General features: G+C 44.3%; 53 protein-coding genes (2 of these 53 only partly in view). 35 read left to right on the forward strand and 18 right to left on the reverse strand.

What is annotated here, in order from left to right; translation table 11 throughout:
• Window positions 1-357 carry the 5' portion of a potassium channel family protein gene (locus tag ACVS9P_RS10715; RefSeq protein WP_452103523.1) on the reverse strand. It extends 267 nt beyond the left edge of the window, so only the first 357 of its 624 coding nucleotides appear in the window; the start codon lies at window positions 355-357; the stop codon falls past the left edge of the window.
• Between the two features lie 164 nt (window positions 358-521).
• Between ACVS9P_RS10715 and ACVS9P_RS10720 the strand changes: the two genes are divergently transcribed.
• From ACVS9P_RS10720 to ACVS9P_RS10815, 20 genes are all read left to right on the forward strand, one after another.
• Complete coding sequence (locus ACVS9P_RS10720) at window positions 522-1,496, forward strand: dipeptidase (protein ID WP_452103524.1); 975 nt, start codon at window positions 522-524, stop codon at window positions 1,494-1,496.
• Between the two features lie 177 nt (window positions 1,497-1,673).
• Window positions 1,674-2,672 carry a beta-ketoacyl-ACP synthase III gene (locus tag ACVS9P_RS10725; RefSeq protein WP_452103525.1) on the forward strand — a complete coding sequence of 333 codons (999 nt, stop codon included), beginning with the start codon at window positions 1,674-1,676 and terminating at the stop codon, window positions 2,670-2,672.
• On the forward strand, window positions 2,669-3,616 hold the full coding sequence (locus ACVS9P_RS10730) for a nitronate monooxygenase (protein ID WP_452103526.1): 948 nt from the start codon (window positions 2,669-2,671) through the stop codon (window positions 3,614-3,616). The genes ACVS9P_RS10725 and ACVS9P_RS10730 overlap by 4 nt, the downstream gene beginning before the upstream one ends.
• Entirely contained in the window at window positions 3,604-4,536 is a 933-nt protein-coding gene (locus ACVS9P_RS10735; protein WP_452103527.1) for an ACP S-malonyltransferase, read from the forward strand. The genes ACVS9P_RS10730 and ACVS9P_RS10735 overlap by 13 nt, the downstream gene beginning before the upstream one ends.
• Window positions 4,533-5,279 carry a 3-oxoacyl-[acyl-carrier-protein] reductase gene (gene fabG, locus ACVS9P_RS10740; protein ID WP_452103528.1) on the forward strand — a complete coding sequence of 249 codons (747 nt, stop codon included), beginning with the start codon at window positions 4,533-4,535 and terminating at the stop codon, window positions 5,277-5,279. The genes ACVS9P_RS10735 and fabG overlap by 4 nt, the downstream gene beginning before the upstream one ends.
• Window positions 5,280-5,303: 24 nt before the next feature.
• On the forward strand, window positions 5,304-6,545 hold the full coding sequence (gene fabF / locus ACVS9P_RS10745) for a beta-ketoacyl-ACP synthase II (protein WP_452103529.1): 1,242 nt from the start codon (window positions 5,304-5,306) through the stop codon (window positions 6,543-6,545).
• Between the two features lie 6 nt (window positions 6,546-6,551).
• Window positions 6,552-6,980, forward strand: coding sequence for an acetyl-CoA carboxylase biotin carboxyl carrier protein (gene accB, locus ACVS9P_RS10750; RefSeq protein ID WP_452103530.1), 429 nt, complete (start codon window positions 6,552-6,554; stop codon window positions 6,978-6,980).
• Window positions 6,981-7,043: 63 nt separating this feature from the next.
• Entirely contained in the window at window positions 7,044-7,460 is a 417-nt protein-coding gene (locus ACVS9P_RS10755) for a 3-hydroxyacyl-ACP dehydratase FabZ family protein (RefSeq protein ID WP_452103531.1), read from the forward strand.
• A 9-nt stretch (window positions 7,461-7,469) separates the two neighbouring features.
• On the forward strand, window positions 7,470-8,810 hold the full coding sequence (gene accC / locus ACVS9P_RS10760) for an acetyl-CoA carboxylase biotin carboxylase subunit (protein ID WP_452103532.1): 1,341 nt from the start codon (window positions 7,470-7,472) through the stop codon (window positions 8,808-8,810).
• Between the two features lie 15 nt (window positions 8,811-8,825).
• Complete coding sequence (gene accD, locus ACVS9P_RS10765) at window positions 8,826-9,695, forward strand: acetyl-CoA carboxylase, carboxyltransferase subunit beta (RefSeq protein ID WP_452103533.1); 870 nt, start codon at window positions 8,826-8,828, stop codon at window positions 9,693-9,695.
• Window positions 9,692-10,465, forward strand: a complete 774-nt coding sequence (accA, locus tag ACVS9P_RS10770; protein WP_452103534.1) for an acetyl-CoA carboxylase carboxyl transferase subunit alpha — start codon at window positions 9,692-9,694, stop codon at window positions 10,463-10,465. The genes accD and accA overlap by 4 nt, the downstream gene beginning before the upstream one ends.
• 80 nt (window positions 10,466-10,545) lie before the next feature.
• Window positions 10,546-11,025 carry a pyridoxamine 5'-phosphate oxidase family protein gene (locus ACVS9P_RS10775; RefSeq protein ID WP_452103535.1) on the forward strand — a complete coding sequence of 160 codons (480 nt, stop codon included), beginning with the start codon at window positions 10,546-10,548 and terminating at the stop codon, window positions 11,023-11,025.
• 121 nt (window positions 11,026-11,146) lie between these two features.
• Window positions 11,147-12,310 (forward strand): 23S rRNA (uracil(1939)-C(5))-methyltransferase RlmD, encoded by a 1,164-nt coding sequence (gene rlmD, locus ACVS9P_RS10780; RefSeq protein WP_452103536.1) that lies wholly within the window; start codon window positions 11,147-11,149, stop codon window positions 12,308-12,310.
• Complete coding sequence (locus ACVS9P_RS10785) at window positions 12,307-13,056, forward strand: arginase family protein (RefSeq protein ID WP_452103537.1); 750 nt, start codon at window positions 12,307-12,309, stop codon at window positions 13,054-13,056. The genes rlmD and ACVS9P_RS10785 overlap by 4 nt, the downstream gene beginning before the upstream one ends.
• 65 nt (window positions 13,057-13,121) lie before the next feature.
• Window positions 13,122-14,456 carry a sodium-dependent transporter gene (locus ACVS9P_RS10790; protein ID WP_452103538.1) on the forward strand — a complete coding sequence of 445 codons (1,335 nt, stop codon included), beginning with the start codon at window positions 13,122-13,124 and terminating at the stop codon, window positions 14,454-14,456.
• A gap of 32 nt (window positions 14,457-14,488) precedes the next feature.
• Window positions 14,489-15,091, forward strand: coding sequence for a lactate utilization protein (locus ACVS9P_RS10795; RefSeq protein ID WP_452103539.1), 603 nt, complete (start codon window positions 14,489-14,491; stop codon window positions 15,089-15,091).
• Between the two features lie 168 nt (window positions 15,092-15,259).
• Window positions 15,260-15,655, forward strand: coding sequence for a DUF4176 domain-containing protein (locus tag ACVS9P_RS10800; RefSeq protein WP_452103540.1), 396 nt, complete (start codon window positions 15,260-15,262; stop codon window positions 15,653-15,655).
• A 32-nt stretch (window positions 15,656-15,687) separates the two neighbouring features.
• Entirely contained in the window at window positions 15,688-16,905 is a 1,218-nt protein-coding gene (locus tag ACVS9P_RS10805; protein ID WP_452103541.1) for a CPBP family intramembrane glutamic endopeptidase, read from the forward strand.
• Entirely contained in the window at window positions 16,902-17,369 is a 468-nt protein-coding gene (gene tadA, locus ACVS9P_RS10810) for a tRNA adenosine(34) deaminase TadA (RefSeq protein ID WP_452103542.1), read from the forward strand. The genes ACVS9P_RS10805 and tadA overlap by 4 nt, the downstream gene beginning before the upstream one ends.
• A gap of 23 nt (window positions 17,370-17,392) precedes the next feature.
• Window positions 17,393-19,132 (forward strand): CvpA family protein, encoded by a 1,740-nt coding sequence (locus ACVS9P_RS10815; protein WP_452103543.1) that lies wholly within the window; start codon window positions 17,393-17,395, stop codon window positions 19,130-19,132.
• A 165-nt stretch (window positions 19,133-19,297) separates the two neighbouring features.
• On the opposite strand, the gene ACVS9P_RS10820 is transcribed toward ACVS9P_RS10815, so the two are convergent.
• The 7 genes from ACVS9P_RS10820 to ACVS9P_RS10850 all read right to left on the reverse strand — a co-directional run bounded on the left by ACVS9P_RS10820 (window position 19,298) and on the right by ACVS9P_RS10850 (window position 29,596).
• Window positions 19,298-20,284 (reverse strand): hypothetical protein, encoded by a 987-nt coding sequence (locus tag ACVS9P_RS10820; protein ID WP_452103544.1) that lies wholly within the window; start codon window positions 20,282-20,284, stop codon window positions 19,298-19,300.
• A gap of 27 nt (window positions 20,285-20,311) precedes the next feature.
• Window positions 20,312-21,904, reverse strand: coding sequence for an MBOAT family O-acyltransferase (locus ACVS9P_RS10825; RefSeq protein ID WP_452103545.1), 1,593 nt, complete (start codon window positions 21,902-21,904; stop codon window positions 20,312-20,314).
• An 18-nt stretch (window positions 21,905-21,922) separates the two neighbouring features.
• A complete protein-coding gene (locus tag ACVS9P_RS10830) occupies window positions 21,923-22,150 on the reverse strand; it encodes a phosphopantetheine-binding protein (RefSeq protein WP_452103546.1) in 228 nt (75 codons plus the stop codon).
• Window positions 22,151-22,200: 50 nt separating this feature from the next.
• A complete protein-coding gene (locus ACVS9P_RS10835) occupies window positions 22,201-23,712 on the reverse strand; it encodes an amino acid adenylation domain-containing protein (RefSeq protein WP_452103547.1) in 1,512 nt (503 codons plus the stop codon).
• Between the two features lie 254 nt (window positions 23,713-23,966).
• Window positions 23,967-24,485 (reverse strand): hypothetical protein, encoded by a 519-nt coding sequence (locus ACVS9P_RS10840; protein WP_452103548.1) that lies wholly within the window; start codon window positions 24,483-24,485, stop codon window positions 23,967-23,969.
• A gap of 319 nt (window positions 24,486-24,804) precedes the next feature.
• Window positions 24,805-25,560 (reverse strand): class B sortase, encoded by a 756-nt coding sequence (gene srtB, locus ACVS9P_RS10845; protein WP_452103549.1) that lies wholly within the window; start codon window positions 25,558-25,560, stop codon window positions 24,805-24,807.
• 58 nt (window positions 25,561-25,618) lie between these two features.
• Window positions 25,619-29,596: a DUF7601 domain-containing protein gene (locus ACVS9P_RS10850; RefSeq protein ID WP_452103550.1), complete on the reverse strand. Its 3,978-nt coding sequence runs from the start codon at window positions 29,594-29,596 to the stop codon at window positions 25,619-25,621.
• Between the two features lie 283 nt (window positions 29,597-29,879).
• On the opposite strand from ACVS9P_RS10850, the gene ACVS9P_RS10855 reads away from it, so the two are divergent.
• Entirely contained in the window at window positions 29,880-31,334 is a 1,455-nt protein-coding gene (locus ACVS9P_RS10855) for a helix-turn-helix domain-containing protein (RefSeq protein WP_452103551.1), read from the forward strand.
• 156 nt (window positions 31,335-31,490) lie between these two features.
• Here the strand turns inward: ACVS9P_RS10855 and ppdK are convergent, their stop codons facing one another.
• Window positions 31,491-34,121, reverse strand: coding sequence for a pyruvate, phosphate dikinase (gene ppdK, locus ACVS9P_RS10860; protein WP_452103552.1), 2,631 nt, complete (start codon window positions 34,119-34,121; stop codon window positions 31,491-31,493).
• Between the two features lie 416 nt (window positions 34,122-34,537).
• Here ppdK and ACVS9P_RS10865 point away from each other — a divergent pair, with 416 nt between their 5' ends.
• From ACVS9P_RS10865 to dnaJ, 7 genes are all read left to right on the forward strand, one after another.
• A complete protein-coding gene (locus tag ACVS9P_RS10865) occupies window positions 34,538-35,494 on the forward strand; it encodes a ribose-phosphate pyrophosphokinase (protein WP_452104710.1) in 957 nt (318 codons plus the stop codon).
• A 96-nt stretch (window positions 35,495-35,590) separates the two neighbouring features.
• Entirely contained in the window at window positions 35,591-36,193 is a 603-nt protein-coding gene (gene pth, locus ACVS9P_RS10870) for an aminoacyl-tRNA hydrolase (RefSeq protein ID WP_452103553.1), read from the forward strand.
• Entirely contained in the window at window positions 36,190-37,305 is a 1,116-nt protein-coding gene (gene hemW, locus ACVS9P_RS10875) for a radical SAM family heme chaperone HemW (RefSeq protein WP_452103554.1), read from the forward strand. The genes pth and hemW overlap by 4 nt, the downstream gene beginning before the upstream one ends.
• 198 nt (window positions 37,306-37,503) lie before the next feature.
• A complete protein-coding gene (gene hrcA, locus ACVS9P_RS10880) occupies window positions 37,504-38,529 on the forward strand; it encodes a heat-inducible transcriptional repressor HrcA (protein ID WP_452103555.1) in 1,026 nt (341 codons plus the stop codon).
• A gap of 31 nt (window positions 38,530-38,560) precedes the next feature.
• Window positions 38,561-39,142 (forward strand): nucleotide exchange factor GrpE, encoded by a 582-nt coding sequence (locus tag ACVS9P_RS10885; protein ID WP_452103556.1) that lies wholly within the window; start codon window positions 38,561-38,563, stop codon window positions 39,140-39,142.
• A gap of 99 nt (window positions 39,143-39,241) precedes the next feature.
• Complete coding sequence (dnaK, locus tag ACVS9P_RS10890) at window positions 39,242-41,107, forward strand: molecular chaperone DnaK (RefSeq protein ID WP_452103557.1); 1,866 nt, start codon at window positions 39,242-39,244, stop codon at window positions 41,105-41,107.
• A gap of 109 nt (window positions 41,108-41,216) precedes the next feature.
• Window positions 41,217-42,353 carry a molecular chaperone DnaJ gene (gene dnaJ, locus ACVS9P_RS10895; protein ID WP_452103558.1) on the forward strand — a complete coding sequence of 379 codons (1,137 nt, stop codon included), beginning with the start codon at window positions 41,217-41,219 and terminating at the stop codon, window positions 42,351-42,353.
• A 155-nt stretch (window positions 42,354-42,508) separates the two neighbouring features.
• Here the strand turns inward: dnaJ and ACVS9P_RS10900 are convergent, their stop codons facing one another.
• From ACVS9P_RS10900 to ACVS9P_RS10930, 7 genes are all read right to left on the reverse strand, one after another.
• On the reverse strand, window positions 42,509-43,270 hold the full coding sequence (locus ACVS9P_RS10900) for a creatininase family protein (protein ID WP_452103559.1): 762 nt from the start codon (window positions 43,268-43,270) through the stop codon (window positions 42,509-42,511).
• Entirely contained in the window at window positions 43,264-43,755 is a 492-nt protein-coding gene (locus tag ACVS9P_RS10905) for a RidA family protein (protein ID WP_452103560.1), read from the reverse strand. Before ACVS9P_RS10905 ends, ACVS9P_RS10900 begins: the two co-directional genes overlap by 7 nt.
• A 24-nt stretch (window positions 43,756-43,779) precedes the next feature.
• Window positions 43,780-44,568, reverse strand: coding sequence for an amidohydrolase family protein (locus ACVS9P_RS10910; protein WP_452103561.1), 789 nt, complete (start codon window positions 44,566-44,568; stop codon window positions 43,780-43,782).
• Window positions 44,565-45,395: an amidohydrolase family protein gene (locus ACVS9P_RS10915; RefSeq protein WP_452103562.1), complete on the reverse strand. Its 831-nt coding sequence runs from the start codon at window positions 45,393-45,395 to the stop codon at window positions 44,565-44,567. Before ACVS9P_RS10915 ends, ACVS9P_RS10910 begins: the two co-directional genes overlap by 4 nt.
• A gap of 56 nt (window positions 45,396-45,451) precedes the next feature.
• Window positions 45,452-46,573, reverse strand: coding sequence for a mandelate racemase/muconate lactonizing enzyme family protein (locus ACVS9P_RS10920; RefSeq protein WP_452103563.1), 1,122 nt, complete (start codon window positions 46,571-46,573; stop codon window positions 45,452-45,454).
• 44 nt (window positions 46,574-46,617) lie between these two features.
• Complete coding sequence (locus ACVS9P_RS10925) at window positions 46,618-48,177, reverse strand: AbgT family transporter (protein WP_452103564.1); 1,560 nt, start codon at window positions 48,175-48,177, stop codon at window positions 46,618-46,620.
• A gap of 441 nt (window positions 48,178-48,618) precedes the next feature.
• Window positions 48,619-49,305: a helix-turn-helix transcriptional regulator gene (locus tag ACVS9P_RS10930; protein WP_452103565.1), complete on the reverse strand. Its 687-nt coding sequence runs from the start codon at window positions 49,303-49,305 to the stop codon at window positions 48,619-48,621.
• 323 nt (window positions 49,306-49,628) lie between these two features.
• Here ACVS9P_RS10930 and ACVS9P_RS10935 point away from each other — a divergent pair, with 323 nt between their 5' ends.
• The 7 genes from ACVS9P_RS10935 to ACVS9P_RS10965 are packed head-to-tail and all read left to right on the forward strand — an operon-like array spanning window position 49,629 to window position 54,958.
• Window positions 49,629-50,615 carry a CoA transferase subunit A gene (locus ACVS9P_RS10935; RefSeq protein ID WP_452103566.1) on the forward strand — a complete coding sequence of 329 codons (987 nt, stop codon included), beginning with the start codon at window positions 49,629-49,631 and terminating at the stop codon, window positions 50,613-50,615.
• Window positions 50,612-51,385 (forward strand): CoA-transferase subunit beta, encoded by a 774-nt coding sequence (locus tag ACVS9P_RS10940; protein ID WP_452103567.1) that lies wholly within the window; start codon window positions 50,612-50,614, stop codon window positions 51,383-51,385. The genes ACVS9P_RS10935 and ACVS9P_RS10940 overlap by 4 nt, the downstream gene beginning before the upstream one ends.
• 33 nt (window positions 51,386-51,418) lie before the next feature.
• Window positions 51,419-51,616 carry a 4Fe-4S dicluster domain-containing protein gene (locus tag ACVS9P_RS10945; protein WP_452103568.1) on the forward strand — a complete coding sequence of 66 codons (198 nt, stop codon included), beginning with the start codon at window positions 51,419-51,421 and terminating at the stop codon, window positions 51,614-51,616.
• A gap of 3 nt (window positions 51,617-51,619) precedes the next feature.
• Window positions 51,620-52,762: a 2-oxoacid:acceptor oxidoreductase subunit alpha gene (locus tag ACVS9P_RS10950; RefSeq protein ID WP_452103569.1), complete on the forward strand. Its 1,143-nt coding sequence runs from the start codon at window positions 51,620-51,622 to the stop codon at window positions 52,760-52,762.
• A gap of 1 nt (window position 52,763) precedes the next feature.
• Window positions 52,764-53,579 carry a thiamine pyrophosphate-dependent enzyme gene (locus ACVS9P_RS10955; protein ID WP_452103570.1) on the forward strand — a complete coding sequence of 272 codons (816 nt, stop codon included), beginning with the start codon at window positions 52,764-52,766 and terminating at the stop codon, window positions 53,577-53,579.
• Window positions 53,580-53,583: 4 nt separating this feature from the next.
• A complete protein-coding gene (locus ACVS9P_RS10960; RefSeq protein ID WP_452103571.1) occupies window positions 53,584-54,111 on the forward strand; it encodes a 2-oxoacid:acceptor oxidoreductase family protein in 528 nt (175 codons plus the stop codon).
• A gap of 25 nt (window positions 54,112-54,136) precedes the next feature.
• Window positions 54,137-54,958, forward strand: coding sequence for an AraC family transcriptional regulator (locus ACVS9P_RS10965; RefSeq protein WP_452103572.1), 822 nt, complete (start codon window positions 54,137-54,139; stop codon window positions 54,956-54,958).
• A 108-nt stretch (window positions 54,959-55,066) separates the two neighbouring features.
• On the opposite strand, the gene ACVS9P_RS10970 is transcribed toward ACVS9P_RS10965, so the two are convergent.
• Window positions 55,067-56,206, reverse strand: a complete 1,140-nt coding sequence (locus tag ACVS9P_RS10970; RefSeq protein ID WP_452103573.1) for an NAD(P)-dependent oxidoreductase — start codon at window positions 56,204-56,206, stop codon at window positions 55,067-55,069.
• Between the two features lie 77 nt (window positions 56,207-56,283).
• On the reverse strand, window positions 56,284-57,671 hold the 3' portion of the coding sequence (locus ACVS9P_RS10975) for a sodium/glutamate symporter (protein WP_452103574.1). 31 nt of this gene lie beyond the right edge of the window; only the last 1,388 of its 1,419 coding nucleotides appear in the window; its start codon lies off the right edge, out of view — the gene reads right to left on this strand; it ends in the stop codon at window positions 56,284-56,286.

Raw genomic sequence — 57,671 nt, forward strand, 5'->3', positions numbered from 1 at the left:
GGTTGGGCAAACCGTTTGCAGACCAAATGCCGTAAATACCTCTTCTCGAGCCGGATCGCTGATTCTCGTAACAACATTTTCCACTTTAAAAAACTGCTGAATAATCTGTGTCACCGTAATATTCAAATTATCGTCCGGAGTAACAACCGCCGCCATATCGCAGTTTTCCACTCCGGCATTCTTCAGGATCCTTAAATCCATTGGCATTCCCGTTACGGTCATCCCGCTAAAATCGGTCGGCAGCCGATAAAAAAGTTCCGGATGCTCATCCACAACTGCCACGTCATGCCCCATAGAATCCATGATTGCAGCGATCTGGGAACCAAGACGTCCACATCCCACCACTAGAACATTCATAATTTCGTTTCCTCCTGCTTAATTACCACTCTTCGGTAAATCTCAAAAATATATCCGAGTATATCATAAATGGCTCTGGAATACAAGATTCTAGCGAAATTTGCAAAAGTAGTCCTCATGAAATTTTTCATATGTTATAATTTTAAAAAAAGGGAGACTTTCTTATGCGTTTTTTTGATCTTCACTGTGATACACTGACGATGAGCGGACTTTTAAAAAAAGCTCCTCTTCGCCGGAATAACGGTCACCTCGATTTTGTTCGCCTGCAAAGCACCGGCGCCATTGCGCAATGTTTTGCAATCTGGATTCCGACCCACAGATGCGCACAAAAATATGGCGTAAAAGATTCTCCATGGGAATTCTATCAGAAAGCAAAGTCCCTTTTTAAAGAGGAACTGCAAAAGAACAGCGATTTAATTGCGCCGGCACTAAAAATAGAAGATGTTGAGCAAAACATAAAAAACGGGCTTGTTTCTGCAATTCTGACCATCGAAGATTCGGTTCTCCTATCCGACAGTCTCGAAAAACTGGAAACCCTTTATCGGGACGGTGTCAGGCTGATGACGCTGACCTGGAATTACGAAAATTCTCTGGGCTATCCCAACGATCGCGAGGAAGCAAAAACGAAGCTTGGGCTAAAACCATTTGGAAAAGAAGCCGTCTTGCGAATGATGGACTTAGGAATCGCCGTAGACGTTTCTCATCTCTCTGATGGTGGCTTTTATAATGTTGCCGAACTGAGCCAAAAAATGCATATTCCATTTCTTGCAAGCCATTCCTGTGCACGCAGTTTACAATCGCATCCACGCAATCTTACCGACGAAATGCTACATATTTTGGGAAACTGCGGTGGAATCTGCGGAGTCAATTTTGAAGATAGTTTTTTGCCGGGCACCGAAAATCACCTGACAAAAATTGCCGATATCGTGCGCTGTGCCTGCTATCTTTGCAATCAGGCAGGAATCGATGCGGTTGCACTCGGCAGCGACTTTGATGGAATCGAAAGCAAACTCGAAATGGGCGGATATGAAGGGCTGCCGCTTCTTGCAGAAGCACTTAACAAAAAGTTGCCTGCCGCTCAAGTAGAAAAGATCTGCTATCAAAATGCTATGCGCTTTTTTGGAGCCGCCATCCATTAAAATATGGATATTTTGTTCAATCATATGAGGTGTTATTCCATTTTTATCCCCTCAAAATTTCCTTTTTATGGGAATTGGTCTCTTGACAAATACAGAAATTCGTTGCATAATACAAATAAAAATTTTTGTTAAAATATTTTAACCATTTTAGTTAGAAACGGATGTGTTTTGTAGCAGATGAGTTTTGAAATACTGGGAACCGGAAGCGCCCACCCGGCCTGCCGGAAAACAAACGACGATATCGCCCAACTGGTCGACACTTCTGATGAATGGATCAAAAGCCGCACTGGAATTGAATCACGATACGTCTGTACCACGGAAACGCTCCAGGATCTCGCCTTGGAAGCGGCTCAAAAAGCACTCAAAATGGCCAAAGTACAACCAAAAGAACTAGATTTAATTTTAGTTGCCACCATCCGTGGCGACTGCATCACCCCCTCTGCTGCCTGCATTCTGCAGAACGCTCTGGGGGCCTCTTGTCCTGCGTTTGACCTCAATGCCGCCTGTTCCGGTTTCCTTTATGCGCTGGATACAGCAGACGGCTGGTTCTGCCGCAATCGTGCCAAAAAGGTACTGGTTGTTGCCGCCGAGACAATGAGCCGTCTATTAAACTATCAGGACCGCACCACCTGCCCTCTCTTCGGAGACGGTGCCGGTGCAGTCGTTCTTGGACAAGGGGATGCTTTATTATCGATTCACCTCACCGCAAAGGGAGATCCTCTGACGCTTAGAATCGATAATACCGACGGACAAAGTCCATTTTTAAAAATGGATCATCCTGCCGAGCAATATCTGCACATGTCCGGACAAAGCACCTACCGTTTTGCAGTGAGCAATCTATGCCGCCAACTAAAGCTTGCCGCCGAAGAAGCCGGCATCGATTTAAAAGATCTTGACTGGGTGCTTCCTCATCAGGCAAATCTGCGAATTATTGAGGGGGCACAGCACCGTTTGCCGATTCCAACGGAAAAATTTTGTATCAATATTCAGAACTGGGGCAACACTTCCGCCGCAGCAGTCCCAATTCTGATGGATGAGTTTTGCCGAAAAGGCACTTTCCAGCCCGGTGATCTTTTAGGCCTTGTCGTTTTCGGCGGCGGCCTGACTACCGGCAGCGCAATTCTGCGCTGGACGATTGATCCTAAGAAATTTTTTGATTCGGAGGTTTCAAAATGATTCATTCACCAATTTGTGATTTATTTGGAATCAAATACCCCATCTTTCAGGGCGGCATGGCGTGGGTCGCCGACGCTTCTCTCGCAGCGGGAGTCAGCAACGCAGGCGGTTTAGGCCTGATCGCCGGAATGAATTCCAATGGAGAACAGCTTCGCGCTGAAATCCGCAAATGCCGGGAACTGACCGACAAGCCCTTCGGCGTTAATGTCATGCTGATGAGTCCCTTTGTCGAAGAGGTCGCGCAAACTGTCATTGAAGAAAAAGTTTCCATCGTAACTACCGGTGCCGGCGTTCCCGGAAAATATATGCCGGCCTGGCTAAAAGCAGGCATTAAAGTGGTTCCGGTCGTTGCCTCTGTAAATTTCGCAAAACGAGCTGTCCGCAATGGAGCATGCGCCGTAGTGGCAGAGGGCTGCGAAAGCGGCGGCCATATCGGAGAGCTTACCACCATGGCGATGGTGCCGCAGATCGCAGATGCTGTAGACGTTCCCGTTCTTGCCGCCGGCGGAATTGCCGACGGAAGGCAGGCAGCCGCAGCCTTTATGCTGGGTGCGCAGGGAATCCAGGTCGGCACCCGCTTTTTAGTTGCAAAAGAATGCACCATCTCTGAAATTTATAAAGAACGAGTCTTAAAATCAAAAGATACCGACACAATCGTGACCGGCCGCCGAACAGGCGATGCGGTACGAGCTCTAAAGAGTCCTTTTTCCAGAGAATTTGCCAAGCAGGAAGCCGATCTTTTCATTTCGGAAGAATCCCTGCAGGAATTGGGAACCGGCGCATTGCGCAAAGCCGCACGCGAAGGCGATCTGGAACACGGATGCTTCCTTGCCGGGCAGGTTGCTTCCATGGTTAAAAAAGAACAAACCTGTGCCGAAATTATTGAAGATCTGTTTTCCGGCGCAGAAACTGCATTGAAAGGGGCTTCCAAATGGATCAGATAGCATTTCTGTTTAGCGGTCAGGGGACCCAATACACCGGAATGGGACAATCCCTCTGTCGTGTCAGTCCCGCTGCGAACGCAGTCTTTGAGATGGCTGATAAAATTCGTCCCGGCACAAAAGAGCAATGCTTTTCCGGTACAAAAGAAGAACTTACCATCACCCGCAATACTCAACCCTGCGTTTGGTGTGTCGATTACGCGGCAGCGATCGCTCTAAAAGAAGCCGGCATTACCCCCAGCTGTGCCGCCGGTTTTTCTCTGGGAGAAATTGCAGCGATAACCTTTTGCAAAGTCGTTTCTCCCGAAGATGGCTTTCGCGCCGTCTGCCGCCGCGGAGAGCTGATGGAAAAATCAGCAGAGGAAAATCCGGGTTCCATGGCAGCTATCCTTCGTCTTTCAGAAGAAAAAGTGGAGGAAATCTGCAAAAAATTTGAGGCCGCATGGCCGGTCAATTATAACTGTCCGGGACAAATTGCCGTCTCCGCAAAGCTTTCGGAAATTGAGCCGCTCTGTGAATCGGTAAAAGAAGCAGGCGGACGCGCAGTCCCAATCAAAGTCAGCGGCGGATTTCATTCCCCTCTGATGAAAAGCGCTGCGCAGTCCTTCGGCGATTATCTTCAAGATGTAGATCTACATTCCCCAGAGCTTTCGCTCTATGCAAATTATACGGCAAAGCCTTATCCTGCCAATAAAAATGAAATGATTCGGCTTCTTTCCCTACAGATCTGTTCCCCGGTTTTATGGCAGAAAACCATTGAGCACATGGCGCAGGCCGGCATTCATACCTTCATCGAATGCGGCCCAGGAAAAACACTTTCCGGACTTGTCAAAAAGACATTGCCGCAGGCACAGATTTTACGGGTAGAAGACGCCGAAACTCTCCAATCTACATTAGAAGCATTAAAGGAGGGCAAAAAATGAAAACACTCTCCGGAAAAACTGCCGTCATCACTGGCGGTTCCCGTGGAATCGGCCGTGCAATCGCTTTAAAAATGGCTTCTGAAGGCGCCAACATTGCGATTCTTTATGCCGGAAACAAAGAGGCCGCACAAAAAACGACCTCTGAGCTTTTGGCGTTTGGCGTTAAAGCGCAAGCTTATCAATGCGATGTTGCCGACGCAGATGCCACAAGTGCTGTCTGTAAAGAGATTTTAAATGACTTCACTTCTGTACAAATCCTCGTAAATAACGCGGGAATTACTCGGGATGGGCTTTTACGCCGCATGAAAGAGGAAGATTTAGACGCTGTTCTCAATACCAATCTGAAAGGCGCCTTTCATATGATCGAAGGATTTTACGGCACTTTCTTGCGTGCACGCGAAGGCCGTATTATCAATATTTCATCTGTAGTCGGTCTTTCTGGAAACGGTGGACAAACCAATTACTCCGCCGCAAAGGCCGGATTGATCGGCTTAACAAAATCGGTGGCCAAAGAACTCGGCAGCCGAAATATCACCTGCAATGCGATTGCCCCCGGCTTTGTTGAAACCGATATGACCGCTTCTCTTCCCGAAAAAGTGCGGGAAGAGACCCTTTGCTCTATTCCGCTCAAACGAATGGCTCAGCCGGAAGATATCGCCGATGCGGCAGTTTTTCTGGCAGGCCCTAGCGCCTCCTATATTACAGGAGTCGTACTTCGGGTAGACGGCGGAATGTGCATGTAATTTCTAACAGAGAAAGGAGCTGTTTTGATGAATCGAGTTGCCATAACTGGAATCGGAGCCATTACGCCGATTGGAAACGATGCCCCTACTTTTTGGGATCATCTTGTCCACGGTGTCTGCGGAATTGCTCCCATCACTCGCTTTGATACAAAAGACAGCAAAGTAACCCTTGCGGCCGAAGTAAAAGACTTTGACCCGCTCACTTATATGGATAAAAGGGATGCGCGAAAAGCGGATCTCTATACGCAGTACGCTGTAGCCGCTGCCTCTGAGGCAATGGAAGACAGCAAACTTCTTGGGACTGTTCCGGATAATCGCCTTGGCGTTTATGTCGGCAGCGGAATCGGCGGAATGGAAACCTTTATGAAAGAATGCATAAAATGCAAAGAAAAAGGACCACGCCATGTTTCGCCTTTCTTTATTCCGATGCTGATCTCCAATATGGCTGCAGGCACCATTGCCATCCGATTTTCGGCAAAAGGGCCCAGTATGTGCATTACGACAGCCTGTGCAACAAGCGCCAATGCGATCGGCGAAGCTTATCGCGCAATTCAGAACGGCTATGCAGATGCAATGATCGCGGGCGGCAGCGAAGCGACTATCAACGAACTTGCTACCGCAGGTTTTGCAAACTGCATGGCACTTCACACCGGTACCGATCCGAACTGTGCCTCTGTTCCTTTTGATAAACGCCGCAGCGGCTTTGTCATGGGAGAGGGCGGAGCCATTCTGATTTTGGAAAACTACGATCACGCTAAAAAACGCGGCACGCACATCTATGCAGAAATCTGCGGCTACGGGAATACAAACGACGCCTATCACATGACAGCGCCGGAAGCCTCTGCGGAAAGCCCTGCCGAAGCAATTCGTCTGGCAGTCGCCGAAGCAAAAATTGCAAAGGACACTCCGCTTTATATTAACGCTCACGGCACCAGTACGGCTCTCAACGACAAAACAGAAACACTGGCATTTAAAAAAGCACTGGGTGAATCATGGGCAAAAAGCGCATGGATCAGCTCTACCAAGAGCATGCATGGTCATATGCTGGGTGCAACCGGTGCAGCAGAAGCAATCGCCTGTGTAAAAGCCCTTGAGACCGGAATCATTCCTCCGACCATTCATTATCAAGAGCCCGATCCCGAATGCGATCTTTTCTATACCCCGAATGAGGCGCTTAAAAAAGATCCCGAATGGGCAATCAGCACCAATCTCGGCTTTGGCGGACATAATGCCTGTCTGGCTTTTCATAAAGAAAAGGAGGACTAATTCTGAATGAAACTGGAAGAAATTCGTTCGCTCTCACGTCTGATGCAGGAAACCGGTCTTTCGGTTCTCGATCTGAAAGAAAACGGCACACACCTGCGGCTGGAGCGCGCTTTTTCTGAAAAAGCACCGCTCCCGGCGACATCGGCGCAGCCGCAGGAAAAGGCAGAAAAATCCGCTTTGAAAATTTCTCCTGCACCGGAAGGAACCCCATTAAAAGCTCCCATGGTCGGCGTTTTTTATAACGCCCCTTCCCCCGATGCAAAACCGTTTGTAAGCGTAGGCGATTTCGTCAAAAAGGGCGACACTCTCTGTGTCATCGAAGCTATGAAGCTCTTTAACGAAATTTCTGCCGAAAAGGATGGAAAAGTGCTCCAAATTTGCGTTCGAAACGGTCAAGTCGTTGAATATGGTCAAACACTTTTCTATATTGGCTAAAGATTTTTCAGACGACGAACCAGTTCGCCGTCTTTGTTTATTCTTAGAAAAAGAGGGATTTTCATGACGAAAGAAGAATTAAAAACGATTCTCCCCCACAGGGAACCGATGCTGCTTTTGGACGAAGCAGATCAAACCGGTGAAAACAGCGCGGAGGGGCGCTATACCATCCGCGGAGATGAATGGTTTTTAAAAGGCCATTTCCCGGGATATCCAATTGTTCCCGGTGTCATTCAGTGCGAGATGCTTGCCCAGACCTGCTGTCTGCCGTTAAAAGAGCAATTAAAAGGGAAAACGCCCCTTTATGCAGGCATGAATAAAGTACGATTTCACGGGCAGGTACGTCCCGGTGACACCTTGATTCTAAAATGTGAAATCACAAAATCCCGCCCTCCGTTTTATTTTGCTTCTGGAAAAGGATATGTAAAGGATAAGATGGTGGTTTCCGGCGAATTTTCTTTTGCGGTCTCCGAGAAATGAGGTGCTTTTGTGTTCTCTAAAATTCTAATTGCAAACCGTGGAGAAATTGCTGTTCGGATTCTTCGCGCCTGCCGCGAAATGGGGATCTCAACAGTAGCAGTATACTCCGAGGCTGATCGAGACGCACTGCACGTTTCTCTCGCCGACGAAGCCATCTGTATCGGGTCGGCTCCCGTAAGCGAAAGCTATCTGAATATGACGGCAATCCTGACTGCTGCCAGTGTGACCGGTGCCGAAGCCATTCACCCGGGCTATGGTCTTCTAAGTGAAAACGCCGAATTTGCCGATCTCTGCAGAACTTGCGGGATTACCTTTATCGGGCCGCCTGCCGAAGTGATCTCCGAAATGGGCGATAAAGATGCGGCGCGCCGAATGATGCAGGAGGCCGGCGTTCCGGTGATTCCCGGCAGCGAAGTAGTGGATACCTTAAAAGCAGCTTTCGCCGCCGCGCATCAAATTGGATTCCCACTTCTGGTAAAAGCCCGCTCCGGCGGCGGCGGACGCGGGATTCGCTTAGTAGAGCGCAAAGAGGATTTTGAAAACGCGTGGCGTACCGCTTCGGCAGAAGCACAGGCCTCTTTTGGAGACGGCGGCGTTTATCTTGAAAAGTATCTTTATCCTGCAAAGCACATCGAAATGCAATTGCTTTGCGACAAAGATGGAAACTATGTAACGCTTGGCGAACGGGAATGTACAGTTCAGCGCCATCACCAAAAGCTTTTAGAAGAAAGCCCCAGCCCGGCGATTTCTCAGTCGATCCGCAAAAAGATGCAGGAGGCAGCTCTCAAAGCCGCAAAAGCCTGCGGTTATGTGGGCGCCGGAACGGTAGAGTTTCTTTATTATGATGAAAAGTTCTACTTTATGGAGATGAATACCCGCCTGCAGGTGGAACACCCGGTTACGGAACTTGTTACGGGACTTGACCTTGTCAAATGGCAGATTCGAATTGCCGCGGGCATTCCGCTCAATTTTACGCAAAAAGAAATCATTCCTTCGGGCCACGCTCTGGAATGCCGCATCAATGCGGAAGATCCCGAACACGGATTTTTACCGAGCTGTGGTACCATTCGTTTTCTTCACATTCCAGGCGGTCCCTGCGTGCGTTTTGATACTGCCCTTTATCAAGGATATATGGTTCCTCCGTTTTATGACAGCATGATCGGCAAACTGATCGTAGCCTCTTCTTCTCGGGAAGAAGCGATTCGCAAAATGCGCACTGCTTTATGTGAGTTGGTTATCGACGGAATTCATCATAATGCCGGACTGCAATTACAAATTTTAGATGATCCTACTTTTCGAAACGGTACCTACCGTACCGATTTTATGGACCTTTTAATGAAAGAAAAATAAGGAGAAGGTGAAAGAGTGCTGAATAAAGAATTATTCCAAAAGCCGAAAAACACGCTGGAACAAGGCGGTGAAAGCGCTTCTCAGCCAAATATTCCGGGCAGATTATGTATTAGCTGTCCCAAATGCAAAAAGATTTTATTTGCGCACGATCTGGAAAAATCATTTTTTACATGCCCAAAATGTGGTCATCTTTTACATATGAGCGCTCGTGAGCGCATTGCCATGATGACTGATGAAGGTTCTTTCTCTGAACTTTTTGGAAAACTGCGCAGTAAAAACATTCTGGATTTTCCGGATTATAATAAAAAACTTGCTCATTCCTTTCTTTCGACCCACGAACGAGAGGGCGTTATCTGTGGAACCGCGCAGATTCATCAGGAACCATGCGCAATCTTTGTCATGGAGCCTAATTTTATGATGGGTTCCATGGGAACTGTAGTCGGAGAAAAAATTACACGTCTTTTTGAATATGCTACCGAAAATCATTTGCCCGTCGTAGGCTGGACGGTTTCCGGCGGTGCGCGCATGCAGGAAGGGATTCTCTCTTTAATGCAGATGGCTAAAACCAGCGGCGCCGTAAAGCTGCACAGCGATGCGGGACTTCTTTATATTGTTGTTTTGACCGACCCGACTACCGGCGGCGTTACGGCAAGTTTCGCAATGGAAGCGGATATTATCCTCGCGGAGCCTCAGGCGCTGATTGGATTTGCCGGCCCCCGTGTCATTAAACAGACGATTCGCCAAAAACTGCCTGCAGGGTTCCAGCGCTCAGAATTTCTGTTGGAAAAAGGATTTGTCGACGCACTTTCCAATCGGGAAACCCAAAAGAAACAACTCTCAAATTTTTTGAGCTTACATCACAGTGAGGAGGCAGATTCCATATGACAGCATATGAACGTGTTTTAGCGGCACGCGCAAAAGGCCGCCCTACCGCCTCCGATTTTCTTTTTCATTTGGTTTCGGATTTTACAGAGCTTCACGGTGACCGACGCTTTGGCGACGATCCGGCAGTCATTGCAGGGATCGGACGGCTTTGCGGGATGCCTGTAACAGTGATTGCGTTGGAACGCGGCCATAATACGGCAGAACGAGTTGCACATAATTTTGGCATGGCACATCCGGAAGGCTACCGCAAAGCGCTCAGGCTTATGAAACAGGCGGAAAAATTCCATCGTCCGATTCTCTGCATTATTGATACTGCCGGTGCATACTGCGGTGTCGCCGCCGAAGAACGCGGACAAGGGCAGGCAATCGCAGAAAATCTCTGCGAAATGATGACGCTAAAAGCCCCCATTCTATCTCTCTTTGTCGGAGAAGGCGGCAGCGGCGGTGCACTTGGTTTAGCAGTTGCCGACGAAGTCTGGATGCTGGAAAATGCCGTTTATTCGGTCATTTCTCCTGAAGGCTGCGCTTCTATTCTTTGGAAAGACAGTGAAAAAGCAGCCGAGGCGGCAGAATGTCTGCACATGACAGCAGAAGACTTATTAAAACTAAAAGCCGCCGACCGTATTTTTCCGGAACCGGAAAACGGTGATTTTACTTTGCTCTATGAAGACCTCGGAAAGAACATTTTTTCATTCTTTCAAAAAGAAAAGACCTTTTCAGGAGAAGCGCTCGCTAAGTCACGTTACGAACGTTTTCGGCAAAGATTTTAAAAGATTGCTTTTTTTCTTCCTTTTTACTATACTGAATGAAATAGGTTGTTCATTATATTCGATTGAGGAGGAATTTGCTTATGCGCAGAAGTGATCGACAAGTGGTTGACCAAACAAAAATATTTTCCATCATTCAAAAATGCGACTGCTGCCGTCTTGCAATTACAAACGACCCCGTTCCCTATCTAATTCCACTGAATTTTGGATTCCTTCCGGAGGGAAACGGAATCTTTTATTTTCATAGCGCCAAAGAAGGAACAAAGCTCGACCTTCTTCGGAAAAACCCAGAGATTTCTTTTGAACTCGATACTTCACACGCCGTGAAAAAAGGCCGTTTTGCCTGTGAATATTCCTTTTACTATCAGAGCATCATCGGAACTGGAAAAGTACAATTTGTAGAAGAGCCTGCTCAAAAAGAAAAAGCTCTCTCCCTTTTGATGAAACAGTATTCTACAGAACAAAATTTTTCTTTTTCTCCGGCATCATTCGCCCGCACGGTGATTCTAAAGATGACTGTGGAATCAATTTCCTGTAAAGAATATCTTCCGCCGCAATCATAAGCGGTTTCCGTTTCGGTTTTTGCCGGGACGGCTTTTTTTTCGGCATCTTTTATGCTATACTTATTTAGAATATTTTAAATAAATAAGTCTTTGATTTTTTAATAGGAGGATTTCTTTTTATATGGAATTAAAAGAGGCACATAAGTGTCCGCTTTATCACAAATGCGGCGGGTGCCAGCTACAGAATCTTTCCTATCCGGAGCAGCTTCGTTGGAAAGAGCGCCGGGTCTTTTCTTTTTTAGGACGTTTCTGCAAGCCGAACCCGATTTTGGGAATGGATTTTCCCTATCATTACCGCAACAAAGTACAAGCGGCTTTTACAACCGACCGTAAAGGACAAATCATTTCCGGCGTTTACCAGCCAAATACACATCGGGTCGTCCCAGTAGAATCCTGTCTGACAGAAGACGAAACCGCCGACCGCATTATGGGAACCATTCGAAAACTACTCAAAAGTTTTAAACTTTCCACATTTGATGAGCGCACTGGGCGCGGATTTCTGCGCCACGTTCTGATCAAGCGCGGATTTTCCACCAATCAGATCATGGTGGTTTTGGTGGCGGCAAATCCGATTTTTCCAGAAAAGAAGTTTGTAAAAGCGCTGAGAACTGAACATCCGGAAATTACGACTGTTATTTTAAATCTAAATAAACGCCATACCAGTCTTGTGCTTGGTGACCGGGAAAAGGTTCTCTGGGGACCGGGATATATTGAAGACGATCTCTGTTCCTGCCGCTTTCGGATCTCTTCCAAAAGTTTTTATCAGATCAACCCCTTGCAAACTGAAGTGCTCTACCGCACCGCGATGGATTTTGCACATCTAACGGGGACGGAAACCGTAATTGACGCCTACTGTGGAATCGGAACGATTGGACTCGTTGCCTCTAAAAAGGCAAAAGAAGTAATCGGTGTCGACATTAATCCCGCCGCAGTAAAGGACGCCATCCGGAATGCAAAGCTTAACAAAGCCACAAATGCGCAGTTCTTTACCGCAGATGCGGGAGATTTTATGGTCGAACTTGCCGCCGACAAAGAGCAGATCGATACTGTTTTTCTAGATCCGCCCCGCGCCGGAAGCAGCGAGCCATTTTTAGCAAGTCTCAACCGCCTGAATCCAAAGCGAGTCGTCTATATTTCGTGTAATCCTGAAACGCAGGCAAGGGATTTTGATTATCTTGTCAAGTTAGGTTGGAAAGTAAAAGCACTTCAGCCGGTAGATATGTTCCCGCATACAAACCATATCGAGACGGTAGCGCTTTTGATGAAAGCTGAAACGAGAAAATGACAACTCAGGCTCCGATTTTATCGATTCTAAACTTTTCCCATATCTACGAGGAAGAACGCTTCTACCAGCACGAACGAATCCACTGGATCGACTGCACCGACCTCAGCGGAACAGACGGTTTCTGCGATGAAAAAGCCTCCCGCGAAATTCGGAAACGAATTTCTTTGGAACCGGTTCGCAGCATTCACTTTATTGATTCCGGAAATTATCATTATATAACCAGGTTTTGGATAGAAAAAATTTTGACTTCTTTTTCTCTGGTCGTCTTTGACCACCATTCTGATATGCAGAAGCCGCTTTTTTCTGATCTTCTTTCCTGCGGAGACTGGATTTTAGATTCTTTAAAAAAGCTTCCACTGCTCAAAAAAGTGATTTTGGTGGGACTTTCCAAAGAGCAGGAAGCAAGGATTCCCTCAGAATTTCAAGACCGGGTCTTGTGTGTTGACAGTTCCCATCTGAATCTTTCGGAAGCTCAATTTTCGGAACTCTGTGGAAAATTTCCGATTTATATTTCCATCGATAAAGATGTTCTCAGCAAAAAAGTAGTGAACACCTCTTGGGATCAAGGCATCATGAGTCTTTCCCAACTGCGCCAAATGCTTGCTTTTCTGCTGCGCCATCGAGAAATTCTCGGCATTGATATCTGCGGGGAATGCCCTGACTGCATTGAGTTTTTAAAAAGTATCAGTCAAAATGACCGCATTAACTTGTCTCTGCTCAAATTTTTGGAATCTTTAGAAACATAGGAATCAAAGTGGGATTGGCCTCCCATTAAACAGAAAAAGAGAAAAAAGAGAGGATTTTATCAGCTATGAATACATCACCTGACTCCCCGCACAAGAACGGGAATTTCAGCTCAAACTTTGGATTTATTATTGCCTGTGTCGGCTCGGCCGTAGGGCTGGGAAATATTTGGATGTTTCCTTACCGTCTTGGGCAATACGGCGGTGCCGCTTTTCTGATTCCCTATCTGCTGTTTGTATTTTTATTCGGCTGGGTAGGGCTTTCCGCTGAATTTGCGATTGGACGCCGCGCGCGCACCGGAACCCTGGGTGCCTATGAATACTGTTTCGAAAGCCGCGGCAAGAAAAAACTCGGTTCTATTCTCGGCTGGATTCCGCTTTTAGGTTCTCTTGGCATTGCCATCGGCTATGCGATTATTATTGGATGGGTTGTGCGTTCCTGCTATGGCTCTATCACGGGAGAAATTTTCGTTGGAGAAGCAAAAGAATTTTTCTCACAGGCGACCGGTGATTTTGGAAGCCTTTTCTGGAATGCACTGGTTATTATTCTTGTGTGTTGGATTCTTCTTGCCGGCACCACAAAAGGGATTGAAAAAGCAAGCCGGGTCATGATGCCGCTTTTCTTTGTGCTGTTTCTAGTTTTAGCAATCTGGGTTGCATTTCTTCCTGGCGCCAAAGAAGGATACGAGTTTCTGCTAATTCCAAAATGGGATGCGCTTCTTCGTAGTGATACCTGGGTAATGGCTATGGGACAAGCTTTTTTCTCTCTTTCCATCACCGGTTCCGGCATGATCGTCTACGGCGCTTATCTGGACAAAAGTGCCGATATTCCAAGTGCTTCGCTGCGCACTGCACTATTTGATACCATTGCCGCCCTGCTCGCTGCATTCGCCATTATGCCGGCTGTTTTTGCATTCCACATTGATGCAACCAGCGGTCCCTCTCTGATGTTTCTCACCTTACCTGGCATTTTTAAGCAAATTCCGATGGGGCAGATTTTCTCCATCTTTTTCTTTGTTTCCGTGATATTCGCCGGAATTACCTCTTTAATCAACATGTTTGAAGCGGTAATTGAAAGCTGGCAGCATCGATTTTCTATCCCCCGCAAAGCAGCCGTCCTTTTATGCGGTGCGCTGACGCTTTTAATCGGAATTTTTATCGAGGCAGAACCAAAAGTAGGAAATTGGATGGACTTTGTTTCCATTATTGTCGTGCCGATCGGAGCTGTTCTCGGTGCAATTTCTGTTTACTATATTCTCGGATATGATAAAATTAAAGAGGAACTCCAGATTGGTCACCCAAAGCCGCTTTCAAAAAGCTATCCAATCTTTGCAAAATATATTTATGTTCCACTCACCATTATCGTACTGGTTCTGGGGCTCTGTTTCCACGGAATCGGCTAACGGAAAGTTTTTAAACTAAAGGAGGATGCCCTATGGATATTCAGAAAACGATCCAAAATCTTCAAAAGCATGGTTTTACTGTCTCGTATTTTAAAACCGGAGCAGAAGCTGCCTCTCATCTTGTCTCTGAACTGCATGGAAAAACAATTGGGATTGGTGGAAGTGTGACGATTGATCAGCTCGGCGTCTATGACCAACTTACAAAAGAGAATACCGTTTTTTGGCACTGGAAACAGCAGCCGGCAAAAGAAGTACGGACTTCTTCCCTTTCTGCACAGGTTTATCTGACCTCTGCCAATGCAATCGCACAAAGCGGCGAGATCATCAATATTGACGGCAGCGGAAATCGAATTTCCGCCTCCCTTTACAATCATGAAAAAGTAATTTTTATTGTCGGAACCAATAAAATTGCCGATGACTATGATTCCGCCATGTGGCGTGCGCGAAACATTGCCGCACCACTTAACGCTAGAAGGCTGCACCGAAAAACGCCTTGCGCCATGGGAAAAGAACTAAAATGTTATGATTGCGATAGCCCCGAACGTATCTGCAATGGCGTTTCTGTGCTTCTTCGCAAGATGGGCGGTATCCCTGAAATGGAAGTTATCCTGATCGACGAAGATCTGGGATATTAAAAATAAAACAGTTCCCCCAATCGTAGAAAAGACTATGACTGGGGGAATTGTTTTGCTAATCGGATATTTTAAGCTTTCATTCGAATAAATTGACTTCTTTTGTTTAGGCATGATATACTTAGAGCATTAGTTAAATGAAAAATCTTTTACAATTTGAGGGGTTCATTCATGAAAAAAAAGATCACGGCAATTTTTGCGGCAGCTATTTTATTGTTCGCCGCCGGCTGCAGCACGCAAACTGCTCCTTCCGGCGCTGCTGCCAATTCTTCCTCTTCGGTTTCTTCTTCGTCATATCAAGCAACCGATTATTTGCCGCTGGGAAGCATTGTAACCTTGGTGGATAGTTCGAACAAAATTATGATTTCCGGATATGCCTCTAAAGATTCCGATGGTTCTGTTTGGGATTACTGCGGCATTCTTTATCCGGACGGATATACAGACGCTTCTAAGCTTTATCGCTTTAATCGTTCCCAAGTGAGCAGTATCGTCTCTGATGGATATACTAATGATGATATGAAAGCGTGGTTGTCTCAGATCAAAAATCGAATGCAGGCACGCGGATAATTTTTACAAATCTTCGATGAAAAGGAGTTTTCATGAACGAATCAAATCCTTTTTCGGAAGGTTCTCCGAAAAATTCTGTTCCAAATCTGGAAATTTCGGACTCTGCGAAAAAAGTCCCAACGGCACAAAATGATTTTACTCTGCCAAGCGACCCAAAAGTCGCTGATTCTACAGAACAGACTTTACCACCAGAAACGCAGAAGGATCCTACTAATCAAACCACCTTTGAAAATCCAATCTCGATTGCCTCTCTTGTAGCTGCACAACGCCTTTCCTATGCGGAAATGCGGGATACCCGCCGCTGCGCAAGCCATTCTTCTTTTCTGGTGCTCATCTCTATCTGTCTGATGAATCTTCTGATCTTAGGGTTTGTTTGGTTATGCCGTTCCAATCCCGCTTTACACAGCAATAACAGCAGCTTTTTCTACCTAAAGCCAATCATTTATTATTCTATTTCCTGCTTTTCCTACTGCGTAGCGATTGGATTTCCGGCTTTGTTTTATCAGCTCCATACTCACCAGCCGCTGGAAAAAGTTGTTCGGTTTGATTCTCCAAAAAGTCATGGCCTTTCGCGCAGCGCAATCATTTGCATGTTTTTCGCCGGGATGGGGCTAACTCTGCTTGCAAACTATCCCACTTCTTTTGTCACTCAAATTCTGCAGATGTTCGGGATTTCTCATGTTTCTCCCGACGATATGCCGCTCACATCAGACGTTGCCACCCAAATTTTTTACATGCTCTATGGCACCCTGATTCCTCCCCTTGTGGAAGAGCTGCTTTTCCGCGGTGTGATTTTAAACATTCTCAGGCGGCATGGCGATTCCTTTGCGATTATCATGTCAGCATTTATTTTTGGGCTTTACCATGGGAATATTCCCCAGTTCGTTTTTGCATTTCTAATGGGTCTGATTGCCGGATATCTTTATATTCGAACTGGCTCTATTTTAATTTCGATCTTGATTCACATGTTTAATAACGGGTTTTCCTGTCTGAGTGTTCTTATCCAGCAATGGTATGGGAATACTGTCTTTGAGAATTTTCAAAGCGCTTACTTTTTGGTGTTTTTACTGCTCGGCGCCGTCGGACTTGGATTTCTCATAAAAAATCGAAAAAAATATTTGCCGCTCCCAAAAAGCAAAACGCTTCATGCTCCCCTATCGGTTCGCATGACCTGTGGGATCGGAAACCTTGGAACAATCTTTCTGATTCTAAATTTCATTGTGCTGTGCGCAGTGACAAACATCCTATGACTGATTCTGAATTGATGCGGGAAGCCCTTCTGCTGGCAGCTCAATCGGCGGCAGAAGGGGAAGTCCCGGTAGGAGCAGTATTGAGCAAGGATGGTGAAATCATTTCACGGGGGCGTAATCGGCGGGAAACAGCCAAAAATGCTCTGTGTCATGCAGAACTTGAAGCAATTCAAAAAGGCTGTGAAGCGCTCGGCGGCTGGCGACTGTGGCAATGTACCCTTTATGTAACATTAGAGCCCTGCCCCATGTGTGCCGGTGCAATTATCAACGCCCGGATTCCACGGCTGGTTTATGGTGCATCCGATCCAAAAGCCGGTTCCTGCGGTTCTGTCGTTGATTTATTTTCGCTTCCTTATAATCATCATCCAATAGTGGAATCCGGCCTTTTAGAACCGGAATGCCGAGCACTACTCCAAGAATTTTTTTCAGAATTGCGAAAAAGGCGTAATTCGAAAAATTGTTAAATAAAAATTAAAAGGAGATCATTATGAAAAAGCCTCTCAGCAAAAACGGGAAAAAAGCTGTTGCAGCAATTGTTATTTTGATTTTGGCATTTATTTACTACTATATAAAACTGCCGGCAATCAATATTCATTCTGTTGGCTTTTGGGAATTTTTAATTCTTACCGCAGTGGTAATTGTATTTATTCTGACCGTCTTACCAAAGCTCAAACATTCCAGCAAAGCAAATCCTCCCGATCTTAACCCCAAACATGATAAACGTTTAAAAAAAGGACTTCTTTGCATTGGCTTTTTAGTTGTGGTATTTCTTTTAGGTGCGTTACTCTCTTCTCCGATTGTTAACGCCTCCAAATATCAACAGCTGCTTACCGTACAAAACCGAGAATTTACTGATGATATTAAGCAGATCTCCTATGACGAAATCCCAATTCTGGACAGTGACTCTGCTGCCCTTTTGGGGAACCGAAAAATGGGAAGCATGGTAGATATGGTTTCTCAGTTCGAGGTCGGTGATACCTATACGCAAATCAACTATCACAATTCTCCCGTACGAGTGGCCCCACTGCAATACGCAGATCCGATCAAATGGCTGACAAACCAATCCAATGGCATTCCGGCTTATATCCTAATCGATATGGCAACACAGGATACCGAACTGGTTAAACTGGATCAGCCAATCAAATATTCAGAATCGGAATATTTTAACCGCAATATTTACCGTCATTTGCGGTTCCGTTATCCTACCTATATCTTCGACAACATTAATTTTGAGCTCGATGAAAATGGAACTCCGTGGTGGGTTTGCCCCGTAAAAGGCTTTAGCATCGGATTGTTCGGCGGACAAACCGTCGATCGCGTTGTTCTCTGTAATGCACAAACCGGTGAATGTCAGGATATGTCTGTAAACGATGTTCCACAATGGGTTGACCGTGTCTACTCCTCTTCCCTCTTAGTCTCTTACTACAATTACTACGGAACTTTAAAGCATGGTTTTCTCAACTCGGTTTTTGGTCAGAAAGATTGTCTGAAAACCACTGATGGCTATAATTATCTTGCGATTGACGACGATGTATGGCTTTATACCGGAGTTACTTCCGTTACAGGCGATCAAAGTATTGTCGGATTCGTTTTAATGAATCAGCGCACAGGAGAAACCCATTTCTATAGTGTACAGGGAGCTGTCGAAAGCTCCGCTATGAGCAGTGCTGAGGGCCAGGTACAGAACCTCGGATACAAGGCAACCTTCCCACTTCTACTCAACACTGCTGATCAGCCAACCTACTTTATTGCGCTAAAAGATAATTCCGGATTGGTTAAAAAATATGCCATGGTCAATGTTCAAAAATATCAGATTGTCGCAATCGGTGACACGGTTGCGGAATGTGAAAAGAAATATGTTTCCCTAATGGCTCAGAATGGAATTTCTGGAGGAACCGTTAACACTGCAAATGATAAAAAAATTACCGGCACAATTCGCAAGATGGCTCAGAGTGTGTTGGAAGGCAACAGCCATTATTACCTGCTTCTAGACAGCAGCTCGTCCCTTTTCGATGTTCCAGTCTCTCAAGAGCTTGATGTTCTGCGCTATTCTGAGGGAGATCGAATTACACTGACTTATACGCCCCCAGCAGATAGCAGTGCAGATGGCGTCTGCACCGTCACAGGGATTGTAAAAGCTTCCACTGAATCTTCTAATTCATCATCATCTGCTGCAACGTCTTCCACTGCCTCAGCAACAGAATCCACTTCCAGTACTACAAAATAATATTGGAATCATAAAAAGACACCAGCCTTAAAATAATAAGGCTGGTGTCTTTATTTTCTCTTCTTTGACTCTTTCATAAATAACAAATTTCATCAAAACAAAAGCAGCAGATTCCCATCATTTTTTAGGAATCTGCTGCTTTTGTTAAACCATAAAAACAAGAAATCAGCTTGAACTTTTCTGAACAGCCTGCTCGTAAATTTGATAATTGTCATTCCAGAAAGAATAATTGGGGTCACTACGGTAATCCGTTAAAGAATAATTTTGTTTGAGATATTCTCCAAGATAATTTGTCACTTTAGCAGCACCGACTACATTAATATGATATCCAGCATCCATCGTATCTGTTTCCCAGCTAAATCCCATATTGTCAAGCTCCGTGTTAAGATCTAAAAATGGAATTCCTTTTGACTCTGCATACGCCTTTGCTGCATCATGTCTTGCACCGGTCCATGTAATCGCTGCCGGAACATCAATCAAAACAAAAGCCGCTCCATTTTCCTGGCAAAGCTTTTGCATCTGATCCATGGCATATTTAGAAGCCCATGGGATACTGACAAAGCTGGAGTTCTTTTTCATATTATTTTGACCTGTATAAGGCTTTATTTTACTATTAAGGTGCTGTCCTCCGATTTTAATGGAACTTTTTTGGTTGGTATAATTTGTCTCTTGAAAAGCGCTGGAAAGGTCTAACGTTTTCCACCGGTTATGATAATTAAAAATTGGGAATTCATAAGAAAAGATATCGCTAAAAGCATTTCCAATCGTATTTTTTCCTTCAAAGATTTCGTCTAAATCGAGAAGCACTACTTTTGGTTTATGTCGAGTAAAAATTTCTCTGAGCATGTTTAAGCCCTGAGTTGCGCGCTGTTCCGGCTCCCCACTGTTATAAGAAGTAAATCCATAATTATGCCAAAGTTCCATCGGAGAAAATCCACAGTAAGAATCGCTGTTTCCAATGACAAAAACATCGATCGAATTTTGCGGATAAGAATAAAATCCCCGCCCATCCGGATAATACATACCCGCCTTTGTTGTATCATCCCGCGGCGTTACGAGAAAGGACAGCCCTTTTAACGCACCGAAAAGGATCCCCAAGGTCAGAATGACGCAGCAGCATCTTTTTAAAATCGTCTTATTTTTTATCTGCATAAATCGGTCTCACCTACTCCTATTCGTTTAGAAATTTCCATAAATCGGGTTGATTGCAACATATCCATATCCATAAGCGCCGAAAATAACAATTACAAACAGCATCGCCATGCTCAGTCCCCAGCGCAAAAGTGAATTTCTTTGTGCAAGTTCATCGCGCAGATGATGCCCTTTTGTATGCAGCCGGCCAACAATCCACAAGAGAAGTGTACCGACCGCTAAAATGATCAGGTCTTTATAGTCTAACCCCAAGCTTAAAAGAGACCCATCCGTCAAAACAGAAGGATTAAATCCACTAAACATGGAAACAAACATGGCTCCAAAAGATTCTATTGTATTTGCCCGGAAAAGCAGCATTCCGACATTGACTAAAAAGAAAGTACGCACCACCTGAAATGCCTGAAAGCCTTTTCCTTTTCGATCAAGTTTCGTAGCTTCAAAGAAGCGGCGAAACAGCGGTTCAAAGAGAAGCCCTAAAATCGTGATCACATAATAATACATTCCATAAAGAATATATTTTACTCCAGCACCATGCCAGAAGCCATTTGTAAACCAAACGCAGAATAGCGAGATAAACGCTGGAACCAAGCCGGCCAAAAAGGTATTAAAATGTTTGCGTGCAAATTTTGCAAGAGAAAAAATCGGTTTGGAAATAGAGACAGGATAAAAAACATAATCCCGCAGCCATGTGCCCAACGTAATATGCCAGCGCCGCCAAAACTCGTTGACCGTATGAGAACTGAACGGACGATCAAAGTTCTTTGAGAGGGAAACGCCGAACAGCTGAGCGCTTCCTGCAACGATGTCAATGGAACCCGCAAAATCTGTATAAATCTGCAGGGTATAAATCAACATGGTCAAAATAACCGTAATCCCGGAATAATTTGCAAAGCTGCCGCAGACTTTCCCGACCAAAATATCTGCGCGGTCTGCAATCACAACCTTTTGGAAAAGTCCCCACAAAATCAGCTGGATTCCTCCAATTGTCCTCTGCCAATCAAAAGCATGTCCCTCATAGAGCTGGTCTGCTAAAAGATCAAAACGCCCGATCGGGCCCTCAACAATCTGTGGGAAAAAGACCAAATAAAGCGCCACTTTCCCAAAATTCCGATCCGCGGTATATTTTCCGTGATAAACATCCATCACATAGCTGATTGCCTGCAGCGTATAGAAAGAAATCCCTAAAGGCTGAATCTGACGGCTGATCACAGGAAAGATCTTTGGAAGCCTTATGGAAACTAGCAGAGCATCCATCGCTCCACCGAGAAAATTATAATATTTAAGTACCAGTAAAATTAAAAGATTGACTAAAACAGTCAACAGCACAATCCTGCGCTTTTTTTTATCTATTTTTTGACGAAAAGCCTTCTTTTCCTCTTTGGGAAGTGTCTTTCGAACGACCGCTGCATTCTTTGCAACCTTGTCCAAAGAAAGAGCACAAAAATAAATTGAAACAGTTGTAATCAGTAAAAAGATCACCAAAAAGCCGCTGCCCATCAGATAAAATCCATAGCTTGCCGCTAAAAGGACAATCCATTTATATCTTTTGGGAACAATTGTATAAAGAAGAAAAACAGGCACTAAAAATACAACCAGATAGGCCAGTGAATTATATGCCATAAGAACGATTTCTCCTCTTTATTCTTCTTGTAAACGTTTTACCATATCATAAATAGTTTGCGCAGAGAAAAAGTTTTTAGGAACAATATCAAGAAGTGTAATCTCAATATCAAACTCATCTTTCAGTTCATTTACAAGCGTAATGATGGTCAAGGAATCGAGAACGCCTCTTTTAACAAGATCGATTTCTTTCGTAAAATCGACGCCTGGTTTTAAAGTGCTTAAAATTTGCAGTAATTCGTCCATAATGAACCTACTCCTTCTGATAAAATATCATATTATCTGATTCTTAAAAATCAGTTTTTAACATTTTTTTGCTTCTGATAGTCTTTCAAAAGCTTTTTGCGGTCAATTTTTCCATTCTGGTTATAAGGGAAACTTTTTAGACGACAAAGCCGCCCCGGCAACATATAAGGTGGAAGCCGGCGTTTTAGTTGTTTCATCAAATCTTCATCGGAGATCTTTTTTCCCTGATAAAATAAAATGATCTGATCGCTTTCCATATCATAACAGACTGCACAGGAAGAAATCTCCGTCACCGCAGAAGCAGCAGCTTCGACTTCTCCCAATTCAATCCGGTAACCCATATGCTTAATCTGAAAATCCTTTCGTCCGGCATATTCGAGCTCTCCATAAGAATTATACAGAACAAGATCCCCTGTTTTATAAACAGATTCCGGATAATAAGGATTGAGCGGATTTTGTACAAAAACATCCGCTGTCTTTTCTGGTTCTGCATAATATCCGGGTGCAACAAAAGAGCCTCGTACGAAAAGTTCTCCTTTTTCTCCAGGCTCAACCAGATGATTATTCTCATCCAAAACAAATACGTCGCAGTTATTGCAGGCATGTCCGATCGGAAGAGATTCCCCATCTGCAAATTCCCGGTTCACTACATAATAAGTGCAGATATCCGTAGTCTCGGTTGGTCCGAAGAGGTTTGCAAAAGTGCAGTCCGGCAGATGTCCCATCCAATAATTGAGCTGCCTTGTCGGCATTGTCTCTCCTGCAAAAAGTACTCTCTTTAAAAACTGCGGTTTTTCGTAATCAAAAGCTTTCCAGTTTGCAAGCAGGCAAAGTGCAGAAGGCACCCAATAAATAGTATTGACTTTTTTGGCATTCAGCAACTGCAGCAGCTGCAATGGAAATGAAAACGTCTGCTTTTGAATAATCTGCAGGGTACCTCCAGCGCAGAGCGTGCTGTAAACATCCGAAACAGACATGCTGAAATAAAAGGGCGTTTGACTGCCAAAGACAACGGAATCATCAATAGAAAATGCCGAAACATACCAGTTGATATAAGAAATTACATTCCGGTGGCAAACAACAACTCCTTTGGGCATCCCGGTAGAACCGGACGTAAAAAGTGCATAAATCGGGTCCGCATCCACCATATGCTCGCGGATCTCCAAAAGCAATTTTTCATTAATCGGCTCCTGCACCGCATTTTCAAAAGCTACGGTTTTTCCGGGCAAAAGCTCATCTGCTTTTTCTTTTAAAGCATCTATAGTAAGAATTGCAAATGGCGAAATTTTCCCAAGAATTGCGGTCATTCGTTCCTGCGGCATTTCAGTATCCAGCACTACATAAAAGTTCCCGCTGTAAGCAACCCCCATCATTGCAATCAAAGTTTCCACGCTACGGGGAATCAGCAACGCCACAGCATGATTTTTCTGACCAAACTTTGCCAAAAAACTTCCAAGTGCTTTGGCGCGCTCCAAAAGCTGCCGATAGGTCACTTTCTGTTGATCATCGGAAAATGCTGTTTTCTCCGAAAAAAATTTTTCTGATCTTTCAAGCCATTCCAATATATTTTTCATCATCAAAAATCCTTACTTTTATCAATCGTCTTTTTGCAGAATTAGCTGCATAAAAGAACAATTCCTTTATAAAAATACATTCTTTTTTATTATAACCATATCATCATCAGAACACAAGGGATAACTCCTACTGAGTGGGATTTAATGGCATAAACCAAGCATCATTTTCCTGATTTTTTCTTTTTTTCGACAAAAAGCAAGACTGTTTCCCAGATAATCCTTTTATTTTATAATCTGTAATTTTATACAATTTTAACTTGATCTAAAAATTCTAAAAATTTTTGACAATCTTCGTTAGAAAAATATTCTAGGGAAACAGGAAGATATTCTTTAGAAAAAATGAGAAAAACAAATTGCGAAGTTCCAAAAAGATTTTGCAGATCACTCCAAAAAAAGCTATTGTTTGTTCCCTCTGCCAATACTGAAAGATGATCCTGACAAAACTGATAGTGAATTCTGTTTTGAGATGCAGGCATTCGTTCAAAATAAACTTTTTCTTGAAAATTTTCCTGATGAAAGGCAACTACAAAACTAACGATACTTAAAATGGCGGCCAAAACTGCAATCAGCATTTGTTCCGGCTGCACTGCACAAATAATAGCAATGATCAGAAATGCAAGTGCGCCCCCCAACAGACTGTTTTTCATTCTGCGCTGCAGCCTTCTCCCTCCGGGCAATTTCTCCCAAAGAAATCTGGCAAATTTGCCCATCTGATCATCGTCAAATTCTGTCACATTTTTAAATAGCACTGTTTTGTCCATCGGTTTTGGCTCCTTGAGGCAGAGTATTTTAATTGTGGCATAAAAAGTGTTTTATGTCACAACTTTGTAAAAAGCATATTTTTTATTTGTAAATTTGTATCCCTTTACCTTTAAAGTTTACATAGAAAGGCCACAAAAGTCAAGAATTGTTGCATCTCTTTTAAACTTGACTGCCTAAATTTACGCAATTTTGATAAAAATACCCCATTTCATTTTAAATAAAAATAACTGCTGCAAATATAATAAAACATTTGCAGCAGTCTTTATTGATCATCACGTAGTCCATAAAATTGACCGTTTTATATGAGCATCGTAAAAATTATTGTACCGGTGTCAATTTTCCAAACAACGCAAATCGTGCGTTATTAAACTCATAAGAACAAGTACATAAAGTAATGATTCGGTCATTAGCTCTCACGGTCGTATTAGACTTAAAAGTTGAAAGCTGCTTAAGTGAACCAACATAGTCCTCAAAATCAGAGTCATCCTTAAAGTCAAGCCGGATAGAGCTTTGATCCCCATTTACAAGAACACCTGCAAATAGTTCAATAACAAAATTTCCATTCGGAGTATAGAGGAAAATGGTTGGAAAACGATTATAATAGCTCTGTTCCTCATACTTTGCTAAAGAGGCAAACATAGAACCATCTTTCATATTGTGACCGTATATAATTGTATTTTTATCCCCAAAGTCTCCATGATTTCGGGCATCCATGAAAATGGAGCCCATTTTATTAGATTCCCCGGTGAACAGGCGATGAAGATAATCATCATTATCATTGCCCTGTACGATAGGATAATCAATTTCTGTCCCATCAGAGGTAATCCACCCGACAATGTCAGGATTGATTTTTTTTAAAGATAAAAAATCAATCCCATCTTTCTGTTTGCATTCGTTCGTTTGCTCCACAGCAGATTTTGATGTTTCTCGAATCTGTTGATAAGCGACATTTCCTTTAACATACTCCTGATGATCCTCAAATAACAGAAACGCTGAAAACAGAATTCCTGCTACACATAAAATCATTAATCCCCGCAGAATCTTGTGTAAATTTAATTTTTTTGCATCTTTCATGCTGATCCCCATTCGTGGACGAAAAAGATTATCGATTTATTTTAGTTTCCCTTAATGATTATCTGCGTTTTCCTTTTTCAAAATTCTTTCTGCGCAAAACCATGTCAACTGTAAATAAAACGACGAGAGCTATTAAGAAAACTATCAATCCAAGCCGAGCCACACTACCAATTTGGTTATCTCCCGTTTTCGGCATTCCGGATTCACTTGAAGGGCTGCTCCAATGATTAATGAATGATGCAGTCTGCAATGTACTGGCAGAGATCACCCCCGAAGCGCCCTCACTCGAAGCAGTATATCCATCCCCTGTATAGTCGCTCTCTGATACCGCATACTGAGCGCCTTCCGGCAAACCGGTTATTGTAATGCTTTCTCCGTTTGCAAGAGAAATGATATCCCCACTGCGGAGAGTCCCGGTGACTGCACCAGTAACCGAATAGGAATCAGGTGCGTTAGTAAGGGTCACCGTAAAATCGAATTTTTTGTTTAAATCAGCTCCCTGCCCGGTAACTGTTTTGTTAATTGCTAAGCTCCCTGTTGGATTCGGAAGTTTTATGTTAACAAAGGCGGCTGTCTTATCTTGAGTGGACGAAATCGTCCCGCTGCTTTCCGTACTCTCAATAGAGTAACCTTGCGCAGAAGTTTCATCTTCCTTCACTTCGTAGCTGGCACCGACAGGCAGCCCCATAATTGTAATGCTTTGCCCGTGGGCAAGAGAAATCGTGTCTCCGCTTTTAATTGTTCCATCCGGAACACCATGGCCAGTATAAGCATAGGTGTCATTTGCGTTAACGAAGGTCACCTTGAAATTAAACTTTTGGGTTTGGTCCGCCGCATTTCCAGCGACCGTTTTGCTGATCGTCAAATTTCCAACGGTGCCTTCCAAGTAGTTTTTAATCGTAACGGCATTGGCGCCTTTTCCAGTTTTGCCGTCGATGGAAGATACTATAGTGGACCCGGTCGTCGTAACCATTACAGAATGTGCTCTGTTGTCCATAGTATATCCTGCCGGAGCTGCCGTTTCACGAAGTACATATTCTCCATTTGGAATTGCCCTAAAAATTACAGTACCATCGCTGCCGGTGACCCCCTTCCGAATAATGGTTTGGTTATCAGACGCAAAAAGCGAAATTTCCGCACCAGCAAGAGGGGCTCCTGTTCCATCAGTCTTAGTTATCACAATCCAGCCATTTCTTTGCAAGGTAGCTGCGCCATCCGCACTTGTGATTGCATATGGCAGAGTACTCTCTTCCTGCTTTGCACTGTTGCCATATAATGAAACCTTATTGGATATAGTTCCCGGTTCACCCGTAACGTCTGTAAGATAGTTAAAACGGTATGCTTTCGCGCTATCGGGAATAAGAAAGCTCAAAACTCGCGTTGCGTTATCATAAAATAAGTTTTCTCCCATTTTCAGGGCAACTTCTGTCCCGAGGGTATAACTTCCGTCCGGATTTAAAGTCATTTCATAAGCGGTAATATTGCCGTCGGACAACACAGGCTTTCCGTTCGAATCCGTCCTCAAATCAATCCCAACAGGCAAAGTATCTTCTAATTTTGTACCGGTCTGCAAAAGATTATAAGGCTTATAATCTACTGTCCAACGCAGTTCTCCGTTAGCCGAATTGGCCAGAGATTTTTCCAGCAATTTACTGGTAATGGAAACATCCTGAAAACCGGTAATGCCAGGAGTCCAGTTTTCGGTATTTAAAGCAAGATTATTACGTACAGTTGTGGTTTGGTTGGCATCAAAATATCCGGCAGCGGTTTCGTCGGTTGGCTTTGCCTTAACTAATATCACATAAGGAGCATTTAAATCACTAAATGTGAATTTGGCGATTCCGGCGGTCGTAAAATCAGAATTCAACCCTGCAACGGTATCCAGCGGACTGGTGCTGCTTGCTGTAACAGAATTAGCGCTTCCTGTGTTTCCTGCAAAAATCAGATAGTTCTTTCCTGGTGCAATTTCTGTAAACTCCCAACCAGTCGGAAGGGTATCGGTAACAGCAGCCGCACCCAATATTTGTCCGGAAGCATCGGTCATATTGCTCAAATCCATGCCGCCTGCATTAACACTCAGCCGAAAAACAACAGACTTGTCTACATAATCAAATCCCTCGCTGGCATTTGTCGTCTTATTATTTACTCCTTTTGCAGGGTCGGAGATGGATTCTCTTTTGAGCATTTCCTTAGCCAACATATTATTCGTGTAATCAACCTTATTTGATGCTGTATTTAATTTTTTGTTAGCGCTAAAAAGGCTGGCAGTATTCCATACCTGAGAGGTCTTATTTCCAGCAAAAACGTTTGGATTGACAACCTGAGCGTCAAACGTAAAAGTGTTCACTTTCGTCATAGAAAATCCAGTGATCTCCAAAAGGTCAGCCACCTGTTTATCCCCTTGCATAATCGGATAAACCGTTATATTAAGGCCGTCCCCTTTGAATGAATGGTCAATATATTTCTGATCATAGCGGGGAGTAAGATCCGCCTGATTCATTCCCGTTGGAAAACCGGTTGCTTTAGAAATATCAAAGCCACTTGAGCTGCTCCCATAAACAAGAAGATCGTATACTTTTAAGTCTGGAATGCTCTGATTCTTTGTATCCACATTTACAGTCCAGTGGATGCTGCGATTTGCAGTATCCGCCACACCTGATTTTGTGATTGCGTTGTAGCCGATTCCTACGTTGACATTCCCTGTACCAATTCCTGTCCCCGGCAGTCCATCCCAACGTATTTTGGCAGAGTTTGTGTATGTCTTTGATGCCGTTGTGTAATCTTCATCCGGCACACTCGTCACAATCGTGAGCAGAATCTTGGAATCGATCTTGCCAAGCGCATACTCGCCGCTTACATTTGGAGCAATATTGGTGTCATCTACCCATGCAGAGCCATTCCATTTTGCCCAACTTGCGGACTTTAGGGTCAACCCACTCGGTAAAAGATCGGTGATGACCACATTATTCAGCGTTGCAACCATCTGGTTTGCTGTGATTGTCCATGTAATCGTACGGTCCTTCGGATTATATATTCCAATGTTTCCACTGTCACTGGAGGCTCCTGCTTTTTCAATCCATTTTGGAGTAAACGAAACTGTTGTTTGTCCCTCACTCTTGATATTGTTCTCATGATCAAGAAGCTGTGCCTTGTTTCCAATGCTTTGCTGTCCTGCACTGTAATATTTTCCATCCGGAATTTCGGTTTTAAATTTAATCGTCTGGGGACTAGTTGAACCGGAAAAAAAAGTATAGCTCAGTTTATTGCCATCTTCAGTCGGACTAGCGGAAACATCCCCTACTTTAAATGAATCCGTAAGATAGGTACCCACCGCACTTAAATCATCAGAAAACTGATAACCGGACAAGTCAATCCCCGCACCGGCTTGTGTAGCAGAAACATTAACCGTCCACTCAATACTTTTACTGGCCATATCCGGGATTCCCGATTTTATCACCTGATACTGAATCTCGGGGGCAGGAACCTTAACGGTATATGTCTTTTCAAGAATGGTAACCAGATGATCTCCCGTGTTTCCGGCATCCCCACTGGCATCATATGTAAAATCCGCACTAAATTTACATTTTACCGTATTGTCGGTCCCGTTAAAGACCTCATCATCCCCATCGAAAACGACATTCGCATTGACCATTTTCGTATTGGGATCTGTGGAAAAACTAACATGTCCAACTGTAATGCTTCCCATTTTTAAGGCAATCGTATCACTTGTAATCACCTTAAAAGCACTGCTTAGCTGAAAAGTCGCGGTATCGCCCTTTCGAACCGGATTGTTTGGTGTCGGATTGTCACCTTGAACCGGTACGTTGAAGGAAACTTCAACTGAAATGGGGTTACTGCTCGTTATAGCACCACCCTCATTGATTTCTGTTCCGTTCTGGCTGACTTTTACTGCAAGATTCGTTAAATTATTTTCTACACTTGCGGCATATACCGTATTAAATGGGGAAAACACATTTAGCAACATCACCAATACTAATGTCCAACTTATCAACAACCGTCTTTTACTTTTTACCATATTGAGTTCCTCTCTCTTTATCAGATCATCGTTAAAGTTTTGACTATCTTTTGCCGTCCATATCAAATGCATTTAAAATTATACCAAATTCTTACAAATAATTTTGTCCTACTTTTTCCGATAGACCTGCATCTTTTGAAAGGCAGAAGGTATTGCTGCAGAGTTGCAGAATCATATTTTTAACGTCTACAATATCAAAGCTTTTAATTGACTATCGTCAGTTTAATTTGTATAATTAAGTAAAAATATACCATAAAATGGGTTTTGATTAGGTGTGATTAGGTTGCGTGAACTTTTAGACATCCCTTCGCAAAGAATCATTAAAATTTTAGAAACTCTGGCTGTCCACGAAGGATGGACAACCTTGCCTGATTTATCATCAGCAGTGAATGCCAGCGAACGAACCATTGCAAAGGATATTTCGAAACTCAAAAATCAATGGGGACCGAAATTAAATATTGAGTCCTCCAAGAAAAATGGGGTAAGACTTCTAAACCAAACTGCTGCAAGCATTGGTTTGGTTTTTACTGATCTTTTTAAACATTCAATCGCACTTCGTTGGATTAAAGAACTGTTGTTTCATCCAAATAAATCCATTGAATTTTATGGAAGCAAACTTTTTGTAAGTCGATCTACATTAATTCGTCTGTTGCCGAAAATCAACAAATTTTTGGCAAGTAAAAAAATGGAGGTTCAATGCCAAAACAATCAATACCAATTTCTTGGAAAAGACGAACAGTATCTGCGAGACTTTAGCGCCAGCTTTTTGCTGGAAATGTACGGATTAAATTTACAGGAATACGACACTTCTGTTGATCTAAAAATCATATACCATTTAATTGCGTCCGCACTAGCAAAAAACCTCGATCCACAAGAATTGGATTTCGCTATCAATGACGATGTTTCGATTGCCTACCAAATTATGTTTTATTTGATCTCGCTCATACGCGAAGGACAGGGATATGTGATCCCTTCCGACTATCCTGTAGAAAATGAGATAGATGCAAAAGATCTCGTATCCCTGCAAAAATATTTTCCACATTTAGGAATAGATAATCTGAGACCAATTCATGAATTCATGTTTAATCAACACAATGGATGGAGCTCCGATGAAGAAAAGAATTTATTGGATCATGAGGCAAAGTCGTTTTTTGAGCGACTGTTTTTAACAATTCCAATTTCTTTAGATGAAAATTCGCTGCATTTGATGGTTTTTATTCTTAAAGCAATTTATTTGAATGCAAAACTTCGTCCTTATAAAACTTCTACCCTATTCGACCGTATTTATTATTTTTCCCTCTCATTAAAACGCATAAATTTTCCATTATACCAAATTATAGAATCCAATTTAAAAATTTTTTCCGATCATATACATTTTGAAATGTCTTCCCGAATAAGTGATCTTGTATTTTGGATGTGCTTAGTTTTCCCAGAATTGTACCAATTTTTAAAGCAAAAAGCTGCTTTACTGATTGATGATTTTGGAAGACTGCACGCTAAATTTTTAGCAAAAATCTTATCTGATTTTTTTAATCAGAAAAATTGTGATTTCCTTCAGATCGACATTGCCCCTTATCCGGATATTTTAACTTCGGCGAAGCTTCAAAATTATGATATTTTAATCACCACAATTCCAAATCTACCGATTTCCCATCCGCATATATTTCTGGTTAACGATTACCCGACTCACAACAATCTTTCTACAATTTATAAGGCCTTAGCTGACGATAAATATTGACTGCAAATCTATTTTCTCTCTATTCAATTTAATGGTTTGATCTTAAAAATTGCATTTATAATCAAAATGTTTTTATTTTAAAAGACAAAATAAGACCCCCGCACATTGCCCAAAAGCGACGTGCGGGGGTCTTTAAGTTAACGGTAGATTTTATTATTACTTGCGAGGATTCTTAATTGCAGCCTGTGCAGCAGCCAAACGTGCAACCGGCACGCGGAACGGTGAACAGGAAACATAATTAAGACCAACATTATGGCAGAATTCAACAGAAGTCGGATCGCCACCGTGTTCGCCGCAGATTCCGAGATGGATATCCGGGCGGGTCTTGCGGCCCAGCTCAACAGCCATCTTCACCAACTTGCCAACACCCTTCTGATCCAGATGTGCAAACGGATCCAATTCATAGATCTTATTCTCATAATAAGAATCCAGGAATTTCCCGGCATCATCACGGCTAAAGCCGAAGGTCATCTGTGTAAGGTCATTTGTGCCAAAGCTGAAGAATTCAGCTTCCTTCGCGATTTCATCTGCAGTCAAAGCCGCACGCGGGATTTCGATCATGGTACCGACCTGATACTTCATATCCATGCCGGATTCTTTGATCAGCTGATCCGCGGTCTCAACAACAATGTCTTTTACGAATTTGAGTTCCTTGACTTCGCCGACCAGCGGAATCATAATACGAGGCTCAACCTTAAATTTATTGCGCTTTGTAACAGCCATTGCAGCATTAATAACAGCAGTGGTCTGCATTTTTGCAATTTCCGGATAGGTAACGCACAGACGGCATCCACGGTGACCCATCATCGGGTTAAATTCATGCAGGCTTGCAATTACATTCTTCAAACGAGCAACGGTAATTCCCAGCTCGTCCGCAATCTCCTTAATGTCCTCTTCCTTCGTAGGCAGGAACTCATGAAGTGGGGGATCGAGGTAACGGATAATAACCGGACGTCCTTCCATTGCTTCATACAGGCCTTCAAAATCGCCCTGCTGGAACGGCATGATCTTTGCCAGTGCTTTTTCACGCTCTTCGGTTGTCTCTGCAACGATCATCTCGCGCATTGCCTTGATACGGGTCTCTTCGAAGAACATGTGCTCGGTACGGCAAAGGCCAATGCCCTCTGCACCAAATTTACGGCCCTGTTTTGCATCACGGGGAGTATCAGCGTTGGTGTAAACTTCGAGCTGACGGTACTTGTCGGCCCACTCCATAAAGCGGCCAAAGTTTCCGCTAATGGTAGCCGGAGCACTCGGAATTGCCTCTCCATAGATATTGCCGGTAGTGCCGTCAAGAGAAATATAATCTCCCTCTTTAATGGTCTTGCCGCCCAAGGTAAAGGTCTTTGCATCATAGTCGACAACGATCTCACCACAGCCGGAAACGCAGCAGGTTCCCATGCCACGTGCAACAACAGCTGCATGGCTGGTCATACCGCCGCGGACAGTCAGGATACCTTCTGCAACCTGCATGCCCTCGATGTCTTCCGGAGAAGTCTCGCGGCGAACAAGGACTACCTTCTCGCCGTTCTTTGCCCACTCTTTTGCGTCTTCAGCAGAGAAGACAACACGACCGCAGGCAGCTCCCGGGGATGCAGCCAAACCTTTGCCGAGTGCCTTTGCCTTTTTAATTGCCTCAGCATCAAACTGCGGATGGAGTAAGGAATCGAGCTGCTTCGGCTCAACGCGCATAACTGCTTCTTTCTGATCGATCATGCCCTCGTCCACAAGGTCAACAGCGACTTTTAAAGCTGCATTTGCGGTACGTTTGCCGTTACGGGTCTGCAGCATGTAGAGCTTACCATTTTCAATGGTGAACTCCATATCCTGCATATCGGTATAATGTTTTTCAAGGCGGTCTGCAATCGAAGCAAACTGCTTGTATACTTCAGGCATATCCTGCTTAAGCTGTGCAATCGGGGACGGCGTGCGAACACCGGCGACAACATCTTCGCCCTGTGCATTGATGAGATATTCACCGAACAGTGCTTTCTCACCAGTTGCCGGGTTACGAGTAAATGCAACGCCTGTGCCGGAACGGTCACCGGAGTTACCAAAGACCATTGCCTGTACACTAACAGCAGTGCCCCAGTCATAAGGGATCTCGTTTAAGCGGCGATAAACGTTCGCACGGGGGTTATCCCAAGAACGGAAAACAGCCTTGACTGCTTCCATCAGCTGAACCTTCGGGTCAGAGGGGAAGTCCTCTCCCTTTTGCTCTTTATAGAAAGCCTTAAAGCGAACGACTAAATCTTTCAGATCTTCAGCAGAAAGTTCGGTATCCATCTTAATGCCCTTTTCTGCCTTCTTCTGATCGATAATTTTTTCAAATTCAGGTTTCGGCAGTTCCATAACAACGTCCGAGAACATCTGGATGAAACGGCGATAAGAATCATAAGCAAAACGCTCATTGTTTGTAAATTTTGCGAGACCTTTGACCACAACGTCGTTGAGGCCCAAATTCAGAATTGTATCCATCATGCCAGGCATCGAAGCGCGGGCACCGGAACGAACGGAAACCAGAAGCGGATTCTCGGGATCTGCAAATTTCTTGCCGCAGATTTTTTCCATCTTTGCAAGATACTCGTTAATTTCCGCCGTGATCTCGTCGTTGATCTGACGGCCGTCATTGTAATACTGGGTACAGGCTTCTGTAGAGATCGTAAATCCCTGGGGAACCGGCATTCCTGCATTGGTCATTTCGGCAAGGTTTGCGCCTTTGCCGCCCAGGAGTTCTCTCATGTCCTTGTTGCCCTCTGAGAACAGATAGACATACTTGTGACTCATAGATAATCCTCCTACACTTTTAATATCAGTTTGCTGAAGTAAACTCAAATCCACAAAGTGGCAGATTTCGCCCACTTCGTTATTATTATAGCAACTTTCTGCCATGATTTCCACAGAAATTTTTGAAAATGCAAAGGTTTTCGAAGAAAATCGAAAGAAAAATGGCGCTTCCTACGAAAAAACAGATTCTTATCACTTCTCCCTTGAAATTTTATAGTAAAACACCTATACTAATAATATATTTTCTGATATTTATTTCACACAAAACAGACTTTTTACGAATTTTCCTTTTTTGTGCGGAATGATAGAAAAAGGGCTTTTTCCCTCTTGGCAATCTTATTATAGGACAAGCTGTCATGAAAAAAATCGGGAAAAAAGGGCCCACAAAACTGAATCATTTTACAGGGGGATATGACATGAATTTTCACGGCAAGGAAATCAAGATTTTCGCTGCCAGCGCCAGTAAAATCGTAGCAAAACAGATCAGCGAATGTCTGGGACTGCCCATGGGTAAGAGTGAAGTAACCACTTTCAGCGACGGGGAGATCTCCGTTTCTCTTCAGGAATCCGTACGCGGATCTGATTGCTTTATCGTTCAATCGACCTGTGCACCGGTCAACAACAACCTGATGGAACTGCTCATCATGATTGATGCGATGAAGCGTGCCAGTGCTGCCCGAATCACTGCAGTGATTCCTTACTTTGGCTATGCCCGCCAGGACCGCAAGGCAAAAGCACGTGATCCGATCAGTGCAAAGCTCTGTGCCGACCTGATCACCACAGCCGGTGCGGACCGCGTCCTCACAATGGACCTTCACGCTGCACAGATTCAAGGCTTCTTCAACATTCCTGTTGACCATCTGCGCGGAGTTCCGCTTTTGGCATCTTTCCTCAAAGAGCGCGTCGCAGACCACGTTGACGACTATGTGGTAGTTTCCCCCGACCTCGGCAGCGTTACCCGCGCCCGTGACTTTGCAACCCGTGTTGGCACACCGCTTGCTATTGTAGATAAGCGCCGCCAAAAAGCAAATGTCTGCGAAGTCATGAATATTATCGGCTCCGTTCAGGGTAAAAAAGTAATTCTGGTAGACGATATGATCGATACTGCCGGTACCCTCTGCAACGCCGCCAAAGCGATTATGGAGCACGGTGCACTTTCCGTTACCGCCTGTGCAACCCATGGTGTTCTCTCCGGTCCCGCAATTCAGAGGATCCGCGATTCCGTTATTGATGAAGTTGTTCTTCTGGATACGGTTCCGCTGCCTCCTGAAAAGAAGCTGGAAAAGATCACGCTTTTACCTACCGCTCCAACTTTTGCAGAAGCGATTGAGCGTATCTATGAAGATAAACCAGTTTCCCCTATGTTTATCTGAGATTCGGCTTGTTAAAATTCAAAATAGAGAAGGGACTGCTGGCCTCCCGGGCGGCGGCCCCTTCTTTTCATCTTTTTATAAGGAGGATTTTTCCCGATGTTTTTTCAAAAATCTCCTGAAGCTGTCGGCTCCATTGAATATCTTTTGGTCGGTCTTGGCAATCCCGGCAAAGAGTATGAAGGGACACGCCATAACACCGGATTTATGGCGATCGACAAAATTGCTAATGACGCGGGCGTAAAACTTGACCGCCTAAAATTTAAAGGGCTTTGTACGTCTGCAACACTCGGCGGTAAAAAAGTGCTGCTTCTAAAGCCCTCCACCTTTATGAATCTTTCCGGTCAGAGTGTCACTGAAGCCATGCGCTTTTATAAACTCCCTCCCGAAAAAGTGATCGTGCTTTTTGATGATATTTCTCTCCCCTGCGGACATCTTCGAATTCGCCGCAAAGGCAGTGACGGCGGACACAACGGCATGAAAAACATTTTGTACCTTTCCGGCAGTGATCAATTTCCGCGCATTAAAATCGGGGTAGGAGAAAAGCCGAATCCGAATTGGGATTTAGCAGACTGGGTCCTTAGCCACTTTTCAACGGATGAAATGAAACTGATGGACGAAAGCATCAAAAATGCCGCGGCCGCAGCTGCTCTCATGGTAAACGACAAAATTGACGAAGCGATGAATCGCTATAACGGATGAACGGGCTTTATCTGCATGTGCCCTTTTGTGTTCAAAAATGTCCTTACTGTGATTTTTTCTCTCTGCGGGCAACAGAAGAGCAGATGGAATCCTATACGGATTTTTTGATTCTCACTATGAAAAAATGGAAAAAGGAGCACCCGGATTTTTTCTGTGACACGCTTTATTTTGGCGGCGGAACCCCCAGCCTTTTGGGTGCTAAGCGCCTCTGCCGTCTAACAAACGCTGCCCGAACCGAATTTGGCCTTACCGATGCCGAAATCACGGTGGAAGTTAACCCCGGAGAAATTTCGCCCGATTTTTTTCCGCCTCTCTTTGAAGCAGGTGTCAACCGTATTTCATTAGGGCTTCAATCTGCAAATCCAGAAGAGCTTTCTTTTCTTGGACGCCGCCATACACCTCAACAAGCTGCTGCTGCAATGGCGGAAGCACGACGCGCCGGAATCCAAAATATTTCTCTTGATTTAATTTTAGCATTTCCGGGACAGACTGATGATTCTCTGAAAGAAAGCATTCAATTCTGCCGCGAAAACGGTGCTTCGCACGTTTCCGCCTATCTTTTGCAAATCGAGCCCGGCACATTATTTTTTAAAAATCGAAACAGTTTAAATCTCCCCGGAGAAGAAGAAACCTGTGAACGATATCTTTTTGCCTGCCAAGAATTAAAAGGTGCGGGCTTTTCTCAATATGAAATTTCAAATTTTGCAAAGCCGGGCTATGAAGGCCGTCACAATTTAAAATACTGGAACCAGGAAGAATATCTTGGACTTGGTCCCTCTGCTTCTTCCTATTATAATAGAAAACGATTTTACTGGCCGCGTTCTCTGCGGGGATTTTTAATGGGCGAACCACCCTTAGAAGAAACCGACCGTGTAATCCCTGCCGGCAGTTTTGCGGAATATGCACTTTTGCGTCTGCGCCTCTGCGAAGGGTTAACTGAAAAAGGCTGCCTTAGTCGCTTTTCTCATGGAATTCCAAGCTCTTTGCGCAAAGCAGCGATTCCTTATGAAAAAGCCGGGCTTTTAACTCAGTCACCTGAAGCACTTGCACTGACGCCGCATGGGTTTCTGGTTTCAAATTCCTTGATTGAAACCCTGCTAGAAGCGCTGTAAATTTTAAAACAGTTCTTCTAAAAAGAGGCTGGCAAAGATTTGCCAGCCTCTTTTTCTAGCTTTTTGTAAAAATTTTTGACAATTCATAATCTCTTTACAAATACCCTATTGACACCGGGGCAAAGTAATGGTACATTTATAAATGTAGTTAGCACTCGATCATATAGAGTGCTAACTTGTCAAAAGAGGTGATCGTTCATGGAACTCAGCCCACGCAAACAAAAAATTCTAACAGCGGTGATTGAGCTTTATACCGAAACCGGCGAGCCGGTCGGGAGCAAAGCGCTATGTGAAATGCTTGAGTTTCCAGTTTCCTCTGCTACTGTGCGAAACGAAATGAGCGAGCTTTCCGCGATGGGCCTCTTGGAGCAGCCGCACACTTCCGCCGGGAGGGTTCCTAGCGAAGCCGGATATCGTTTTTATCTGGACTCTTTAATTGAGCCGGAATCCACCACTCCGGATGAGCGGCATTTTATTGATGCTTTGCTTCTTCCCAGTGCCTATGACCCGGAAAAGCTTTTGGACGGTGTTTCACGAGCACTTTCCGGAATGACCCGTCTGGCCGCGATTTCCATTACACCCAGTGGGCGGGACGCAGTCGTTCGGGCAGTTCAATTTGTTCAGACAAGCCGTCGCACCTCAATGGTCATTTTGATGACCAGTAATGGCACCATGCACACGCGGGTTTTTCATTGCGAGTTTGATCTTTCCCCTGAAATTTTGCGGGTGTTTTTCCGAGTTTTTAATGAGAAGCTTGTAAATATGCCGATTCGCAAAATTACGCCTGCTTTTATCCAGTCTTTAGCCGCTTCCATGGGAGATGTCGGTATGCTGATGAGCAGTGCTTTGATGGCATTGTTAGAAGTAGCCCGTGAAGCAATGGGCGCTGACGTTCGCATGGATGGAGAAACGAACCTGCTCTATTATCCCGAGTTTGGAGAAGGCGATCTTCGCCGAGTGATGGGATTTTTGGCACGGCAAGATGAAGTTTACCGTCTGCTGATTGAACCCGGTGATCGGGTCTTGATTGGAAAAGAGATCGGCGTTCCGGCACTTGACAGTATGGCGTTAATTATTTCCCACTATGCAATCAATGGCATGCCTGCCGGAGCAATCGCACTTTTAGGACCCATGCGCATGAATTACAAGCGCCTTCTCGGGAGCCTTTCGTACCTTTCCGACAGTGTGGGGCGAATGCTCACGGAATTAATGAAATTACAATGACTTTAGAGTCAAAAAGATAGGGGGCATCATCTTGAATAAAAAAGAAGACAACCAGGAAAAGCAAAAAGAAAAGCCACAGGAAGAAAAAGCTGAAAAAGCTGAAACAGAAGAAAAGAAACCTGCTGAGGCAAAGCCCGAAAAAAAAGCGGAAAATCCGCAGGAAGATTCTGCAAAACTTCTGGAAACAGCGCAGGCGGAACTGAAAAAGCAAAAAGACATTCTGCTGCGCACGGCCGCAGAATATGATAATTATCGTAAGCGTACCGAACGCGAGAAAACAACCGCTTATGCCGATGCAACGGCAGCAGCGGTTCTGGAATTTCTTCCGGTAGCCGATAACCTGACGCGGGCTCTCAGTCAAAAAGACTGTTCCATAGAAGACCTGCGCAAAGGGATTGAATTGGTTCAAAAGCAGATGGAATCCGCACTTAAAAAACTCGGGGTCGAACCCATGGGCAAAAAAGGTGATCCATTTGATGCCGAATATCACAATGCCGTTTCTCACATTGAAAGTGACGATCTTGGAGAGAATGTCATTGCAGAGGTTTTTCAGCCCGGTTATAAACTAGGTGACCGTATTGTTCGTCACGCGATGGTTCAGGTTGCCAATTGATTTTTGGAAACCCTAATTTTTCCTTTGTCCTTCCGCATGGATTTCATGCAGATTTAAATAAAACATTTACACCGAAACATTGATTTGGAGGTAACAGATATGAGTAAAACAATTGGTATTGATTTAGGCACTACAAACTCTTGTGTGGCAGTTATCGAAGGCGGCGAGCCGGTCGTCATCGCAAATGCCGAAGGCGGACGTACAACCCCTTCTGTTGTCGGCTTTAAAAAAGACGGCGAGCGCATGGTCGGCGCAACCGCAAAACGTCAGGCTGTCGCGAATCCGGAGCGCACCGTTTCTTCTATTAAGCGCCACATGGGCACCGACTACAAAGTAAAAATTGATGATAAACAGTATACCCCTCAGGAAATCAGCGCAATGATTCTGCAAAAGCTGAAGGCAGACGCCGAAGCTTATCTTGGCCAGCCGATCACCAGCGCAGTTATCACCGTCCCTGCATATTTTAGTGATGCACAACGTCAGGCTACAAAAGATGCCGGCAAAATTGCAGGCCTCGATGTAAAACGTATTATCAACGAGCCAACCGCAGCAGCGCTTTCTTATGGCGTTGATAAAGGTCAGGAACAAAAGATCATGGTTTACGACCTTGGCGGCGGCACTTTCGATGTCTCTATCATCGAGATGGGCGACGGCGTTCAGGAAGTTCTCGCAACTGCTGGTGATACTCACCTCGGCGGCGATGACTTTGATAGCCGTGTCATTGATTGGATGCTCAAAGGCTTTAAAGCAGAAAACGGCATCGATCTTTCCAATGATAAGATGGCGATGCAGCGCTTAAAGGAAGCTGCTGAAAAAGCAAAGATTGACCTCTCCGGCATGACCACCACCCAGATCAACCTGCCCTTTATCACAGCAGATGCAAACGGCCCGAAACATTTGGATATGACGCTCACAAAAGCAAAATTTGATGAACTCACTTCCGATCTGGTCGAGCGCACCATGGGTCCTGTGAATCAGGCAATGAAAGACGCTGGCCTCTCCTTCAACGACATCAACAAAGTTTTGCTGGTCGGCGGCTCCACCCGTACGCCAGCTGTTCAAGAAGCTGTTAAAAAGGTGAGCGGCAAAGAGCCATTTAAGGGTATCAACCCTGATGAATGTGTTGCAATTGGCGCTGCCATTCAGGCCGGTGTTCTGGGCGGCGAAGTCGAAGGTCTGCTGCTTTTGGATGTCACCCCGCTTTCTCTGGGTGTTGAAACCATGGGCGGCGTCATGACAAAGGTTATTGACCGCAACACGACAATCCCGACCAAGAAGAGCCAGATTTTCTCCACTGCTGCAGACGGTCAGACACAGGTTGAAGTAAATGTTCTGCAAGGCGAACGTGACTTTGCCCGCGACAACAAACAGCTCGGCCTCTTTAAACTGGACGGCATTGCTCCGGCTCCGCGTGGAATCCCTCAGATCGAAGTCGCCTTCGATATTGATGCCAACGGCATTGTAAATGTCTCCGCAAAAGATCTTGCGACTGGCAAAGAACAGCATATCACGATCTCTTCTTCCTCCAACATGAGCAAAGATGATATCAATAATGCTGTAAAAGATGCTGAAAAGTATGCAGAAGAAGACAAGAAGCACCGCGAGGTTGTCGATGCAAAGAACAATGCAGAGCAGATGGTCTATGCCGCTGAAAAGCTTGTAAAAGACAGTGGCGACAAAATGGACAGCAACGATAAGACAGAACTCGAGAGCAAGATTGCCGCTCTGAAAGAAGCTTCCGGCAAAGATGACACTGCAGATATGAAGACAAAATCCGATGAACTGCAGAAAGTACTGTTCTCCATCAGTGAAAAACTTTACAAGAATGCAGCTCCTCAAGGGAATGCTGCTGGTGCTGCCCCACAGGGCGGCGCACAGCCAGACGCATCTCACCAGGATACAAACGGCAACACCGTTTATGATGCAGACTATAAAGATGTAGACGACAACAAAGACAAAAAATAATTTTGGAAGAGAAAACACCAAACAACGAATTCTCTGAAAAAATTTTTGTAACGCGTAATCTTGGCAGCTTCGGCTGCCTTTCGCGCGTCCTATAGGAGTGATAGAACCAATGGCAGAAAAACGCGATTATTATGAAGTCATGGGCGTGCCGAAGAACGCCTCTGATGACGAAATTAAAAAAGCTTATCGAAAGCTCGCTAAAAAATATCACCCGGACCTTCACCCGGGAGACAAAGTAGCAGAAGAAAAATTTAAAGAGGCCAACGAAGCTTACGAAGTCCTTTCCAATCCGGAAAAGAAAGCGCGGTATGATCAATTCGGTCATGCCGGTGTTGATCCCAATTTTGGCGGAGGTCCTGGTGGAAGCCCATTCGATGCAGATATTGATCTCGGAGATATTTTCAATTCTTTCTTTGGCGGCGGATTTGGCGGTACTCATCGTCAAAGCCCAAATGCTGCCCGGCGCGGCAGTGACGCGGAAACCAGTGTTTATATCAGTTTCCAGGAGGCTGCAAAAGGCTGCAAACAAACGGTTTCCTATGAAAAAATCGATGTCTGTGCTTCCTGCGGCGGAAGCGGCGCTAAAAAAGGCACTTCGGCCAAAACTTGTCCCACCTGCGGCGGTACCGGCCAAATACACGTCAGCCAGCGCACACCGTTTGGTGTTATGCAGACTACCCGTACCTGTGATCGCTGCGGTGGTTCCGGTCGGGTAATCGACAGTCCGTGTCCTACCTGCAGCGGTACTGGTCACGTTCGTCAAAAAAAGACACTGGAAATCAGCATCCCCGCAGGAATCGCTGATCAGCAAGTGCTCAATATTTCCGGGCAGGGCAATGCCGGAACACACGGCGGTCCTGCAGGAGATCTTCATGTATTTGTTTCGGTGCGTTCTCATCCGATTTTTGAACGCCGCGGATTTGATGTCTGGTGTGAAATGCCAATTACCTTCAGCCAAGCTGCGTTAGGCGCCGAGGTGATCGTGCCTACGATCGACGGCAAAGTAAGCTATCAGGTACATGAGGGTACGCAGCCCGGCGATATCTTTAAGCTGCGCGGAAAAGGAATTCAAAAGCTCGGCAGCCGTGGCCGTGGAGACCAATATGTCCGCGTTACGATTGAGGTCCCGAAGGATCTGACTGATAAGCAAAAGGAATTGCTGCGGAATTTCGATGATTCCGCCAGCGATAAAAACTACCAGAATCGCAAGTCTTTTTTCGATAAGCTGAAGAATTTGTTTGATTAAAACACATCTTCTAATCGGGACTGTTATCCTATTAAGACACAGTCCCGATTTTTTATTGTCCATAAACAGAAAAGCACCCTATCTGCAAATTACAGATAGGGTGCTTCCTTTATAATAGGGAGAATTGTAAGTAAATTAAAATGGATTCAAAAAAGCTACCGGTTAAAGTAATCAAAGAATTTTGCCAACTCTTCTGTAACTGCTTCGAAGAGCAGCCTCCCTTTTTCCGGTGATGCAAGATGCGGCTGCCCGATATGTCCCTCAGGATTCACTTCGTTAAAATTCGCATATTTCTGATACTTTTTGTACCCCAGAAGATCACGCTGAAACCATGGATCTCCTGGTACAGGATCGCATTCATGAATTAATTCCTTATGAACAAGCTTTGGGTGAAGATACATCATGATCGAAGTTTCAAATTCACCCGCATGGCCCATCCCGCCTAACTTTGATTCTCGAATTTCGCTGATTCTTTGACCTGCTACATCCCAATAACGCAACTCTTTGAGAGCAAAAGAAGTTCCATATTTTTCGCCCATCTCATTGATAACAGCAGAAAGATATACCTGATTTCCCCCATGAGAATTGACCAGATACATTCTCTTAAAACCATTTTCCCGCACGCATTCACAAATATTGCAGGCATAATTGACTAAGTCCTTTTGGGGCATGGTAATATATCCCGGCGCAAAGCGATGGTGCGGCGAATATCCATAGCAAACCTGCGGCAAAAGAATGATTGGTGTTTTTGCAAGCGCTGCTGCCTGTTCGGTAACTGCTTTGCCCAAAAAAGCGTCCGTCCCTACCGGGAGATGATAAGAATGCTGCTCTGTAGACGCAAAATTGATCACCACCGCAGCTTTTTCACGATACTGCTCAAATTCCAGCTGACTCAACTGGTTCCAGTTAATCAGCATTCCGACTCCTTCTTTCCTGTTTTCTGCAATTCAAAAAGGACTTCGATCTCTGCAGACTGCCCATTTGGCAAAGCGCTCACGCCGATTGCACTGCGCACCCCCTGATTTTGGATTCCAAAGAGTGCGGAAAACAGTTCGGAAGCTCCATCTGCAACTGCGCTTTGCTCATGAAAATCTCCTGCACTGGCAATAAAAACCGTCATTTTAATAATTTTGGAAATATAATTTAGATCTCCGATACATTCTTGTGCATTTGCCAAAATATTCAGCGCACATTGCCGGGCTGCTTTTTTGCCTTCTTCTAAGGAAACATCTTTTCCCAGGTGCCCCACAACTAACGGTTTTCCATCTTTTGCGCAGCCGGTGCCAGAAGTATAAAGATAATTTTCTCCGAACACTGTCATCATATTATAACGTCCAATCGAAGAAGTATGTTTTGGAAGTTCCAAAGAAAGTTCCTCTATTTTTTTATAAATATTACTCAATATAATAGCCCCTTTTCAAGCGGCTCAGTCGGCAAAGGCTGCGGCCGCACGAGTATAAAGCCGCAAGAAATTTTGGCTAAACCATTTTTCGAGTTTTTGCGGATCAATTCCGCTGAGAAGAACCGATCCCAAACTGACCGCCGGATCATTCCACGGGCCATCTGTTCCATAAAGGGCCTTATCGGGATTTAATTCCTGATCCACCATGGTCAATGCACCATAACGCTTATTGACCGGGCTGCAGAGATCATAATACAGATTCGGATAACGATTACAAAGTTCAATACATTTTCCGGTTCCAAGATCCATCGCACCATGGCCGATAATCAGCGGCGCCTCCGGATATTCTTTCGCAAGCTCCTCAAATACACTTAGCCGATCACCGCCAAAATAAGTATGGCTTAAAATCGGAATATGATGTTCGCTCGCATATCGGAACATCTTCTCATAATTTTTTCCATCAAGCGGATAATCTCCGGAAAGCTCCGGGTGAACTTTAAATCCAACAATTTCTTTATGAGAAAAATACTTTGGCACTTCTTCATCAAACAGTTCCGGATAATTCGGATTTACCATATACTGTCCCAAAAAGCGACCAGGATGTCTGCGGCAAACGTCCAGCGTATACTGATTTCCTCTGACAGGGTCCCCTGAAATTGCCATATTGGAAGAAAAGACGACCGTATCCACGCCCAAACGATCCATATTATCGAGCATCTGATACTCATTATTATAAGGAAGATAAAAATTCCAGATTGGTCCCATATGCGCATGAGAATCAATCACGCGATATTTTTTGCTTGCTTCCATCATAAATCCCCTCCTTTGATCGGCAATCCCATGATTCTGCGAGCATTATCTCCTGCAATCAACTTTTTCTCTTCAAATGACAAATTGGCAAATGTCACTTGACCGACCATTGTTCCAATTGTGGAAACCGGGAATTTAGAGCCAGCAATAAAACGCTGTGCTCCAACCTGATTCACCATATACTCAAGCTCTCTGTGAACATCCAGACCGGAAGTTTGCACATACAGATTCTGGCATTCCCGCAAAAGCTTAATTAAAGTCCATGCTGTACGCTGAAACCCATCCGCCAAAATAATGTCCAGTTTTGGAAAGTCCTTTGCGACTTCATAAAGTTTTGGCCAATCAGGTTCATCACGACGATTGGGAGAAAATTCAACGGTAATCGGAATGTGCCGACGCTGAAATTCTTCAAAATAATCCCCATAGAACCACTTTGTAAATGCATAGCGCGTCGCTTTTGCCGGATTTCCCGTAGAAGACGGGAATAAGCGAACTGCTTTTATGCCTTCTTTTTCCATCTGATCTACATAGGACTTCGGAGAACAGCCCATTGCTTCCTCACTGGGAACAACAACCCACGTCGGAATCATTTCCGGGCGATCGTCGCCGATTTCTTCCATTAAAAGATTGTTTCCATAATTCGCCTCATATGCTTTTGCGAGCACATGATACGGCGCCGACTGTGCAATATGATTGCGGCGCAGTTCTTTTAAAAGCCGTTCTTTATCCATCCAGACCCCGGTAAACGGAACCGGCGGCCGCCCAAAACTAACTGCGAAATCAAGAAATTCAAGTGCAGAAATTTTTTCGGTAAAATTTTGTTCTACCATTTCTGTTGCCCTCTTTCTAATAATATAAAAAGCATTTAATGCAACCAATTTATTTTTCAGGAGTCGGTTCTGTATTTTTTCACCTTATCCCAGTCGAGGCTGACCCCCAACCCCGGACGATCTACTGCCAGAGCATAGCCATCTTCTACCGGCAAAGTTTCTTTGATCACATCATCTTCAAAATAGAGATTGCCGATCACGTCACTAGGATGATCAATTCTTGGAGCAGCAAGAGCAAGCTGCAGCTCGGCAGCAGTCCCAATCCCAAATTCCGGCATGCTGCCAATGCAGAACCCAACTCCGGCAATATCGCAGAGATTTGCAATTTGCATGGAACGATAAAGTCCACCGGATTCACTGACATAAACGTTGAAAATATCGCCTGCATTTGCCCGCACTGCGTCGAGTGCATCTGCCGGCTCCCAAATACTTTCATCTAACATCAGCGGAATCGGGAACTTTTCCCGGATTCTGGAAAGCTTTAAAAGTTCTCTCGGTGCAAAAGGCTGTTCAATTGAAAGGACTCCCAAATCAGCCAACTGATGAGCAACTTTAATCAGCGCTTTTTCATCGCGCCAGCCCATATTGGCATCCACACGGATTCCAAGCTTTGGCCCGAACTTTTCGCGGATTGCGCGAACCGCTTCTACATCGCCTTCGAAATCAATTCCGACTTTTACTTTTACCGTATGAAAACCAGCTTTTACATGCTGTTCCACTTGAGCGACGCGCTCTTCGACTGTCCCCATCGCAACTGAATGAGAAAGAGGAATCCGCTCCCTGCGTTTGCCGCCAAGCAGCTGATAAACCGGCAGTCCGGTAGATTTTCCGATTGCATCATACATGGCCATTTCGATGCCGGCTTTAAAGCAAAGTGCATTTTTGCTCCAAGCGATGGCTTTATCCATTTTTGCAATCGCTTCGGTGATACTAAAAACATCAAGTCCTATCACGGAATCAGAGAGCTTCTGCCCCATATCCCGCAAAAGGCCGCTTCCGTATGTATCCCAAATTGAAGAAACTTCACCAAGGCCACAGATTCCATCATCCGTATGCAGTAAAACAATGACTGCATCTCCAAACGGATTGTTTCCAAGTGCTGTCTTCCAGACTTTTCCGCCTTTGGCACCGCGCTTTGGAATACGAATCGGTATGTACTCAATTTTTTCGATTTTCATTTGATTCCTTTCTTTCTCTCACAAATTGGTACGATAGTTTTGCTTTACAGATAAAGTCCGCCGCCAGGCCCTAGAGGCCATCCGGCCAGGAACCATACTGAGAACAAAGCGACCCAAGTCAGTAAATAAAATAATGTATATGGCATTAACAAAGACATTAAAGTGCCCATGCCTGCCTTTTTGTCATAGGTTTTCACAAGCCCCAAAAGCATTGCGAAATAAGCCATAACCGGTGTGATTGCATTGGTAACGGAATCGCCCATACGGTAAACCATCTGGGTCAATGCCGGACTATAACCAAGCATCATAAACATCGGAACTAGAATTGGTGCCAAAAGGGAATATTTTGCGTTTGCACTTGGCACAAAAAGATTGATTAGCGCGCAGACAACAACCAGAATCAACATCAAAGGCAGCCCGCTGAGTCCACTGTCACGAATGGCCGCCGCGCCATTTACAGCAAGAATTGATCCAAGGTTGCTGGTTGTAAACCACCCTGTAAATTGTCCTGCAAAGAAACAGAGAACGATAAACGGGGCTACATCACGAATTCCTTTTGCCATTGCGCTCCCAAGCGCTTTGCCATCCGGAATTGTACCGGCAACTCTGCCGTAAACAATGCCCGGAATGCCGATCAGAAGAACCATCGCTGTCACAATGGAACCAAGCTGCATTTTCTGATTATTGAAAACATTGACCCCATTTGCATCACATAAAAAGCCATATGGTGGAATAACGCCGATAATTAAAATAGCCAACATAATTAGAATCGAAATTCCACCGGCGCGCATGCCTTTTTTCTGTTCCGGCGTCGTCTGATAACTGGAAAGATCGACTGCTTTAATATCACTGTCTGAAAGGCTCGGATCCCATTTCCCCATTCGGGGCTCCAAAACTTTTTCCGTTACGAAAGTATTAACGACTGTTAATACAATACACGCAACCGCAATAAAATACCAGTTACAGGTTGGCAAAACCACTGCGTTTGGATCAAGGATTGCTGCCGCAGCCTGAGAGGTTGCAGAAATTCTTGCGTCGGAAATGCCAATCAGAAGGTTTGCTGCCAAGCCGCAGCCGGTAGCTGCATAAGCACAGCACATTCCGACTATCGGGTTTCTGCCAACAGCCAAAAACAGCATTGCTGCTAAAGGCGGCAGAATCACGAATCCGATATCAGACATAAAATTTGAAGAAATCCCAAGAAAAATAACGATTGCGGTAAGCATGGTACCGCTTACCTTCATCCCCATTCGAATAAACAAAGAATCCAAAAATCCAGATTTATCTGCAATACCGACTGCAATGAATAACGGCAGTGCAATCGCAAGCGGTGCGAAAGTAGACATGTTTTGATAACAGTTGCTGATCATATATTGGAAACCTGCGGGACTAAGCAAATTAAAAACGGTAACCAGTTTTCCGTCTGCCGGACTGATTGCACTCCACCCACAGATTGAGCCAATCCATGAAATAACTGCTACAAGGACAACCAGCCAAATAAACAGGATCACAGGATCCGGCAGTTTATTGCCAACCCTTTCTACTCCGTCCAAAAACTTTGAACGCTTTACCAACTTAGGCTGCTGCTCCCCTTCTTTTCCCATGAATAATTCCTCCTTCTAATTTTGGAATTGTTGATCAGAGTCCGCACACCAGCTAAATTCGATTGTTTCAATCCACCTTCTTTTTTGTAAATTTCGATTGCAATCGGCCAAATTCTTACATAATGTTTTTCTTTCAAACTAATTGTAAGTTTTGTCTTCTGCCCTTATTATAAAAGCCTTTTTTTAAAAGTCAACAAAAATCATGCTGTATTACTGCATAAACTATTTCTTTTTTGTTTGTATATCTTGCTTAATTTTGAGCAAAAAGCAGGGCTATAATTACAAATATTGACTAATCTTACGATATTGTTGACTTTTCTTTTTAATTTTTTAAAGCTTTAAATGTTTTAAATTAATTCTTTACAAAAAACTCCGAAGAATATTTGCTCTTTCAACAAGAGCTCAATTCTTCGGAGTTTTCGGTTGCAATTTTAATAAACTTTATTCCTTTGACGAATTTTGCTGGTCTTTTTGCTTTGCTTCTTCCAAATAGTTATAAAGTGTAAATTTAGAAATCTGGAATGCCTGGCACAATTCCACATTCGCTTTTGAAATTTTAAAGACCCCTTTTTTGTTTAAATAGCTGAGGGCCCGAATCTTTTCATTTCGATCCATCATAGACATTGGCTTTCCAATCTCTTGTTCACAATGGCTAATGTAATAGTGCAGCACATCGTCCACATTTTCAAAGCCAACATCTTCTTCCGGTATGGAACCGGAATCATTTCCATTTGGCACAAAACCACGCAGCATGTTTTGAGACAAAATGAGATCTGTCACATCAAGATTTACACAGACAGAACCAATAATTTGATCTTTCTCATCATTAATTAAAGTGGTACAGGATTTAAAAATATGCCCCGAGCGGTTGCCTGTTCCGTTAAAAAAATAGATCCGACTGTCATGATATTTTTCAATATCGTCCCCGCAATGAGCGATCATCCCCCCGCGCGGAGAACCACCTACCGAACGTCCGCTTACAGAACCGTTAATGATATGCACGATCGAATGATCAAATCCTTCTCGAAAATCATGGATAATAATTTCACATTTTTCCCCCATGAATTTTTGGATCCCTTCTGCAAAACGAATAAAAAAATCAAAGTCAATGTTCTCTGAAATTTTCATAAAATCCCACCGTCTTTCTGCACAGAAAAATTTTTAATATTTTTTAAATTTCATGAAAATAATGAATTAATCTGAATATATTTTTGATTATAGAACAAATAGTTTGATTTGTCTATTGTTTTTAAAAAATAGATTTTAAGTGACAGCGTTTTTGCTTTAGCATTTATAAGGATTTGATTGATTCTCCGTTTTTGCTGACATTTTGGCGCATGTTACTGAATTTGAATTGACAGAAAGAATGGTTGTAGATATAGTGCGAAGTGAACGAAGATGCAATCCGGCTAATTATTCTAAATAAATTATTTCGAAAAGATGTGATGTTTTTGTACAGTAGTAATAATAAAGTTTGTTCTCTTTTTGAGGCTGTTTCTACCTATGTACATTCCGGCGACCATATGGCATTTGGCGGTTTTACGACCGGCCGAAAACCCCTTGCGGCTGTTTGTGAAATTTTGCGGCAGGGGCAGACCGATCTGATCGGCGAAGGCGGTCCTGCCGGCAGTGACTGGGATCTGTTGATCGGCGCCGGAAGAGTAAAAGCTTACATAAACTGTTATACCGCAAATCCTCGTTTTTCCAATGTGAGCCGTCGATTTCGCGCAGCAATTCAAGAAGGATCCATTCTTTTCGAAGATTACTCTCAAGATGCGCAGATGACTATGTTTCATGCAGCGGCTATGGGTCTGCCCTACGTTCCTGTGCGCATGATGCTTGGTTCCGGCATGGAAAAAGAATGGGGGCTTTCCGAAAAAGAGCGGGAAAAAATTGATAAACTACCGAATCAGAAATTTTTGATTCAGCAAAATCCTTTTCATCCGGAAGAAAAACTACTTCTACTGCCGGTTCCTCGGCTGGATACCTCAATTATTCACGCACAGATTGCTTCTCCAGACGGTACCTGCCGCCTCTTGAGCGATCCTTTTCAAGATGTTGATTTGGCATTTGCCGCGAAAAACACGATTGTTACTTGTGAAGAACTAGTCTCAAACGAATGGATTCGCCGCGAACCAGAAAAAAACACCATTCCCGGTATTACCATAAGTGCAGTCGTTCATCTTCCTTATGGAGGGCATCCCTCTCAGGTTTACGGCTACTACGATTACGATCAGGAATTTTATCTTGAATATGATCGTGCAGGAAAATCTGATGAAGCATTTCAGCAGTTTTTAAAAGAGTGGGTCTATGGGGTCAAAAATCATGCTGAATATTTGGAAAAGCTTGGTGTTAACCGGCTGCTTAGTTTAAAGAATGTTCCCGGATACGGATTTCATGTTTCTGATGAGACTATTGCAGAGGAGGAGAGCAAATGAGTGAATCTTATACCCATGGTGAGATGCAGGCTTATACGATTGCTCTCCTCATCAAAAAAGATCAGGTCGTAATCGTTGGTACGGGGCTGCCTCTGGTAGGAGCAATCCTTGCCAAAAAGCGCCTCCAGCCAACCTGCCGTTTAATTGTTGAAAGTGGGCTGATGGATTTCAATCCAAAAGAAATTCCCCGCAGCGTCAGCGATAACCGTTCAATGGCACACTGCGCCGTAGCATGTCCGCCGATTCGTTATCTTGGTTATCAGGCAAATGCACTTTTAAACCACAATGACCACCTTATCGGTTTTATCGGAGGTGCGGCCGTCGATATTTACGGCAACGTTTCCGCGACTTCCATCGGAGACTACCATCACCCGAAAGTTCGTTTTCCGGGCTCCGGAGGTGCAAACGGAATTGCCTCTTTTGTCAATACCGTAATCGTCATGCCGCACGAAAAGCGGCGTTTTGTAAACGAAATGCCCTATATCACAAGTCCCGGATGGCTTGACGGCCCCGATGGGCGCAAAAAATGCGGACTTCCTACAGACCGCGGACCGCAAGTGGTTGTTTCTAATCTCGGTGTTATGAAGTTTGATGCAAAAACAAAAAAGATGTATCTCTGGGGCTATTATCCTTTTACCTCTCCGGAAGAAATTGCGGAAAACACCGGATTCTCAATGGATCTGTCCCAAGCAAAAGTTCTTCCGGAACCAGATGAGGATACCGTTCGTTTTCTGCGTAAAAAGATCGATCCGGATCATCTTTATCTTTAACCATAAACTGTAATCAGATATGGAGGAATTCCTATGAAAAAAGAAATCAGCATTTTTATTAACGAAAAACTTTGCAAGCAATGTGGAATTTGTTCCGCGCTGTGCCCAAAGAAGGTTTTAACGCAAGAGATCGGCTGTCCTCCGGTCGTCACAAATTTGGAAGACTGCATTGGATGTGCACTATGCCAGATGCGGTGCCCTGATTTTGCTATTGAAGTGGAGGTAAAATAAGCCATGCGAAAAACCGTTAAAAAATTTATCGAAGGCAATGTCGCCATGGTAGAAGGCGCCATCGCTGCCGGCGCTCGTTTTTATGCAGGCTATCCAATCTCTCCCAGCTCTGAAATTGCCGAAACCGCTTCCAAAGAGCTGCCAAAACACGGCGGAATGTATGTTCAAATGGAAGACGAACTTAGCTCTATGGCAGCCCTGCTTGGTGCTTCTCTCGCTGGTAAAAAATCATTTACCGCAACCAGTGGTCCCGGCTTCTCTTTAATGCAGGAAAACTTGGGGCTTGGAGTGATGTCTGAGATTCCGGCCGTTATCTATGATGTTCAGCGCTGTGGTCCTTCCACCGGTGCCGCAACAAAACCCGCCCAGGGAGATCTCATGCAGGCGCGCTGGGGAACGCATGGCGATCATGGAATTATCGCTTTGAGTCCTTCTTCTGCGCAGGATTGTTTTGACCTTTCCATTACCGCATTTAATCTCTCTGAAAAATATCGAACTCCTGTCGTTTTCCTTGCTGATGAAGTAATCGGTCATTTGCGCGAAACCGTTATTATTCGGCAGCCGGATCCTTCCGAGATCATCAACCGCCGGCAGCCGGATTCTACTACAAAGCCCGAAGATTTTCACCCCTACGATTTTTCCGGGAACATGCCCGCACCGATGCCTTTTATCGGCGATAAAAAATTTCTGATGCGCACGACTGGTTCCACACACGACGAAAAAGGTGCTTTTTGTCCGACGCCGGATAACATTAGCCGTGTGACCAATTATCTGACAAACAAAATCGAAAAGAACGCCGATAATATTGCAATAACCCGAGCATATCATCTGGAGGACGCCGACGAAGTCATTATTACCTTCGGATGCTGTGTACGCAGCGCCATGACTGCTGTTGATCGTCTGCGCCAAAAAGGAATAAAAGCGGGTCTTCTGCAGCTGGTTACGATCTGGCCCATGGCGGAAAAGAAAATCCGCTCCGTTCTCTCTTCCGTACATAGAGTTATCATTCCGGAAATGAACATGGGACAGCTTGCAAATGAAATCCGTAAATTTAACGATTACGGCTGCAGGGTCATACAGGTCAACCGAAATGATGGAATTTTGATCACGCCACAGCAAATCATTGATGGATTGGAGGCTAAATAAAATGGCTACTTATAAAGATTATATGCTTTTTAATAAGCTTCCCCAAACTTGGTGCGCCGGCTGCGGAGAAGGAATTGCACTGCAATCTATTGCCGCGGTACTTGCTTCTACCGGATATGATAAGCATGATATTGCGCTGGTCAGCGGCATTGGGTGCTTTGGCAGAGTTGATGATTACCTTGATCTCAACTGCATGCATGTCACCCACGGCCGCGCGCTCCCGGCAGCTACCGGAATTGCGCTTGCGAATCCAAATCTCCATGTACTTGTCACGATGGGAGACGGTGACGGCGTAACCATCGGCGGAAATCATCTGATTCACTGTGCCCGCCGCAATATCAATCTGACGGCCATCATTGCAAACAACTACAATTATGGGCAAACCGGCGGTCAGTATTCTGCCACAACGCCGACTGGAAGTATCACCTCGACTTCCCCTTACGGACACATTGAACCCCCAATGGATATTTGCAAACTGGCTGCCGCAGCAGGTGGAACCTATGTTGCCCGCGCCACCTCTTACAATCCGGTACAGATGCGCAAGCTGATTAAAGATGGGATTGAACATAAAGGATTCTCTCTGATTGAAATTATGGTAGCCTGCCCCACGCACTACGGCCGCTACAATAAGCAAGGAGAAGCTGCCCGCATGATGAAGCTGATGAATGAACAGAGTGTCACTCCAGAGCAAGCTTCCCATATGACGGAAGAAGAGCTCAGCAGCAAAATCATTGTTGGATGCCTTGTCAACAAAGAACGCGAAGATTACTATACAAAATATCATAAAATCATTGAAGAAGAGAGAGAGGAGGCGTAAAATAATGAAAAAAGAAATTGTTTTAAGCGGCGTCGGTGGTCAGGGTTTGATCTCCACTGGTGAAATCATCGGTCAAGCAGCTTCTATTTTTGAAGGACTGAACGCCACAATGACCGCTTCTTATGGTTCCGAAACAAGAGGGACCTTCACTAAAACAGACGTGATCGTCAGTGATAGGCAGATTGGCTACCCCAATGTAGAAATACCGGATTTAATTTTATGTCTCGCACAGGTCGCCTACGATAAGTACCTTCCCTTATTCCGCGATGATACGCTGATTGTATATGATACCGATGAAGTTAAAAAAGCAGATTCTTCCAAAGGGCAGTACATCGGCTATCCGTTTCGCTCGATGGGCCTTGAACTCGGCAATATTCAGGCTGCAAATACAATCGCGCTGGGTGTTATGATGAAGCATACCGGACTTCTGACAAAAGAAAATATTCTTTCTGCGATCGCCTTTCGATTCTCGGGAAAAGAAAAAGTCATCGCAATGAACAGCAAAGCGCTGGAAAAAGGATTCGAATTATAATCTTTCCCGAAAGCGAGGGGTCTTTGTGGAAAATGAATTTCAAATCTCCAAATATGAGCGTGACAAAAATCCGCATGCACATTTTCACGAAACTTATGAGATTCTGATTCCACTCAGCAATGAAGGAACTTTTTTTGTGCAGGAAAATGGCTATCAACTTTGCTTTGGCACCATTTTTATTCTCCACGAATATGTAATTCACCGCTGTTTTTGCACGGGAAACAAATCTTATGCACGCTATGCAATTCATTTTCCACGCCGAATTTTAGAAGAAATGTCTACTCCCCACACCAATCTTTCGGCTCTTTTTGAAAATGCGCCGCTGGTCCTGCGAGTACATGATGACGCGCTTGCGAATCTGCTGGGGATTCTCTGCAACCTGATTAAACCCGATTCGGATGATTTCGGCGACGACATAGAACGTGCACTCTCCTTTCGCAGATTTCTCCTCATGCTCGCAAAAATAATTGCGCAGGAGGAGCCGCTTCCTCCTCCACTGCCAAAATCAGATCCGCGCGTTGATAAAGTTCTACAGTACATTCATGCAAATTATTCCTGCCCTATTTCTCTGGAGACCCTTTCAAAAGAATTTTATATCAGTAAATCCAGACTCAGTCAGCAGTTTCGAAAATCCACTGGTTTTTCCATTGGGGATTATATCATTACCTATCGGATTCGGCGTGCCTGCGTTCTTCTTCGTCAAGGGATGAAAATTCAAAATATCAGCAAAGCTGTGGGCTTTCAAAATGATACTCATTTTATCCGTACCTTCAAAAAGCGAATGGGAATGTGTCCCAGCGACTTTGAAAAGCAGGTTCTCGTGGAATCTTCTCCAAATATTCTTTAAACTAATTGCAAAAAGGGCTTCGAAAAGAATTTTTTCTTTTCGAAGCCCTTTCTTTTTGTTTCGAAGGTGCAATTCGAAACAACAGGGAGAAAAATGAGATATTAGAATTCAGGAAGCGGCCGTCTCGTTTTCACGCTGAGGCGCCGGGAACGGAATCGTATGTGTTTTTCCAGAACCGGATGGATAGTACGGAAGTTGTTCGTCAAAACACTTTTTTCCATTCTCATACCATGCAACCAAATGCTGAATGGTATCGCGCGCTTTCGCGGCTACGGCCAGATCGGAGTTGAAAGCTTGATGAGGCTGCACATAAATATTGTCCGAGCGTTCTAACGAACGCTTTACAAATTCTGTAGCAGCCAAACAGTTTGGATTATCGGTCTCTGCCACATGATTTAGGCTCTTTGAAAAAGCTTCTTCATCGGTAAAAACGTCCAAACCAATTCCTTTAATAATTCCCTCGTCATAGAGTTCCAACAACTGTGATTCCGGTGCAATTTCGCCCCTTGTCACATTGATGAAAATCAGACCGGGCTTTGCTTTTTGCAGATATTTTCTTGAAAAATAATTGACATTATAAAACGGACTGTAAGAAAGCCTTGTCAAGTTCATGGCATTGATAATAATATCGCTATTTGCGATTGCCTGCTCTTTTGTTACAAAATTTACCCCATGGTGATAAAATTCATCCAACTGACCTTCGCGAATATCGACCGCCTGCGCAGTCAAGCCATTTGCCGCAACAAGGTCGTAAATCCGTTTGCCGATCTTCCCAACACCAAAGACTGTTGCAACACGGTTTCCTGCCAACTCTTCAAAAGAAGGCTCCCGGTTCCGTTCAAAGGTTCTGGTACAGACGGTATAATCGTTGAGCAGCCCGGCTGTTGCATATAAGAACTTAATTGCCGTCTGTGCCACCGCATTGACACAGTATTCACGCAAAGATGTAATGTTGGCACGATCCGCAAATGCCTCATAATGATCATATCCGGCACTGCGGGTAATGATGCTCTTCTTCTTGCCATCCAGATATCCCTTTGGTAAAACAGAATGTGTTTTTGTGCTGATGATATCAGGCAACTCTAGATCAGGATGCGCCGCTAAAAAGTCCTGTACATTTTCCGGTGTAATCAAATAATGCAGATTTGCCGGAAGTTTATGTGCCTGCTGTGCTTTTGTCGTCTCTTCTTCCAAATGTCTTGCTTCTTCGCCAAGCGCCTCAAAATGAATGATATCATATGGTTTCATGATTCTCATCCTCCTTATAATAAATTTAAGGACGCGCTTCCAATCTTCAATTTACTAATCATCAAGCTCATTTAATTTTAAGCTGCTTTACCTTGGTCATTTCTGCTGATCGGCATTTCTTCTACCTTACCAACATCAGCTTGCGAATAGGTTTGTACTTTTGACTTTGGAGTCCACCATTTGCAGGCATACGCTATAATTCCCATAAGCAAAACGACTCCAAAGCATACCCATGTGACAATATGAGGGCCTGCAGCTACCATCGAAGTCATCAAAACTGGAGGAATTACCTGCAATGCAACAACAATTGGACGATTGATCAGATCTGAAATGCCAGAGTCTTCAATTCCTCTGGATTTTAGTTCCGGATCACAAATACGCTGAAGCATAACGCCTGTTGCAGCTACGCCAGTCGCATGCCCCCAAACCATCATGTTGCGTTCGAACCAATCCTTCGGAGAAGAATGTTTGCCGACAAAATGGAACCAGAACCAGTTTGTCAGGAATCCTGCCGCACAAACCACAAGCAGCGGAACTGCATATTTGACAACAATTCCAAGCTGTAAAGAACCAATACCGGAAACCATCAGGAAATCAGTAGAAGTACCGCTGATCCGGCTGATGCTTCCCCGGTCAATATATTTATAACTACCCGTTTTATTCATAATGGCATTGACAATAAATCCAAAAAGAAGTGCTGTGCAGAAAGCTGGGATTTCGACTCCGATTACGGGTACTAACGCTTCCGAAAGAAAATAACCCAAAAGAGAAGGAACCAAGACTAATCCAAGATGAAATGCCATTGGGTCCATGCAGATCGTAGAAATGCTCGCCTTTGTACTAACCTTTTGGTCGATCGGCTGTATCAATCCCGTTTTCATGGATAAAGGAAGATCCTTCGGTGAAGTTACATAATGGGTATATCCCTTGCGGGCGCCCCAGTTAATGATTGCCACACCGGAAATAATACCACCGACTAAGCCGACCGTCGCGGTCGTATAACCCAATGCAGAAGCTTCATCCCAACCCAGGTCTGCATATGCCTGACCAACGGCAGCTGCTGTTCCATGGCCGCCATAGAATCCGGTTGCCATCATTAATCCAAACCCAGGATTCAGATTTTTGAAGAACAGATCCAGCACATAAACTGTTAGGAACATGCCAACTGCATACTGCAAAACCGCAATACCGGTAATGTTAAAGAACATTCCGCCGATTGCCGGTCCGGATTTTGCCTCTTTGCTCGGTCTATCTCCGATCGGCATTGCAGCAAATACCAAAACAATTAAAACGCTTGCATATGTACCAAGGCTCTTGGAAAACGGAAGGATTCCCCAGCCATTTGGGCCAAGCGCTAAAGCGAAGATCCCGGCTATCAATGCCGGCGGAATCAATAGTTTTTGAAAGATTTTTAATCTTGCACGCAGCAGTTCTCCCAACAGCAACAAACCGCCCATCATACTGA

The sequence above is a fragment of the Caproicibacterium sp. NSD3 genome, from assembly GCF_053613275.1.

Excerpts from the sequence above, each read along its gene's own strand:
- fabG (WP_452103528.1), top strand. The coding sequence starts at position 4,533 with ATGAAAACACTCTCCGGAAAAACTGCCGTCATCACTGGCGGTTCCCGT.
- dnaJ (WP_452103558.1), top strand. The coding sequence starts at position 41,217 with ATGGCAGAAAAACGCGATTATTATGAAGTCATGGGCGTGCCGAAGAAC.
- ACVS9P_RS10730 (WP_452103526.1), top strand. The coding sequence starts at position 2,669 with ATGATTCATTCACCAATTTGTGATTTATTTGGAATCAAATACCCCATC.
- ACVS9P_RS10900 (WP_452103559.1), bottom strand. The coding sequence starts at position 43,270 with ATGCTGATTAACTGGAACCAGTTGAGTCAGCTGGAATTTGAGCAGTAT.
- ACVS9P_RS10785 (WP_452103537.1), top strand. The coding sequence starts at position 12,307 with ATGACAACTCAGGCTCCGATTTTATCGATTCTAAACTTTTCCCATATC.
- ACVS9P_RS10840 (WP_452103548.1), bottom strand. The coding sequence starts at position 24,485 with ATGGACAAAACAGTGCTATTTAAAAATGTGACAGAATTTGACGATGAT.
- ACVS9P_RS10915 (WP_452103562.1), bottom strand. The coding sequence starts at position 45,395 with ATGGTAGAACAAAATTTTACCGAAAAAATTTCTGCACTTGAATTTCTT.
- ACVS9P_RS10755 (WP_452103531.1), top strand. The coding sequence starts at position 7,044 with ATGACGAAAGAAGAATTAAAAACGATTCTCCCCCACAGGGAACCGATG.
- tadA (WP_452103542.1), top strand. The coding sequence starts at position 16,902 with ATGACTGATTCTGAATTGATGCGGGAAGCCCTTCTGCTGGCAGCTCAA.
- ACVS9P_RS10725 (WP_452103525.1), top strand. The coding sequence starts at position 1,674 with ATGAGTTTTGAAATACTGGGAACCGGAAGCGCCCACCCGGCCTGCCGG.
- ACVS9P_RS10925 (WP_452103564.1), bottom strand. The coding sequence starts at position 48,177 with ATGGGAAAAGAAGGGGAGCAGCAGCCTAAGTTGGTAAAGCGTTCAAAG.
- ACVS9P_RS10910 (WP_452103561.1), bottom strand. The coding sequence starts at position 44,568 with ATGATGGAAGCAAGCAAAAAATATCGCGTGATTGATTCTCATGCGCAT.
- ACVS9P_RS10960 (WP_452103571.1), top strand. The coding sequence starts at position 53,584 with ATGAAAAAAGAAATTGTTTTAAGCGGCGTCGGTGGTCAGGGTTTGATC.
- ACVS9P_RS10790 (WP_452103538.1), top strand. The coding sequence starts at position 13,122 with ATGAATACATCACCTGACTCCCCGCACAAGAACGGGAATTTCAGCTCA.
- ppdK (WP_452103552.1), bottom strand. The coding sequence starts at position 34,121 with ATGAGTCACAAGTATGTCTATCTGTTCTCAGAGGGCAACAAGGACATG.
- ACVS9P_RS10815 (WP_452103543.1), top strand. The coding sequence starts at position 17,393 with ATGAAAAAGCCTCTCAGCAAAAACGGGAAAAAAGCTGTTGCAGCAATT.
- pth (WP_452103553.1), top strand. The coding sequence starts at position 35,591 with ATGTTTTTTCAAAAATCTCCTGAAGCTGTCGGCTCCATTGAATATCTT.
- ACVS9P_RS10850 (WP_452103550.1), bottom strand. The coding sequence starts at position 29,596 with ATGGTAAAAAGTAAAAGACGGTTGTTGATAAGTTGGACATTAGTATTG.
- ACVS9P_RS10825 (WP_452103545.1), bottom strand. The coding sequence starts at position 21,904 with ATGGCATATAATTCACTGGCCTATCTGGTTGTATTTTTAGTGCCTGTT.
- srtB (WP_452103549.1), bottom strand. The coding sequence starts at position 25,560 with ATGAAAGATGCAAAAAAATTAAATTTACACAAGATTCTGCGGGGATTA.
- ACVS9P_RS10795 (WP_452103539.1), top strand. The coding sequence starts at position 14,489 with ATGGATATTCAGAAAACGATCCAAAATCTTCAAAAGCATGGTTTTACT.
- hrcA (WP_452103555.1), top strand. The coding sequence starts at position 37,504 with ATGGAACTCAGCCCACGCAAACAAAAAATTCTAACAGCGGTGATTGAG.
- ACVS9P_RS10800 (WP_452103540.1), top strand. The coding sequence starts at position 15,260 with ATGAAAAAAAAGATCACGGCAATTTTTGCGGCAGCTATTTTATTGTTC.
- ACVS9P_RS10950 (WP_452103569.1), top strand. The coding sequence starts at position 51,620 with ATGCGAAAAACCGTTAAAAAATTTATCGAAGGCAATGTCGCCATGGTA.
- ACVS9P_RS10970 (WP_452103573.1), bottom strand. The coding sequence starts at position 56,206 with ATGAAACCATATGATATCATTCATTTTGAGGCGCTTGGCGAAGAAGCA.
- ACVS9P_RS10820 (WP_452103544.1), bottom strand. The coding sequence starts at position 20,284 with ATGCAGATAAAAAATAAGACGATTTTAAAAAGATGCTGCTGCGTCATT.
- ACVS9P_RS10830 (WP_452103546.1), bottom strand. The coding sequence starts at position 22,150 with ATGGACGAATTACTGCAAATTTTAAGCACTTTAAAACCAGGCGTCGAT.
- ACVS9P_RS10775 (WP_452103535.1), top strand. The coding sequence starts at position 10,546 with ATGCGCAGAAGTGATCGACAAGTGGTTGACCAAACAAAAATATTTTCC.
- accA (WP_452103534.1), top strand. The coding sequence starts at position 9,692 with ATGACAGCATATGAACGTGTTTTAGCGGCACGCGCAAAAGGCCGCCCT.
- ACVS9P_RS10865 (WP_452104710.1), top strand. The coding sequence starts at position 34,538 with ATGAATTTTCACGGCAAGGAAATCAAGATTTTCGCTGCCAGCGCCAGT.
- accB (WP_452103530.1), top strand. The coding sequence starts at position 6,552 with ATGAAACTGGAAGAAATTCGTTCGCTCTCACGTCTGATGCAGGAAACC.
- hemW (WP_452103554.1), top strand. The coding sequence starts at position 36,190 with ATGAACGGGCTTTATCTGCATGTGCCCTTTTGTGTTCAAAAATGTCCT.
- ACVS9P_RS10720 (WP_452103524.1), top strand. The coding sequence starts at position 522 with ATGCGTTTTTTTGATCTTCACTGTGATACACTGACGATGAGCGGACTT.
- ACVS9P_RS10735 (WP_452103527.1), top strand. The coding sequence starts at position 3,604 with ATGGATCAGATAGCATTTCTGTTTAGCGGTCAGGGGACCCAATACACC.
- rlmD (WP_452103536.1), top strand. The coding sequence starts at position 11,147 with ATGGAATTAAAAGAGGCACATAAGTGTCCGCTTTATCACAAATGCGGC.
- ACVS9P_RS10940 (WP_452103567.1), top strand. The coding sequence starts at position 50,612 with ATGAGTGAATCTTATACCCATGGTGAGATGCAGGCTTATACGATTGCT.
- ACVS9P_RS10930 (WP_452103565.1), bottom strand. The coding sequence starts at position 49,305 with ATGAAAATTTCAGAGAACATTGACTTTGATTTTTTTATTCGTTTTGCA.
- ACVS9P_RS10805 (WP_452103541.1), top strand. The coding sequence starts at position 15,688 with ATGAACGAATCAAATCCTTTTTCGGAAGGTTCTCCGAAAAATTCTGTT.
- dnaK (WP_452103557.1), top strand. The coding sequence starts at position 39,242 with ATGAGTAAAACAATTGGTATTGATTTAGGCACTACAAACTCTTGTGTG.
- ACVS9P_RS10945 (WP_452103568.1), top strand. The coding sequence starts at position 51,419 with ATGAAAAAAGAAATCAGCATTTTTATTAACGAAAAACTTTGCAAGCAA.
- ACVS9P_RS10920 (WP_452103563.1), bottom strand. The coding sequence starts at position 46,573 with ATGAAAATCGAAAAAATTGAGTACATACCGATTCGTATTCCAAAGCGC.
- ACVS9P_RS10955 (WP_452103570.1), top strand. The coding sequence starts at position 52,764 with ATGGCTACTTATAAAGATTATATGCTTTTTAATAAGCTTCCCCAAACT.